This window comes from Nitrospira lenta, from assembly GCF_900403705.1.
Classification (GTDB): Bacteria; Nitrospirota; Nitrospiria; order Nitrospirales; family Nitrospiraceae; genus Nitrospira_D; species Nitrospira_D lenta.
In genome coordinates this window covers 57,672-114,372 of sequence record NZ_OUNR01000019.1, presented here as the reverse complement: position 1 = coordinate 114,372, position 56,701 = coordinate 57,672, and the positions used below count along the sequence as shown (strand labels likewise).

General features: G+C 58.5%; 57 protein-coding genes (1 of these 57 running past the window's edge). 7 read left to right on the top strand and 50 right to left on the bottom strand.

Annotation, left to right across the window (positions count from 1 at the left end; genetic code table 11):
- Positions 1 to 29: 29 nt before the first annotated feature.
- The 18 genes from NITLEN_RS15225 to NITLEN_RS15135 form a co-directional block, all read right to left on the bottom strand.
- Positions 30 to 647, bottom strand: coding sequence for a sigma-70 family RNA polymerase sigma factor (locus tag NITLEN_RS15225; protein WP_121990494.1), 618 nt, complete (start codon positions 645 to 647; stop codon positions 30 to 32).
- 108 nt (positions 648 to 755) lie between these two features.
- Complete coding sequence (locus tag NITLEN_RS15220; protein ID WP_121990493.1) at positions 756 to 980, bottom strand: carboxymuconolactone decarboxylase family protein; 225 nt, start codon at positions 978 to 980, stop codon at positions 756 to 758.
- A 210-nt stretch (positions 981 to 1,190) separates the two neighbouring features.
- A complete protein-coding gene (locus NITLEN_RS15215; RefSeq protein ID WP_121990492.1) occupies positions 1,191 to 1,514 on the bottom strand; it encodes an efflux RND transporter permease subunit in 324 nt (107 codons plus the stop codon).
- A 99-nt stretch (positions 1,515 to 1,613) separates the two neighbouring features.
- Entirely contained in the window at positions 1,614 to 2,495 is an 882-nt protein-coding gene (locus tag NITLEN_RS15210) for a cation diffusion facilitator family transporter (protein WP_181416908.1), read from the bottom strand.
- A gap of 87 nt (positions 2,496 to 2,582) precedes the next feature.
- Positions 2,583 to 2,990: a tetratricopeptide repeat protein gene (locus NITLEN_RS15205; protein WP_181416907.1), complete on the bottom strand. Its 408-nt coding sequence runs from the start codon at positions 2,988 to 2,990 to the stop codon at positions 2,583 to 2,585.
- A gap of 19 nt (positions 2,991 to 3,009) precedes the next feature.
- Entirely contained in the window at positions 3,010 to 4,938 is a 1,929-nt protein-coding gene (locus NITLEN_RS15200) for a heavy metal translocating P-type ATPase (RefSeq protein ID WP_219999471.1), read from the bottom strand.
- Positions 4,939 to 5,083: 145 nt separating this feature from the next.
- A complete protein-coding gene (locus NITLEN_RS15195) occupies positions 5,084 to 5,317 on the bottom strand; it encodes an SHOCT domain-containing protein (protein ID WP_219999470.1) in 234 nt (77 codons plus the stop codon).
- Between the two features lie 30 nt (positions 5,318 to 5,347).
- Positions 5,348 to 5,956, bottom strand: a complete 609-nt coding sequence (locus tag NITLEN_RS15190) for a hypothetical protein (protein ID WP_121990488.1) — start codon at positions 5,954 to 5,956, stop codon at positions 5,348 to 5,350.
- Positions 5,957 to 5,962: 6 nt separating this feature from the next.
- Entirely contained in the window at positions 5,963 to 6,280 is a 318-nt protein-coding gene (locus tag NITLEN_RS15185) for a hypothetical protein (RefSeq protein ID WP_146216217.1), read from the bottom strand.
- A 437-nt stretch (positions 6,281 to 6,717) separates the two neighbouring features.
- Positions 6,718 to 9,855, bottom strand: a complete 3,138-nt coding sequence (locus tag NITLEN_RS15180; protein ID WP_121990486.1) for an efflux RND transporter permease subunit — start codon at positions 9,853 to 9,855, stop codon at positions 6,718 to 6,720.
- Positions 9,852 to 11,072, bottom strand: a complete 1,221-nt coding sequence (locus tag NITLEN_RS15175; protein ID WP_121990485.1) for an efflux RND transporter periplasmic adaptor subunit — start codon at positions 11,070 to 11,072, stop codon at positions 9,852 to 9,854. The genes NITLEN_RS15180 and NITLEN_RS15175 overlap by 4 nt, the downstream gene beginning before the upstream one ends.
- The gene (locus tag NITLEN_RS15170) at positions 11,069 to 12,328 is read right to left on the bottom strand and encodes a TolC family protein (protein WP_181416906.1); all 1,260 of its coding nucleotides are present in this window, start codon (positions 12,326 to 12,328) and stop codon (positions 11,069 to 11,071) included. Before NITLEN_RS15170 ends, NITLEN_RS15175 begins: the two co-directional genes overlap by 4 nt.
- A 462-nt stretch (positions 12,329 to 12,790) precedes the next feature.
- Positions 12,791 to 13,039 carry a hypothetical protein gene (locus NITLEN_RS15160; RefSeq protein WP_121990482.1) on the bottom strand — a complete coding sequence of 83 codons (249 nt, stop codon included), beginning with the start codon at positions 13,037 to 13,039 and terminating at the stop codon, positions 12,791 to 12,793.
- A gap of 206 nt (positions 13,040 to 13,245) precedes the next feature.
- Positions 13,246 to 13,584 carry a hypothetical protein gene (locus tag NITLEN_RS15155; protein WP_121990481.1) on the bottom strand — a complete coding sequence of 113 codons (339 nt, stop codon included), beginning with the start codon at positions 13,582 to 13,584 and terminating at the stop codon, positions 13,246 to 13,248.
- Positions 13,585 to 13,789: 205 nt separating this feature from the next.
- Positions 13,790 to 17,005 carry an efflux RND transporter permease subunit gene (locus NITLEN_RS15150; RefSeq protein ID WP_121990480.1) on the bottom strand — a complete coding sequence of 1,072 codons (3,216 nt, stop codon included), beginning with the start codon at positions 17,003 to 17,005 and terminating at the stop codon, positions 13,790 to 13,792.
- Positions 17,006 to 17,011: 6 nt separating this feature from the next.
- Positions 17,012 to 18,745, bottom strand: a complete 1,734-nt coding sequence (locus NITLEN_RS15145) for an efflux RND transporter periplasmic adaptor subunit (RefSeq protein ID WP_121990479.1) — start codon at positions 18,743 to 18,745, stop codon at positions 17,012 to 17,014.
- Between the two features lie 17 nt (positions 18,746 to 18,762).
- A complete protein-coding gene (locus NITLEN_RS15140) occupies positions 18,763 to 20,052 on the bottom strand; it encodes a TolC family protein (protein WP_121990478.1) in 1,290 nt (429 codons plus the stop codon).
- Between the two features lie 158 nt (positions 20,053 to 20,210).
- Positions 20,211 to 20,582, bottom strand: a complete 372-nt coding sequence (locus tag NITLEN_RS15135) for a hypothetical protein (protein WP_121990477.1) — start codon at positions 20,580 to 20,582, stop codon at positions 20,211 to 20,213.
- 395 nt (positions 20,583 to 20,977) lie between these two features.
- On the opposite strand from NITLEN_RS15135, the gene NITLEN_RS15130 reads away from it, so the two are divergent.
- On the top strand, positions 20,978 to 21,607 hold the full coding sequence (locus tag NITLEN_RS15130) for a DMT family transporter (RefSeq protein ID WP_121990476.1): 630 nt from the start codon (positions 20,978 to 20,980) through the stop codon (positions 21,605 to 21,607).
- 275 nt (positions 21,608 to 21,882) lie between these two features.
- Here NITLEN_RS15130 and NITLEN_RS15125 read toward each other — a convergent pair whose 3' ends face one another.
- The 10 genes from NITLEN_RS15125 to NITLEN_RS15080 all read right to left on the bottom strand — a co-directional run bounded on the left by NITLEN_RS15125 (position 21,883) and on the right by NITLEN_RS15080 (position 32,227).
- Positions 21,883 to 22,683 carry an antitoxin Xre/MbcA/ParS toxin-binding domain-containing protein gene (locus NITLEN_RS15125; protein ID WP_146216216.1) on the bottom strand — a complete coding sequence of 267 codons (801 nt, stop codon included), beginning with the start codon at positions 22,681 to 22,683 and terminating at the stop codon, positions 21,883 to 21,885.
- Between the two features lie 297 nt (positions 22,684 to 22,980).
- A complete protein-coding gene (locus NITLEN_RS18930; RefSeq protein WP_425464148.1) occupies positions 22,981 to 23,145 on the bottom strand; it encodes a type II toxin -antitoxin system TacA 1-like antitoxin in 165 nt (54 codons plus the stop codon).
- A 371-nt stretch (positions 23,146 to 23,516) separates the two neighbouring features.
- Positions 23,517 to 23,936 carry a hypothetical protein gene (locus NITLEN_RS15115; RefSeq protein ID WP_146216215.1) on the bottom strand — a complete coding sequence of 140 codons (420 nt, stop codon included), beginning with the start codon at positions 23,934 to 23,936 and terminating at the stop codon, positions 23,517 to 23,519.
- Positions 23,937 to 24,805: 869 nt separating this feature from the next.
- Positions 24,806 to 25,429, bottom strand: coding sequence for an NADPH-dependent FMN reductase (locus tag NITLEN_RS15110; protein WP_121990472.1), 624 nt, complete (start codon positions 25,427 to 25,429; stop codon positions 24,806 to 24,808).
- 157 nt (positions 25,430 to 25,586) lie between these two features.
- Positions 25,587 to 26,123, bottom strand: coding sequence for a DUF488 domain-containing protein (locus NITLEN_RS15105; protein ID WP_121990471.1), 537 nt, complete (start codon positions 26,121 to 26,123; stop codon positions 25,587 to 25,589).
- Positions 26,124 to 26,130: 7 nt separating this feature from the next.
- A complete protein-coding gene (locus NITLEN_RS15100) occupies positions 26,131 to 26,346 on the bottom strand; it encodes an HVA1 family protein (protein WP_121990574.1) in 216 nt (71 codons plus the stop codon).
- A gap of 59 nt (positions 26,347 to 26,405) precedes the next feature.
- Positions 26,406 to 28,742, bottom strand: a complete 2,337-nt coding sequence (locus tag NITLEN_RS15095) for an FdhF/YdeP family oxidoreductase (RefSeq protein WP_121990573.1) — start codon at positions 28,740 to 28,742, stop codon at positions 26,406 to 26,408.
- 58 nt (positions 28,743 to 28,800) lie between these two features.
- Entirely contained in the window at positions 28,801 to 29,685 is an 885-nt protein-coding gene (gene fdhD / locus NITLEN_RS15090; protein ID WP_219999469.1) for a formate dehydrogenase accessory sulfurtransferase FdhD, read from the bottom strand.
- An 81-nt stretch (positions 29,686 to 29,766) separates the two neighbouring features.
- Positions 29,767 to 31,092, bottom strand: coding sequence for a hypothetical protein (locus tag NITLEN_RS15085; RefSeq protein WP_121990470.1), 1,326 nt, complete (start codon positions 31,090 to 31,092; stop codon positions 29,767 to 29,769).
- Between the two features lie 151 nt (positions 31,093 to 31,243).
- Positions 31,244 to 32,227, bottom strand: coding sequence for a Dyp-type peroxidase (locus NITLEN_RS15080; protein ID WP_121990469.1), 984 nt, complete (start codon positions 32,225 to 32,227; stop codon positions 31,244 to 31,246).
- A gap of 248 nt (positions 32,228 to 32,475) precedes the next feature.
- Here NITLEN_RS15080 and pgm point away from each other — a divergent pair, with 248 nt between their 5' ends.
- Positions 32,476 to 34,125, top strand: a complete 1,650-nt coding sequence (gene pgm, locus NITLEN_RS15075; RefSeq protein ID WP_121990468.1) for a phosphoglucomutase (alpha-D-glucose-1,6-bisphosphate-dependent) — start codon at positions 32,476 to 32,478, stop codon at positions 34,123 to 34,125.
- An 11-nt stretch (positions 34,126 to 34,136) separates the two neighbouring features.
- A complete protein-coding gene (locus NITLEN_RS15070) occupies positions 34,137 to 34,352 on the top strand; it encodes a hypothetical protein (RefSeq protein ID WP_219999468.1) in 216 nt (71 codons plus the stop codon).
- Between the two features lie 75 nt (positions 34,353 to 34,427).
- Here NITLEN_RS15070 and NITLEN_RS15065 read toward each other — a convergent pair whose 3' ends face one another.
- From NITLEN_RS15065 to NITLEN_RS15025, 9 genes are all read right to left on the bottom strand, one after another.
- Positions 34,428 to 34,829 carry a globin gene (locus NITLEN_RS15065; RefSeq protein WP_121990467.1) on the bottom strand — a complete coding sequence of 134 codons (402 nt, stop codon included), beginning with the start codon at positions 34,827 to 34,829 and terminating at the stop codon, positions 34,428 to 34,430.
- 104 nt (positions 34,830 to 34,933) lie between these two features.
- Entirely contained in the window at positions 34,934 to 35,797 is an 864-nt protein-coding gene (locus tag NITLEN_RS15060) for an IS3 family transposase (RefSeq protein ID WP_181416903.1), read from the bottom strand.
- On the bottom strand, positions 35,794 to 36,084 hold the full coding sequence (locus NITLEN_RS15055; protein WP_121990465.1) for a transposase: 291 nt from the start codon (positions 36,082 to 36,084) through the stop codon (positions 35,794 to 35,796). Before NITLEN_RS15055 ends, NITLEN_RS15060 begins: the two co-directional genes overlap by 4 nt.
- A gap of 255 nt (positions 36,085 to 36,339) precedes the next feature.
- On the bottom strand, positions 36,340 to 37,233 hold the full coding sequence (gene lipA / locus NITLEN_RS15050) for a lipoyl synthase (RefSeq protein ID WP_121990464.1): 894 nt from the start codon (positions 37,231 to 37,233) through the stop codon (positions 36,340 to 36,342).
- Entirely contained in the window at positions 37,230 to 37,601 is a 372-nt protein-coding gene (locus tag NITLEN_RS15045) for a hypothetical protein (RefSeq protein WP_121990463.1), read from the bottom strand. Before NITLEN_RS15045 ends, lipA begins: the two co-directional genes overlap by 4 nt.
- A gap of 13 nt (positions 37,602 to 37,614) precedes the next feature.
- The gene (locus NITLEN_RS15040; protein ID WP_121990462.1) at positions 37,615 to 37,980 is read right to left on the bottom strand and encodes a hypothetical protein; all 366 of its coding nucleotides are present in this window, start codon (positions 37,978 to 37,980) and stop codon (positions 37,615 to 37,617) included.
- A gap of 27 nt (positions 37,981 to 38,007) precedes the next feature.
- Positions 38,008 to 38,313, bottom strand: a complete 306-nt coding sequence (locus tag NITLEN_RS15035) for a Rieske (2Fe-2S) protein (RefSeq protein ID WP_121990461.1) — start codon at positions 38,311 to 38,313, stop codon at positions 38,008 to 38,010.
- 28 nt (positions 38,314 to 38,341) lie between these two features.
- Complete coding sequence (locus NITLEN_RS15030) at positions 38,342 to 39,217, bottom strand: Mrp/NBP35 family ATP-binding protein (protein WP_121990460.1); 876 nt, start codon at positions 39,215 to 39,217, stop codon at positions 38,342 to 38,344.
- Positions 39,218 to 39,385: 168 nt separating this feature from the next.
- Positions 39,386 to 40,249, bottom strand: coding sequence for an acyl-CoA desaturase (locus tag NITLEN_RS15025; RefSeq protein WP_181416902.1), 864 nt, complete (start codon positions 40,247 to 40,249; stop codon positions 39,386 to 39,388).
- 216 nt (positions 40,250 to 40,465) lie between these two features.
- Between NITLEN_RS15025 and NITLEN_RS15020 the strand changes: the two genes are divergently transcribed.
- On the top strand, positions 40,466 to 43,417 hold the full coding sequence (locus tag NITLEN_RS15020) for a proline dehydrogenase family protein (protein WP_121990459.1): 2,952 nt from the start codon (positions 40,466 to 40,468) through the stop codon (positions 43,415 to 43,417).
- Positions 43,418 to 43,454: 37 nt separating this feature from the next.
- Here NITLEN_RS15020 and NITLEN_RS15015 read toward each other — a convergent pair whose 3' ends face one another.
- On the bottom strand, positions 43,455 to 44,246 hold the full coding sequence (locus NITLEN_RS15015; protein ID WP_121990458.1) for a hypothetical protein: 792 nt from the start codon (positions 44,244 to 44,246) through the stop codon (positions 43,455 to 43,457).
- Positions 44,247 to 44,401: 155 nt separating this feature from the next.
- Here NITLEN_RS15015 and NITLEN_RS15010 point away from each other — a divergent pair, with 155 nt between their 5' ends.
- Together NITLEN_RS15010 and bioD are read left to right on the top strand one after the other, a co-directional pair.
- A complete protein-coding gene (locus NITLEN_RS15010) occupies positions 44,402 to 45,139 on the top strand; it encodes an SDR family oxidoreductase (RefSeq protein WP_181416901.1) in 738 nt (245 codons plus the stop codon).
- Between the two features lie 16 nt (positions 45,140 to 45,155).
- Positions 45,156 to 45,884, top strand: coding sequence for a dethiobiotin synthase (gene bioD, locus NITLEN_RS15005; RefSeq protein WP_181416900.1), 729 nt, complete (start codon positions 45,156 to 45,158; stop codon positions 45,882 to 45,884).
- Here bioD and thiE read toward each other — a convergent pair.
- The gene (gene thiE / locus NITLEN_RS15000; protein ID WP_245924523.1) at positions 45,844 to 46,494 is read right to left on the bottom strand and encodes a thiamine phosphate synthase; all 651 of its coding nucleotides are present in this window, start codon (positions 46,492 to 46,494) and stop codon (positions 45,844 to 45,846) included. The two genes, bioD and thiE, sit on opposite strands and share 41 nt — an antisense overlap.
- Before the next feature lie 129 nt (positions 46,495 to 46,623).
- On the opposite strand from thiE, the gene NITLEN_RS14995 reads away from it, so the two are divergent.
- Complete coding sequence (locus NITLEN_RS14995; protein ID WP_121990455.1) at positions 46,624 to 47,298, top strand: hypothetical protein; 675 nt, start codon at positions 46,624 to 46,626, stop codon at positions 47,296 to 47,298.
- 117 nt (positions 47,299 to 47,415) lie between these two features.
- Here the strand turns inward: NITLEN_RS14995 and accC are convergent, their stop codons facing one another.
- The 11 genes from accC to hflX all read right to left on the bottom strand — a co-directional run.
- On the bottom strand, positions 47,416 to 48,756 hold the full coding sequence (gene accC / locus NITLEN_RS14990; protein ID WP_121990454.1) for an acetyl-CoA carboxylase biotin carboxylase subunit: 1,341 nt from the start codon (positions 48,754 to 48,756) through the stop codon (positions 47,416 to 47,418).
- A gap of 32 nt (positions 48,757 to 48,788) precedes the next feature.
- Complete coding sequence (accB, locus tag NITLEN_RS14985) at positions 48,789 to 49,361, bottom strand: acetyl-CoA carboxylase biotin carboxyl carrier protein (protein ID WP_121990453.1); 573 nt, start codon at positions 49,359 to 49,361, stop codon at positions 48,789 to 48,791.
- Positions 49,358 to 49,918, bottom strand: a complete 561-nt coding sequence (gene efp / locus NITLEN_RS14980; protein ID WP_121990452.1) for an elongation factor P — start codon at positions 49,916 to 49,918, stop codon at positions 49,358 to 49,360. The genes accB and efp overlap by 4 nt, the downstream gene beginning before the upstream one ends.
- 44 nt (positions 49,919 to 49,962) lie before the next feature.
- The gene (gene aroQ / locus NITLEN_RS14975) at positions 49,963 to 50,463 is read right to left on the bottom strand and encodes a type II 3-dehydroquinate dehydratase (RefSeq protein WP_121990451.1); all 501 of its coding nucleotides are present in this window, start codon (positions 50,461 to 50,463) and stop codon (positions 49,963 to 49,965) included.
- A gap of 105 nt (positions 50,464 to 50,568) precedes the next feature.
- Positions 50,569 to 51,396, bottom strand: coding sequence for a tetratricopeptide repeat protein (locus tag NITLEN_RS14970; protein WP_121990450.1), 828 nt, complete (start codon positions 51,394 to 51,396; stop codon positions 50,569 to 50,571).
- Between the two features lie 8 nt (positions 51,397 to 51,404).
- Positions 51,405 to 52,655, bottom strand: coding sequence for a bifunctional phosphopantothenoylcysteine decarboxylase/phosphopantothenate--cysteine ligase CoaBC (gene coaBC, locus NITLEN_RS14965; RefSeq protein ID WP_121990449.1), 1,251 nt, complete (start codon positions 52,653 to 52,655; stop codon positions 51,405 to 51,407).
- A gap of 2 nt (positions 52,656 to 52,657) precedes the next feature.
- The gene (locus NITLEN_RS14960; RefSeq protein WP_121990448.1) at positions 52,658 to 53,011 is read right to left on the bottom strand and encodes a DNA-directed RNA polymerase subunit omega; all 354 of its coding nucleotides are present in this window, start codon (positions 53,009 to 53,011) and stop codon (positions 52,658 to 52,660) included.
- Positions 53,004 to 53,732: a guanylate kinase gene (gene gmk, locus NITLEN_RS14955; protein WP_121990447.1), complete on the bottom strand. Its 729-nt coding sequence runs from the start codon at positions 53,730 to 53,732 to the stop codon at positions 53,004 to 53,006. The genes NITLEN_RS14960 and gmk overlap by 8 nt, the downstream gene beginning before the upstream one ends.
- An 8-nt stretch (positions 53,733 to 53,740) precedes the next feature.
- On the bottom strand, positions 53,741 to 54,619 hold the full coding sequence (locus NITLEN_RS14950) for a YicC/YloC family endoribonuclease (RefSeq protein WP_181416899.1): 879 nt from the start codon (positions 54,617 to 54,619) through the stop codon (positions 53,741 to 53,743).
- Positions 54,616 to 55,278: an endonuclease III gene (nth, locus tag NITLEN_RS14945; protein WP_121990445.1), complete on the bottom strand. Its 663-nt coding sequence runs from the start codon at positions 55,276 to 55,278 to the stop codon at positions 54,616 to 54,618. The genes NITLEN_RS14950 and nth overlap by 4 nt, the downstream gene beginning before the upstream one ends.
- Before the next feature lie 25 nt (positions 55,279 to 55,303).
- Positions 55,304 to 56,701: the 3' portion of a GTPase HflX gene (gene hflX / locus NITLEN_RS14940; RefSeq protein ID WP_245924521.1), read on the bottom strand. The gene runs 111 nt beyond the window's last position; only the last 1,398 of its 1,509 coding nucleotides appear in the window; the start codon falls outside the window, past its right edge; it ends in the stop codon at positions 55,304 to 55,306.

Here is a 56,701-nt window from a genome sequence, read left to right as displayed (position 1 = left end):
GGACTCATCGTTGCGGACGGTGCCGCTGTTTAGTCGCACGTGCAATTCAGGCAGCCGTGTGTACTGCAGACCCCGCAGGACTGTTCCAGGCTGGCGCGCAAGGCTTGACGGGCTCGGTGCAACCGAACCGTGAGATTGCTTTGAGAGATCTTCAACTCCTCCGCCACGCGTTTCGGAGATTCGTCCTCGAGATCAATGCGCCGGATGAGCTCGGCATAGTTCGAACGCAACTTCGGAAGGAGACGGTGAAGGCAAGTGCAGACGGTGGTTTTCATCTCATCGATCGGAGGCTCCTTATCGTCTCCAGAGAGAGTCAGTTCTTGGAGAAAGGCTTCATTGCGACGAGCTTCTGCACTTTTCGATCGATAATAGTCGATGAGTGTGTGGCGAATGATTTTATAGAACCAGGCCACCACACTGTCATCATTTCGCACAGAATGGTGACGTTGAACGGCTCGAATCATACTTTGTTGCAATAAGTCCTCCGCCACCGCCTCATCACCGACACGACGATGTAAGAACACTCGAAACGCAGACTCGTGCTCTAGAAGCCGTTGGATCATATCGTTCAGGTGAGGTTCAGGAGTCGCGTTTGATGCGGTGAAGGAGAGCTCGTCTTGTGGAACTGCCTGCTTCTTCTTGTTCATGGAGTTCCTCTCTCTGCGTAGCCTATCGTCAGTCCTCCAGCGGCGCAACAGGTCTATATGTTCAAAATACTATGCGAGGCCCCTCTTACTCCCTGATGCGTCGGAAGCTCAGTGTTCGCAGCACAACGCGGTCTTGTCTGTGGGCCCGCCCATCAGACATTCCTTGTAGCCACGATACGCCTTGAGCGCCCATTCTTCCCCCGGACAGCCTTGCATCGTCATGGCCACTTCGAGGAATTCAATCAGCTCCTCCTGTGAGACGCCCTTATCATAGGCCATCCTCACATAAGCCCTGATACAGGGTTTGCAACGAATCGCCATCGAGATAGCCATCGCAGTCAGGAGCTTCTACTGGGTAGAACAGTTTGGCTTTTGCCCCTATGAGGCCGCTTCCAAGGCGTGGCAGTGGGTGCATAACCTCGTGAGCTGACCGCTGAGAGGGCAGAAGGTCGGCTTCTCAATGTGCCGCCCTTCTGTGTCTCCGCTCATTCAGGTAAAGCACATTTATATTTGCTCTGGTTCATGGCTTCCTACCGCAACTCTCTACGATACAGGACTCGGAATCACGCAACAGAGCTGAACGCGTCGCCACATGGCATAGAGGATCGGAAGAAAGATCAGCGTAAGGATGGTCGAGTCGGCCATACCACCAATCATCGGTGCAGCGATCCGTTTCATCATATCGGCGTCGGGACCGGTGGTCCACATGATTGGCAATAACCCGCCCATGACGGCAGTGACGGTCATCACCTTGAGCCGCACCCGCTGAACTACTCCTTCCATCATGACCTCACGCAGGTCTTGAACTGTCGTCCTGCGGCCTTCACGCACTCGCCGTTCATACGCTTCGTTGAGATAGACCGGCATGACAACTCCGATAGTTGATGCCACTCCGGCTGAGGCCACGCTCAAATCGGGGAAAAGAAAGTCAAGATATACTCACCCAGTCCGAACCTTCTCGGATATTTATTCCACCTGAACTCGGTCTGATCGTTCCTCCACAATCTGCAGTGTGGCATGATCAATTCCGAAGCGATCTCGTAGAAGCTGTTGGAGGTGTCCCAACACTGCGTTCCGATCCTCCCCAACAGGGACCACCACATGGGCACTGAGGGCGTCGAGACCGGAGGTAATGGTCCAGATGTGAAGATCATGAATCCCCTTCACGCCAGGCACGGCGACCATCGCTTGTCCGACCTCTCTGGCGTTCAGGCGAGTCGGCACCCCCTCCATGAGGACGTGCACAGCCTGAGAAAGGAGTGCCCACGTGCGCCATACAATAAAGAGGCTGATGCCGACACTGAGCAACGGATCAATGGGAAACCATCCGGTCAACCATATCGTCGCCCCGCCAAGAATAACTCCGATCGAACTGATCGCATCACTGAGCACTTCTAAGTAGGCACTGCGGATATTCAAGGTCTCGTTCCCATGGTCTTCGAGTACCTTCAGGCTGACAAGATTCACCGCCAAGCCGACGAAGCCGATTAACAACATCGGAATGCCGGCGACGTGGGGCGGTTCGAAAAAACGACGGTAGGCCTCAACGACGATCCAGATCGCCAGCATCAACAACACTGCGGCATTGATAGCCGCGGCGAGGATTTCTGCCCGGTGATAACCATACGACTTGTCCGGTGTCGAAGGCCTGGCGGCCATCCATATGGCAAAGGCGCTCAGGCTTAGCGCCGCCACATCCGTCAGCATATGGCCTGCGTCCGCCAACAATGCCAAACTTCCCGTGAGCAGACCGCCGACCACCTCGATGATCATAAACGTCCCCGTGATCAGCAAGACGCGTAGCAGATTCTTTTGCTGCGTGGGTCTACTCTCTGAATTGTTATGCATGGAACCTCGTCTTTCTAAGCTGCCGATTATCTTCCAAGCGGTGCACGACGTACGAAGCCTCGTCATGAACGCCAGGCTTGGCGAACGTTAGTGGCCGTGGCCGTGCCCGTCGGACCCCCCTGGAGGCTCTTTCTCCGGAACCGTTACATGCTTGAGGGCTGGAGAATCCCAAATTACTTTATTCCCCGGTGCCAAGTTGGCCGCCTCAATAAAATGGGCATCGCCTTCTTTGAAGGCGTTCAGTTTGTACAGGGTCTTCCCGAGGTTGTAATGCGCTTCCGCCAGGATCGGCACTGTTGTGATCGCGGCTTCGAAATGCTGCTGGGCTTCGGCCCACCGATTCTGCTTGTACGCGAGGATCCCCTCTTCATTATGCTGTGCTGCTGGTGCGCTCACACCTGTCGGCGCGGACAACAACGTAGGCGGGGCTGTCGACTGACATCCGCTCCACATGATTAATGCGATTGGAACAATCACCATCGTCTTGCTCAGCATCAATTCCTCCTTCGATCGGCTACTCCGAGGTTGAGACGCGGGCTGCTGGCCAGCCGACCCGGAGCCCATTCGCCACGGCCAGAAGCTCACTGACTTCATGCACCAGAACCGCAACGGCGACGCTGAGGAAGCCGCCGACCGCCAAGGGAATAAGGACCGCGAGCAGCACGAGGGAGAAGACAATGTTCTCCATGCTGATCTGCCTCGCTTTGGCTCCCAGCCGCAGCGCCTCCCCCACCTTCGAGAGATCATCGGCCATTAGAGCTACGTCGGCGGCTTCGATAGCGGCATCGGTCCCCGCCGCACCCATCGCCACCCCGCAGGTGGCGGCGGCCAGGGCCGGCGCATCGTTGACCCCGTCCCCCACCATCAGCACAGCGCCGTAGCGGGCTTCCAGGTCGTGCACCGCTCGGACTTTGTCTTCCGGCTTGAGATCCGCCAAGTAGGAGTCGATTCCCAGCGCCTGGGCGACGCTCCGCGCTGTTCGCGCATTGTCCCCTGTCAGCATGACGACGCGGACGCCCATCGTATGCAGGCCCGCGATGACCTCGCGCACGCCCTCGCGGATGCGGTCCTGCAGCGCGAACAGGCCTCGCAGGGTGTGTTGATTGCCCACGAGGACCACGGTCTTCCCCTCTGCCTGAAGCGCTCGCACATGGCCCTCGATCGTCGTCAGGTCCACGCCGAGCTGTTGGAACAGATCGGGGCTCCCCACGTACCAGCTCTGGTCTCCCACGACCGCGGTCGCTCCCGCACCCATGAGCGCGTGAAACGTTCGCACCTCCACTGGCACGATCTCGGCCGCCCGCGCTCGTTCCACAATCGCCCTGGCCAGTGGATGCTCCGAGCCATATTCCATTCCAGCGGCCAACGCGAGCAGTTCTTCTTCGGAACCGGTGAACGGAATGAGATCCGTCACCACTGGTCTCCCGTAGGTGAGGGTCCCGGTTTTGTCGAACGCGACCGCGCGAATCCGGCCGAGGTGTTCCAGATGCGCGCCTCCTTTAATGAGGATGCCGCGCTTGCCTGCCGTGCCGATCGCGGCGGCGGTCGCGACCGGCGTCGACATCACCAGGGCGCAGGGTGCCGCGGCGACGAGCAGGACCACGGCTCGCATCGCCCAGTCGGCCAGCGGCAATCCCAAGAGATAGGGCACAATGAGGAATCCGAGGGCCACCAACAAGACCGCCGGGCTGTACCGTCGCCCAAACCGTTCGATCCATTGCTGGGCCGCGCCTTTGCGTTCCTGCGCTTCTTCGACCAGATGAATGATCTTCGCCAGGGTATTGTCCTGAAATGGGGCCGTCGCTTCGACTTCTAAGAGGCCCTGCCGGTTGAGCGATCCGGCGAAGACCTTCATCCCCAGCCCCTTGTCCACGGGAAGGGATTCTCCCGTAATTGGGGATTCATCGAGACTCGAGCTGCCTGACCGGATGATCCCGTCGGTGGGGAGCCCCTCGCCAGGGCGAATCAGAAAGTGATCGCCCACTTGGAGGCGTTCAGCCGGGATGGTCAGCTCCTCTCCGTTGCGCAGGACGTGAGCTTCCTTCGGCGCGAGATCGAGCAAGGCCCGAATCGCCGACCGCGTCCGGGCGTACGTGTACTCCTCCAAACCTTCAGCGGACCCGTAGAGAAAGACGAGAAAGGCCGCTTCATCCCAGAGGCCCAAGATACCGGACCCCACCGTCGCGGCGAGCATCAAGAGGTCGATCCCCACAACCCGTTCGCGAACGAGTGCCTCCACCGCCTCGCGACCCCAGTGATACCCGCCTAAGGGGATCGCCAGGAGGTAGCACAGGCCCTCAATTTGCGACGAGATCAGCCCGAGATGGGCCAGGACGAATCCCGCACCTGCCAGTGCGCCGGCCATGAGCGCGTTGCGAAGCACGGGATAGCGCCACCATGGCCCGTCAAAGCCATCTTGGTGATCGTTTCCTTCCGGCCTCACTGGGCCCATCCTGCTCTCACACATGTTGTTCCTCCCTTGGTCGCCCAGACTGGTCACGCTCAGAAGGCGCTTCCTTTTGAGAGTCGCCACCCCCCTCTCTGGTGCGAGAGCTTCACGGCGTTCCAATCAGTGCGATACGAAGTCTTTAAAGAAGATCCTTGCGCTTCTCTTCGAACTCCTGCTTATTGATCTCCCCGCGGGCGTAGCGCTTTTTCAAAATCTCCAAGGCCGATTCCGGCTCGCGAGAGGCTGACCCAAATCCCTTTTGTTCCAACCACGACTTGATCCATAGGACTAGCGCGAGGATCACCAACGTCCAAAAGACGACCATCAAGACATAACCCACCCAGCCCCAGAGCCCCATCATTGGTTCGTGCATGGCTGTCTCCTTCCGCTTTCCATTAACTCCTCATCGCCGCGTGTCTCCTGGTTCCGGTTCTGGCCCACAAGACTTCAGTCGAAGCGACTGGCCCGCTGCATCCGCAACGTCTCTGATGGCGCGTTCCAGGTTGACCCCGAGCTGGACCTCTTTCCGCCGTTGCTCTTCGGGAGGGAACACGGCAAGCGTTTTCCCGGGAATCAGGACCATGACCGTCTGCGTCCTCCAAAGCGGTCCGCCACAGAGCTCTGTCTGCACGGCCTCGACTTGGACCCGCACGGATCGAAGTCCCCAGCCAAAGGCATAGGCCCCGCCCCACCAAAAGGGCAGATCCGTGGACAGATCGAGCGCCATGAAGCTGCCCACGACAGCCGGGTTCCAGCCTGAGGCGAACCCGACGGTCAGGAGATGAGCGGTCGCCGTCATCGCCCACCCTCCCACCCAGTACTGCCAGCGCACGGCACCATAATCCGGGATGCGTCCGGTGACAATGAGATCGGCCCGGCTCTCATCGACCAGGGCACGGACGTGCGCGTCGCTGAGCCGTTCCCGCCGAACGCCGAGATTGCCGACCATACGCCTGGCCTCGCCGAATGGCACGACCCGGAATCCCGGTTGCACGGCCAACTGCTCCGTCATCAGCCGCTACGCTCTGAGCTCGACCTCCTCGATGAGCTGAGCCCGGATGACCGGTTCGACCTCTGGAGACGGGGTCTCCTCGAACGTCTGCATTTGCGTGCTCTTCGTAATCGGGGCTTCCACCAGGAATTGCGCCACCATGATCGTCAGCGGAGGATCCGGCGGCGGCAGTGTCCTGGACCACCAGCCAGCGCATCCGCCGCTAGCCAAGACCACGAATAGGAGAAAGGCACTAAGCAGAGGGAGCGCTCCTGGCTTCCCCTCCCGTTGCTCAGAACGTCCCGGCCAACCCACTTTCATCCCGACAACACCAGAACAAGTCACGGCACTTCCCTTCTCGAAGATCTCTTCTTACTGCGGCACACAGCACCGGAAAATCTCCTCACAATGCTCATGCAAGTCAGATGAATCCGGTGTTGTCCGGTACTGAACCTGGATGACGCGATCGTCTTGTAGTGTCAGGGTCGCCGTACACCCGTGCCTGGCTCCCTCGGGACGGCTGCCTTTGATTCCTGGGAATGAACCTTCCAATGGTCCTGAACTTTTCTGGTACGTTAGGACCTTTACTCTGTCTTGTGACGAGGCTGTCCGCGGTGCCCCGGCACAGGCCACGACCTCCGACTCCGATTTGCCGAGCAGCGTGTCCTTAGCAGTGACGAGGCGAGAGGAAGGTGTCTCGATGCAGCTACTGATCGCGGCAGGAGTGAGAGCCAGCAGCAACGTGAGTAAGACCAACGCAGGAGCGTCACGACAATTGCGCCTCATGTTGCCACCTCTCTGTCAGAAGCCATTTTGAGTACGGCTGCCTCCGAGGCGCGCCGTGGCGCGATTCGTTGCTCGACCCACCGATAGAGCACGGGAAGCACGACCAACGTCAGGGCCGTGGATGAGAACAACCCACCGACCACAACCGTCGCGAGGGGCCGCTGGATCTCGGAGCCCGGGCCGGTCGCCAGCAGCAGCGGAATGAGCGCCATCATCGCCACGACCGCAGTCATCAGAACAGGCCGCAAACGGAGGACCATGCCGGTCAGCACCGCCTCGTCCAATGCCATGCCCTGTTCCCGCAGCTGGTTGATGTAGGCGATCTTCACCACCCCGTTAAGCACCGCCACACCGAACAAGGCAATAAAGCCGACGGAGGCCGGAACCGAGAGATACAGCCCGCCGAACCACAGCGCCAGCAGGCCGCCGACCATCGCAAACGGAATCGCGAGGAGAATGAGCGCGGCTTGTCTCAGGTTTCCGAACGTGAAAAAGAGCAGCAGAAAGATTAGTCCAATGACCAGAGGAACGACCACGGCCAGTCGTGCCATCGCCTGTCGTTGGTTTTCGAATTGGCCGCCCCAGGTCAGGTAATAGCCTGGCGGGAGCTGCACCAGACGACCCACTGCTGCTTGAGCCTCTTCCACCGCGCCGACCAGATCGCGTCCGACCACATTGGCTTCGATCACAATCCGGCGGCTCGCGTGCTCACGGCTGACCTGTGCCGGCCCTTCCACAATTCGAATCTCGGCCAGATCCCGGAGCGGAATACGGGAGCCATCCGGTGCCATCACCCAGAGTGCCGCAATCGTCTCCACATCGGCACGCCGATCATCCGGAAATCGCACCATGATCGGAAAACGCCATTGCCCTTCAAAGACTTCCCCGGCGGCAATCCCGCCACCGACGGCTTCAATGACCTCCGTGATCTCGGCCACGTTGATCCCATGACGCGCGATCTTAGTACGATCAATGTCGATCTTCAGATAGTAGAGGCCCCATACCTGCTCGACCCGAAGATCTGACATGCCTCGCACCTGGCGCATCACTCGGGCAATCTCGTCTGCCTTTGACCGCAACGTCTCAAGCTCATCGCCGAATAGTTTGACCGCGACCTGGGACCGGACCCCCGACACCAGTTCATCGACGCGCATGGCGATCGGCTGGGACAAGCCGAAGGCGATGCCAGGCACTTGCGCCAGCCGCCGACGGATCTGCTCTTCGATTTCGGTTTTGGACCCGGCTTGCCATCCGGATTCGGGCTTGAGCAAGACATACATGTCGCTGAGTTCCATCCCCATCGGATCGGTACCCAGCTCGTTGGCGCCCGTACGGGAGACCACAGAACGCACGTCCGGTATCTCCAGCAAGAGTCGTTCGACTTCCCCCGAAATTTTCAGCGATTCGCTCAGGCTGATGCTCGGGAGCCGCATCACATTCACCACAATCGTTCCTTCGTCCATGATCGGGACGAATTCCCGTCCAATGAACGGGACCAGGGCCGCCCCGCCGACGAGCACACCAGCCGCCACAAGGGTGACCAGGCGAGTTCTGCGAATGGCCCCCTCCAATAACTTGCGATACAGCCACCGACCTCGCTCCAACAGGCACCCACCCTCGGGTGTGACACGAGGCTTCATGAGCATCGCCGCCAGCACCGGAACCACCGTCATCGAGAGCACTAAGGAACTCAGGAGGGCGATCACCACCGTCAGGGCCAGCGGGATGAACATCTTACCTTCCATGCCTTGTAGAGTCAGGAGCGGGACGAAGGTCAACGCGATGATCAGCTCTCCGAAGAGGCTCGGCCGCCGCACTTCCAGAACGGCGCGTAAGACGACCGGCACACGGTCGGTAACCGAGAGGGTCCGGCCCTTTGTCTGCTCGCCCAGATGGCGCTCGACATTCTCCACCTGCACGATGGCCGCATCGACGATCATCCCCAGCGAGATGGCCAAGCCGCCCAGTGACATCAGATTCGCCGACAGGCCGACCTGTTGCATGATCAGGAACGTGGCCAACGTGGCCAGCGGCAACGTCATGGCTACGACAAGGGCACCGCGAAGATTCCGGAGAAAGAGATACAGTACAAGGATGACGACCGCGGCACCCTCCAGCAGGGCACGCTCGACGGTATCAAGTGCCCGCGCCACCAGTTCGATGCGGTCATGGAAGGGGACCATCTTCACGCCGGCCGGTAACACCCGGTTGATCAGCTCGACCTTGTCTTTCACCCCTGAGACAATCTCCCGGCTATTGCCGCCGCGCAGCATGACGGCAATCCCTTCGAGCACCTCGCCCTTCCCGTCACGCGTAACCCCTCCCAACCGGATCGCGGTCCCTTGGCGAACCTGAGCGACGTCCCGGAGATAAATCGGTGTGCCCTTGTGGGCCGCCACCACGATCTGTTCCAAATCCGCCGCAGAGCGGGCCAGTCCCACGCCGTAGACGACCAACTTATCTCCGCCCTGCTCGATGTAGCTGCCCCCGGCATTCTGGTTGTTCCCTGCTACAGCCGCGTGTACTTGGCGCAACGTGAGACCAAAGCTCGTCAATCGATTGGGATCGACGAGCACTTCATACTGCTTCGCCAGGCCACCCAACGTATCGACATCCGCGAGGCCTGGGACCGCTCGCAGCATCGGGCGGATGACCCAATCTTGGAGGGTCCGCAAGTCCATGAGGGTCTGCGTCGAGCCCTCGACGAGATACATGAAGACTTCGCTCAGTCCCGTACTTACCGGTCCGAGTACCGGCTCGGCGCTTTGTGGAAGCCGGGATCGCGCCTGAAGCACCCGTTCCAAGACGAGTTGTCTGGCGAAATAGATATCCATCCTGTCCTCAAAAACCACCGTGATCACCGAGAGCCCGAACCGTGACACCGACCGCAGTTCCGTTTTGCCCGGCAGGTTCGTCAACTCGATCTCCAAGGGAAAGGTCACGAGGCGTTCGATTTCTGAAGGAGCCAGAGACGGCGCCCGGGTGATCACTTGGACCTGGACCGGAGTCACGTCGGGAAAGGCATCAATCGGCAGATGGCGGAATGCCACCACGCCGCTCACGATGAGCCCAAAAACGACGAGCAGCACGATGAGTCGTTGTTCGAGCGCGGTGCGGATCAGCCGTTCGATCATGGCGCGCCCTCCGACGGCATCTGCTCGCGGAGCAACTCGGACTTCAGGGCGTAACTGCCCTGCGTCACCACTTCATCTCCCGAAGTTAGCCCAGCGACAACCTGGATGTAGTCGCCCGAGGCCTGGGCGATCGTCACCTCGCGGGATTCGAACCGACGCAGTCCCCGCACAACGAACACGACCGTCCGGCTGCCGACCTGCTGCACCGCCCCGCGCGGCACGCTCAAGACGGATTGCTCGTCCGTCATCAACGTGACCTCGGCGAACATCTCGGGCCGCAATCGGCCATCAGGATTGGACACATCCGCACGCGCCGTGACCGTCCGCGTGGCCGGATCGATCACCGCGCCAACATAGGTAATAGCGCCTCGAAACATCGTGTCCGGATAGGCTGACACCCGCAGCTCGATCATGAGGCCGGTCTTCAGCCGACCGGCCTGTTGCTCTGGGAAATCGGCACGCACCCAGACGGTCGAGAGATCTGCCACCGTGAAGAGCGTTTTATTGGGATCGATGACTTCGCCCATGGTCGCGTTCCGTTCGATCACATCACCGGTAAAGGGGGCGCGCAGGGAGACTTGCGCGACCTCCGCATGGGGCAAGGTCTTGGCAGCCAGCCGCTGGATCTCCCGTTCCGTCATGCCGAGTAAATGCAGCTTTTCCTCTGCCACGTGAAGATCGGCTCGAGCGTTCTCATAGTCGGCATCGCGCCGTTGCTGTTCGCCCGCGCCGATTGCGCCGCGATCCAGCAGCGCTTGGGCCCGTTCGAGCGCCTGTTCCGTCACGTGCAACGTGATCCTCGCTTTGCGATATTCCAACTGGGCTGCTCCAAAGGCGGGGCTATCGAGCAGGAGAAGCCGGTCACCTTCCTTGACTCGGTCGCCAAGGTTGGCGTACACAGCCACGATACTGCCCGGGACTCGCGCGCTGAGGTGCGCTAATCGATTCTCGTTGGCCAAAATCTTCCCCGCTTGGGCCTTGAGGGCCGTCCGGATCGGACGGAGAGCGATTCGATCCGTCTGAAGCTGGGCAAGGGTCGGACTGCCCTCGGGGAGTTCTATGACACCGGATTCATGGGACGCTTTAGTTGCCGGAGGGAACGTCTTCGGCGCGTCTTCTTGCTTGGCCTGACACGCCGTCTGTGCAATGGCGACCAACAGAACGATGGCGATTCGGGGTGCTACTGGTGAGGAACGCCGCATCATGCCACCGTTCATGGCAACCCTCCCACCGCCCGCTCCAACCGGGCCAGCGCGATGGAATGATCGGCGCGTGCCTGGGCATATTCGAGGAGTGTCTGGCGGTAGACGCGCTGCGCATCGATGACTTCGAGCAAACTCGCCACTCCATGGCGAAAACTGAACTGAGCGATGTCGAACGCTTCTTTGGCTTGATAGAGAAGTCCTTGCTCGAAGACCTGCATCTGTTCTTGAGCGGTCCGCACCTCCTGAAAATGCTGCGTGATGGTCTGCTCCAGGTCCTGTTGCACCCGAGCCCGTTCGGCTTGCGCTTTGCGATGCGCGCCCATCGCCGCGCCGATTTCTCCCTGTCGGCGATACCAAATGGGCAGCGGCACGCTCAGCCCCGCCGTGATGGATTCATCCCCGGCTTCCCGATGATACTGGCCGATCACCGCCACGTTCGGCATGCGCGATGCGCGCTCCTGTTCGATCGTGAATTCGGCCTGCTCGACCGCTTTCTGTTGTCGGCGGAGTGCGGGATGTCGGTCGAGGGCCTGATCCATCAGGACACGTAGTTCCAGTCCCGACCTCACCGTTTCAAATTCTCCTTGGATGGCAAATGATTCTCCGAGGGCCTTGCCTGTGACCGTATTGAGTTTGGCACGGGCCACGAGCAGCGCATTGTCCGCCCTCGCCAGATCCTTCCGTGATTTTTGGAGTTCGACGGTCGCCTTGACCAACTCGAATTTCGGCGCTTCCCGCGTGCTGACACGCGCACCCACCAATTTCACAAGGTCTTCGACCGTCTTCAGGTTCTCCCTCGCGAGCTGTGCATCTTGTTGCGCCAAGAGCAATTGGAAAAACGCCCCTTTCACCTCGGCCATGACGATCACTTTTATTTCGTCCATGCCGGCGAGGGCGCCGGCCAATCCCGCGTCAGCGGCGCGTTGTCGGGCTGCGCGTTTGCCCAGCCACTCCAGCGGTTGCTCCACGGTGATGGTCCGTTCGGTGACGGAGACACCGGTGCTGGGATCGCGAAGCGACCCGCGGCCGGCTGATCCGGTAATGGATGGGTTGAGATACGCACCAGCGGTCGCCTGTTGCCCGCGACTCTGCTCAATCGACGCTTCCGCACCGGTAATGGTCGGGTTGCGCTCAAGCGCCAACTCGATAATGGTATTCAGACTATAGGGTGTTGGACTCGGTTCCGCGGCCTGACTCACGGGAAGGCTCGCGCCAAGGATGTGCAAGAAAATCGCAGTGGAAATGAAATGGATTGCTCCTGTACGCATTGATGTCCTCCCAAGAAGAATCGACATTCCTGGGCCAACCAGGAATGATTCCCGACTGAAATGGATAACGAGGCACGAGTTGGGAGTTAGTTGCCCAGAGGCGGACGGAGCAGATTGAAGGGGAACAAGGGCGCATAGGAAAGAGGTGTGATTGCTGGAGCGAGATTCACCCGGTACATCGCTTCGTGATACACAGGTTCCACCGCACTAAATTGCAAGTGACAGGGACAGCCGTCTTGGTCGGCATCAACTGCGCGATCTACAGAACTTCTCGTGTGATCCTCTGAGTAAACGGACGCTTGGGCAGAGCCAGCCACTTCCTCACCCAGGCATGTAAGCCCCGTGAGTTGAAGAAAGAGAAGACCCATCAGTATGAACGTCGCCATTTGATGGAGCTTGCGCGTAGTCATCCGCTGCGTCCCTGTTGATGAAAACTAATTAAAGATAGCACACTTCCTTCGATCAAGGCGAATGGGACAAGGACCAAGACAATCCTAGCCCATTCCTGACCGCTGGGAGCCACTCGCCCATGATGGCAGTTCCGGTCATCATCTTGGGCCGCATCCGCTGGACTGCTCCTTCCTTGGTGACCTCACGCAGGTCGTGAACGGTCGCCGTTCGGCCTGCACGCACTCTCCGCTCATCCCCCTCGTCAAGATAGACGAGTATCACGACCCCCGTCTCCGCCGCCACGCCGGCCAGCGCGCTCATCCCAACCCAGGCTTATCTACACCTATAACAGCTGGGCTCCACACGAGACATTCGATATCTCCTTGTGCGATCGACCGAAAGCCTGAACGCAGGTCTGATCGAGGGTCATCCATTCAGCCTCTGCCCGACAAGGCGTTTTCCCTGTCGGGCACAGACGACCTGCCAATTGTGTGCTGCTCTCGTGAATCCTGTTCTACGAATGGCCCTCAGTCTCGATGCGCGCGGGCGATAACCTCTGCCTCATCAGCCGCCTTGGCGTAGATGGCCGCGAGGCTTTGGCAGTGCTGGACCATATCGATCTTGGAGGACAGCACCCCGCGCGAACCCGCTTCAGGATTTTTCTTATACTCCTCCGCCATGACCAGCATGTCCTTCGCACGTTGTCGGAGATGGGCGGCCTCCTTCACATACCAGGTTTCCAACCCCGCGTGGTCGTTCTTGGCAACCAGGTCTTGAGGCGGACTGGCAATCACCGCGCAAGCCACGACGCTCACCATCATCAGAGCCGCGACGACACCTCTCAATAGGTTCCCATTCTTTGTCATGATTTCTCCCCTCCTTTGTTATGGCGCATCCTGTTCGAGCGCCAGCTGATGGTTATGGATCTGATCAGGTTTCTACCCCACGCACCTAGAAGGTGGGCTGCTTCCTCCGCTCAGTTCCCACCGGTTTCGCCGCGGTCTATCATCACCTCCTTCCTCTGCATAATTGGTGGAATGGGCACGAATGTCCTTATCCCCGACTCCTGTTTCAACCCGTCTGCGGTCCAGCTCCCCGCACGTCAAGTGTGTCGCCGGTCCGAAACGCTGTATCCTCCTGCTCTTGCGGAAAACGGTCGGTACCGGTGAGTCGGGGCGAAGCCCCGATGGACACAGACCACCCACGCCACAAGGCATAGAGGACGGGGATTACCAGCAGGGTGAGGATCGTGGAACTCACCATGCCACCGATCATCGGCGCGGCAATTCGTTTCATGACGTCGACGCCCGTGCCGGTGGACCACATAATGGGAAGCAACCCGCCCATAATCGCGGCGACCGTCATCATCTTGGGTCGTACCCGCTGGACTGCGCCTTCCATAATGGCCTCACGCAGATCGTGAGCCGTCGTCATGCGGCCTTCATGCACTCGTCGTTCATATGCTTCGTCGAGATAGACGAGCATCACCACCCCCGTCTCTGCCGCCACACCGGCCAGGGCGATGATGCCCACCCACACCGCCACACTCAAGTTGTAGCCCAGATAGTCGAGATACCAGATCGCCCCGATCGCGGCGAAGGGAACGGACAGGAGCACGATGAGTGATTTCGCCAACGAACCGAAGTTGAGGTAGAGCAGCAAGAGAATGATGCCAATGGTGACAGGAACGACCAGCTTTAACCGCTCTTCTGCCCGCACCAGATGTTCGTACTGACCGGTCCAGATCAGCCGGTAGCCGGAGGGTACTGTCACTCGGTCTCGCACCGCGTGTTGGGCGTCTTCGACATAGCCGCGCAGGTCGCGCCCACTGACCGAGACCGACACCAGCCCGGCCAGCGCCCCGGCCTCATCTGCGATCGACGTCGGCCCCTGCGTGATCACCATCTCCGCGATCTGTCCGAGGGGAATCTGCGCGCCGCTCGGCGTGGGAATCAGCACCCGCTTGAGCCGGTCCGGGTCATCGCGCAGTTCGCGCGAGTAGCGAACATTGACAGGATACCGCTCACGCCCCTCGACCGTGGTCGTCACGGTCTCGCCGCCGATGGCTGTGGTGATAACTGCTTGCACATCTCCCACCGTCAAGCCATAGCGGGCCGCCTCGCGTCGATTCACAGTCAAATCCAGGTAATAACCTTCATTCAACCGTTCGGCAAACGCGCTTTTCGTGCCAGGCACATTGGCCAGGGCTTGTTCGATCTCCAAGCCGATTTTTTCAATGGTCTTCAGATCCGGCCCCAGGACTTTTATGCCGACCGGGCTTCGCACTCCGGTCGTGATCATCTCGGTGCGAGTCTGAATCGGCATCCACCAGATGTTCGGAAATCCAGGAATGCGCAGCGTGGCATCCATTTCATCCAATAGTCGGTCCCAGGTCATACCAGGCCGCCATTGCGCTTCCGGTTTGAGGGTGACCGTGATCTCGGCCATCCCGACAAAGGCCGGATCGGTGGCCGTCGGGGCCTTCCCCATTTTGCCGAACACTCGTTCCACTTCCGGGAAGGTCGTGAGCAACTGATCCTGGACCTGCAACACTTTGGCCGATTCAGGAATCGAGAGGCCGGGGACGGTGGTCGGCATGTAGAGGATGGTCCCCTCATTCAGCGGGGGCATGAATTCCGCGCCGAGGCGGGAAAAGATCGGCACCGTGAATCCCACTACCACCACCGCCAATCCAAGCGTCAGCCACCGGGCACGCAACGCGCCGGAGATGATGGGTCGATACAGCGCGATCAGCAGCCAGTTCAACGGATTCTTGGTTTCCGCCCGGATGCGTCCCCGTATAAGCAGAACCATCAGTACAGGAGCCAAGGTCACCGAGAGCGCTGTGGCGAACAGCATCGCGAAGGTCTTGGTGTAGGCCAACGGCGTAAACAATCTCCCCTCCTGGGCTTCCAGCGCGAAGATCGGCAGAAACGACACGGCGATCACCAGCAGCGAGAAGAACAAGGGACGTCCGACTTCTTTGGCCGCCGCGATGATGGTCTCGATCCTGTCTGAATGAGGATTTTGTTCCAACCGCTTGTGCGCGTTCTCCACCATCACAATGGCGGCATCGACCATCGCACCGATGGCAATGGCAATCCCACCGAGCGACATGATGTTGGACGTAATCTTCAAATAGGCCATCGGAATGAAGGCAAGGAGCACGGCCACTGGCAGAATGAGGATGGCCACGAATGCGCTGCGTACGTGAAACAGGAAAACCAGCGCGACCAGGCTGACGATGACACTCTCCTCCACGAGCTTCTCGCGGAGCACGGCGATGGCCCGATGAATAAGGTCAGACCGATCATACGTGGGAATCATGCGCACACCGTTGGGCAGGGCTGGTGTGATTTCTGCCAGTCGTGCTTTAATTCGTTCGATCACCGCCAACGCATTCTCGCCGGCCCGCATGATGACGATGCCGCCCACCGTCTGGCCCTTGCCGTCCAACTCAGCAATCCCTCGCCGCTGATCCGGCCCGATGTGGACATGGGCGATATCTCGAATCAAGATAGGCGTGCCGCGGCCATCTGTCCCGACAGGGATTAATTCAATATCCTCAATCGAACGCAGATAGCCGCGCCCTCGGATCACGTATTCCGTGCCGGCCATCTCCAGGACACGGCCGCTCACCTCTGCATTGCTGTTGCGAACCGCCTCGATGATCGTCTTGATCGGCAACCGATAGGCGGCCAACGTGTTCGGGTCCACCTCGATTTGATATTGTTTGACGAACCCGCCGATCGCTGACACTTCTGCCACCCCGGGCACACTTTCCAGTTGATAGCGCAGGTGCCAATCTTGGAGACTACGGAGCTGAGCCAGATCATGTGTCCCGGACTCGTCCACCAATGCATACTGATAGACCCACCCAACTCCCGTAGCATCAGGTCCCAACGTCGGCGTGACGCCGGACGGCAGCTTCCCGGCGAGCTTCTGAAGATATTCCAGCACGCGACTCCTCGCCCAATACAAGTCCGTCCGATCTTCGAAGATCACGTACACGTAAGAGACCCCGTATTCCGACACCCCCCGCACCCGTTTGACTTTCGGCCCAGCGAGCAGGGACGTAACGATGGGATAGGTGATCTGGTCTTCAATCAACGTAGGACTGCGCCCCGACCATTCGGTATAGATGATCACCTGAACATCCGATAGATCCGGTATCGCATCCAGCGGAACCTGCAAGACCGCCCAGGCCCCCCAGGCGGTCAACAGCACCACACAGAGGATGACCAGGACAGGATTGCGGGCGCTTCCTTCAATGAGTCGCGCAATCATGATGGATTACATACCCCCGCCGGCGACCGAGAACTGAAACTTTTCTACGATCGATGGTCGTCCCGGAATCGTCACGTTGACCGTCACCACCCAGGTGCCGCCCATGCCGAACAGCACCGTCCCTTCGTAGAGCCCCTCTTTGGTGTGGCGAGCCGTCGCCTTGGAATCGGTCATCCCCGGCATCGGCATGGTATAGACAAAGAATACTTGCGCATTGGTCACCGGCTTGCCGGCCTGATCTATCACATTGAGCCGGAGCAGCACGTCACCGGCCTTGGGCGTTTCGGGAATGGTCGTGAAGGTCAGCACGTATCCCGCTACCTTGCGAGTTTCAGTGATGGCTTTGGCTGAGCCCGAAGCCATGCCCGGCATTCCGCTCATACCCTCCATTCCTTTCATGCTGCCCATGTCCATCCCTTCCATCTTGCCCTCATATGCGCCGCGCATTTGCCAATCGGCCATGCCGATCCGACCCATCATGGCCTGCATGCTCGAGGCCGAGGCCAGCTTGCTCTCTGCGTCCAACAAAAAATTGGCCGAGGTCACAATCTGATCTCCTTCTTTCAGTCCCTCCAATACTTCCACGTCATCCTGACTTCGACGCCCCAGCTTGACTGACGCCGGCTCATAGCGACCTTGCCCCCTGTCCATAAACACGAGTTGACGAAGCCCCGTCTCCAACACCGCTTCCTTGGGCACGACGAGGGTCTTGACCACCTCGGTTTGCAACCTGACGTTGCCAAACATGCCCGGCTTCAGCTTCAGCCCGGGATTCGGCAATTCCAGCCGCACTCGTACCGTGCGCGCCTCGGCATTCAGTGTCGGATAGATATACGCCACCGTGCCCGGAAAGGTTTCTCCCGGGTAAGCCGCGAGCGTCACGGAGGCTTGTTGATTGAGTGTCACGGCCTTCACCTCGGACTCATAGATATCAGCAGAGATCCACACCCTGGACAGATCGGCCACCTCATACAATGCCGTTCCCGGCTCTACATATTTCCCCGGCACAGCTTCTCGTTTGAGAACGATGCCGGAGGCCGGCGCATAGACGGTGAGGCTCGGCTCAGCTTTGCCGCGACGCTCCAGGGCTATAATCTGCTCTTCGGTCAAATCCCAGAGCCGGAGACGCTCCCGCGCGCTGGCCACGAGGGCGCCCGCGTTGGCCTTGGCCTCGGCGAGCGGACTGGCTGTCAGTTGGGCCTGCGTTTTCAAGGCTAAGAGATACTCATCCTGCGTGATCAGGAGATCCGGCGAATAGAGGGTAAAGAGTGGTTCGCCTTTGCGTACTGGTCGACCGATCGAATTGACGAAGACCTCTCGCACCCACCCGGAAATTTTCAGCGTGACCTGCGTGAACCCGCGTTCGTCATAGCCGACCGTGCCGACGGTACGAATTTCCTGCTCCAACGTCGCGCGGGCAGCCTGGGCGCTCCGCACTCCGATCAACTGTCTCATCACAGCCGGAACCACCACAGCCCCGGACGGCGCTGCGGGCATGCCTTCCATTCCTTCCATAGATTTCGCGCCCGCCGGAGCCATCGCCTTCATATCCATCTGCTCCATGTCTCTCATCTCACCCGCCCGCTCTAAGGATCCCGAGATGCCCCCTTTCCCCGTAGTCATCCCGAACATGTCGCCCATCATCCGATGCGCGGCGAAGAATCCGGCGATGATTCCGACCAACAGGCTGACGGCTGCAACACTCGCAACCAGACCCTTTCTGTGCATGTCGTGATTCATGACACATTCCTCCCTTCTTAGCTGTTTCCATTCAGATCAGCGCCAATCACCTGTTCGAGTTCAGCCAAGCGATGCTCCCGCTCGACGAGTGCTCGGTAGTATTCAAGCTGAAATCCTCGCCAGGCCCGATCGGCCTCGATTAGATCCAAAAAGCCGGTTCTCCCTGTCCGATAGCCTGCCCGTGCGGCCTCCACGCCTTGTTCAGCTTGCGGCAACACGGTGGTTCGGTACAGCACGGCCACCTCCCAACTGGCTCGGACTTTGGCCAGCAGATCCCGGATCTGGAAGCGGGTGAGGTTTTCCAGGGTGCGATGCTCTGCGCGCGCGGCCGCGACCGCCGCCGCCGCCTCCTGCACCCCCGCGTCATACTTCGGCTTGGTCCAGAACGCGAAGGGGAGGTTGATCGACACCACCGCGCCGAACCCGTTGGGAGCCTGAAAGTTTTGAAAGCGCTGAACACCCACGTTGATATCCGGGTAGTACTCGCGGAGTGCCAGCGCACGCGACTGCTCATTCCGTTGGATAGCCAAATCCGCAGCTTTGAGCTCGGGTCTAGCGGTCGTCGCCGCGTGATAGAGATCTTCAAGGTCCTGGTCAAACCGCCCTTCACGCGGCTCCTGTGGAGGCGCCAGCGGAAACCGTGGATCCCGATCCAGCAGCATGTTCAGCTTGCCCTGGGCGGTGTCACGGCGTTGTTCCAGGACAGGGAGTTGTTGGTGCAGGGTGGACAGCTCGACCTGGGCCTTGAGCACATCGACCTGGCTGCCTTTCCCTGCCCGAAACTTCGCGTTGGTGATCTCGAAAAACTGTTTGAGCAAGTCAATCTGCTCATGGTGAATCTGGATCGCCTTATGGGCAAGGAACAGATCGTAGTAGGTCTGCTTGAGGCGGGCGATGAGGTCCCGCTCCTTGGCGCGCACAGCCTGCTCCGTCATGTCGGCCGACCGACTGGCCACTTGTTCCTTCAGAGCGAGTTTTCCGGGAAAAGGGAATTTTTGGGACAGCCCGATGAGGGTGTTCTCTGCGCGGCCCAGGTTGAAGGATTCCGGGGCATTCCACCATTGGACTGACAGGGTCGGATCATCCATTGACCGCGCCTGCGTAATTCGATTCGTGGCGGCGTCCCATTGCTTGCGCGCAGCGACAATCTCAGGATTCCGAGCCAGTGCTTCTTGAACTAATTCCGGCAGCACCAACGTATTGCGCAGCACAGAGTCGGGATCCTGTGCCCTCGACAGTGCGCTGGTGAAACACAGCACCAGCACTGACGCGACTGTCACACCCTGACGTCGTGTATTCCATTTCATGGTAATGACCTCCCAGAAGTTCCCAGTCGTTCGAAGCCCGGTCGGCGCTCTGGCTGTTCGTGGCCAGGAGCACGAGACGGCAGGCCGGACGCTGAAACCGAGCGTCGAACGGCACACGTGATGACACAGAAGCGATTACGAGGTGCGGGCTGGGAAGATCAGATGCGAAGCACGGAAATCTTGAGCAGGAGATCCTGGGGCGGACCGACTATGGGATGATCATACAAGCGGCTGCTGTCTGAGGTGAGCAGGACAAGCAGCGCTAACGAGGCGGTGTCTTCAGAACAGATCGTCTGACAGTCACTGGTGAGGTGGAGCTTATCGGCAGACTGCACGCCGAGCGTCTTAAACGTATCGCAGAACTGATAGACTGGTTGTTCATCTGGTGTCGAACAGCCATTGCCCATGGCAGCGTCCGGGACGCCACTTACAGGCAGGAGGCAGGCATAGGCATTGAAGCTCAACCCGAGCAAGAGCACGACGAGCGTGCAGGCTAGAACAGAATAGGAGTGCTGAACACGTACATGCATAGCGCCAGTCTAATCCCCTGCATCTTAGGCGTCAACAAGGGCCCTCCTACTAGGGGCCAACACGGATGACCCCAAAGAACATCCCCGCACGAGGCACGAGAACCCCACGTACCGGAGTCTGGAGAGAGCACCAGGATACAACGTGAAGCGAGGAATAAGAGGACTCTAGTATGCGATTGTTTCAAGTGTCACGGCAGGCATGGAAGCGAAGGCTGGCATCTATGCCAATTGATACTCACCCTATTCCTAACCATCAATCACCGGCCAAAGTATTTCCAGATACACAATAGTTGGGAGAGTCTCCGAATGTGCAACCCGCTGATTGTAATTCAAACAATTTGTCTATATCCAGATACCACCACCCCTGGATGTGCCAACATACAAGCGAAGAGTAATTGACGCCATCTGAACGACATACATTCCATTTTTCTCCGCAGTTGCTGGGCGGGGTGTATGGATTCACCGCCGCCGCGCTATTTGGCGTAAGTCCCCCGCTTGCCAAGCTGCTGCTTCCTGAAGCCAGTCCCCTACTCATTGCGGGCCTGCTGTATTTCGGAGCTGGCCTCGGACTGCTGGCGTTTGAAGTATTGTTCTACCGGAAAACCGAAGTCTCACGGCGAGAGTCTTCTGTCGGGCCTGCTGATCGATGGTTATTGGGAGGCATGGTATTGACTGGAGGCCTTCTTGGACCAGTCTGCATGCTCTGGGGGCTTCAGCGTCTCTCTGGTGTACTTGGGACATTGCTCTTGAACTTAGAGGCTCCCTTTACCATTGGATTGGCCGTTCTACTATTTCGAGAGCACCTCGGTCGTCGTGGAATGGCAGGAGCCCTGCTCATTGTAAGTGCAGCGGCGATCCTCCGGTACCGGCCTGAAGAGCTGCGCCCTGACGCATGGGGATTCTTTGCGATAGCAAGTGCATGCCTCTGGTGGGCGATCGACAATAACCTGAGCCAACGAGTGTCCCTTCGCGATCCCGTTGTCGTGACACGGATCAAGGCACTAAGTGCGGGGGGGCACGGTTAGCATGGCGCTCCTCACCGGCCAGAGCCTGCCTCGGCCCACGATCCTCATTGCGACCTTGCTGCTCGGGCTAGTGAGCTACGGAGTCAGTCTTGTGCTGGACATGCGAGCCCTTCGCCTATTGGGAGCCGCTCGCGAAGCAGGATTCTTTTCCATCGCGCCGTTTGTGGGCGCCATAGCCGCTGTGCCAATCCTGGGTGAGCAATGGGAAATCAATATGCTGATGCACGAACCCCCGGCGTTACGGCGGGATGCTAAAGCGACTCGTGCAGGACTAGCTAGCTGTACACACCGTGTTCGATCCGACCGAGGATCATCCTGACCCGATCCGCACCAGCCTGGTTAGTCAAGAGACTTAGTGGCGTGTGCCCTCCGAGTGCTCGGTTTGGCCGATTCAACCATGCGTGTGCCTTCTGCGCAGAGCCAAATGTCTTCCTGGCCAGCCGCGTTACTTCATCCGGATCGAACTCCCAAAACGGCCTGCGCAGGCCCAAGCGGCCCTTCAGACGGCCCAGGTTACGGTCAAGCTGCCTATCGGCTTCCTTCAATCGTGCCACCTTGGCCGTACGGTCCTTGGCGGCGGTAGACCGACCCCGGCGGACGTCTTTGGGGAGGAAAAGTTCTTGTCCTCCCGATCCAGACGAGCGCCTCTCAGGATCGGTATTGACGTGAATCTTACCCTTCATCTTTCGAATACCAGCTTGTTTCTTGATCTGAACCAACATACGAGGTGCCTCGTCCATTACAGCACGTTTCGAACGATGTCCAGTGATTTTCATCGCTGTTGATAGAAGATCTTCATCAATCTGCCGATTCAATCCTATTCCACCAGAGTCAGAAAAACTGCCATTATGACGTCCAGACTTCCATCGTTCTAATTGCTCAATTCTTGCGTTGGACTCGTCACAAAAAACGATTGCGGCCTCCAAGCTACGCTTCATTCGTCGCTGTGCAGCTTGTAGCTGCTTCAACAGGTAAGACAGAGCCTCCGCATTCAGCTCGTCAGTAGAGGGAAGCTCGCCGTATTTACGGTGAGTGGAACGAAGTCTTTTAACTTTGCCAGTTGTCTTCTTGGCCACGTCCGACCATACCACGATGAGATATCGCCATTACACAGAAGCTAGACCGTATTAAGAATACGAAACCCCATTTCTGTGTCGTCGTAATCGAGTCCCCCCCATTTACTTGGCAAGATGCCAACTTTGGGGCGGCGAAACACTACGTCAGGTATGGCGTTGCATTAGCGGTCTTCGCCCTCGGTAAAACCAGGCGTTAACAACCACAATGATTTCAGCTATTTGAAGGTTATGGGTTCCGAGTAAGCCAAAGAAGTGGGTACAAGCTCACGAAACGTGCAGTCCTTGACTCCCCGTCATTCATCTCTTCTTGTTCTTCCAGAATGCCATGAACGCTTTAGCGAGACGCTTACTGGGAGCACGCGGATTCACAAGCGCGTCAACAAAGACGGCGCGATCACGCTCGGATAACACGACAACCTCCTGCTGATGTTTTCTAGTGGTATTGCTCTGCTTCTTTCCCATCGGAGGACTATCTCGCCACTGCCTCTTCATGTCAACAGGTCCTGGGCACGACTTTCCTGAGCCACTGATGAAACGGTTTTTATTTGACCTGCCCCCTATGGTTGTACCAACAGCAATGTGAGTCACTCAAGATTTTCATAAGTTTGTCGATACAGAGTCCGAGCATTCTGGATAAGCTTTGTATGGAGGGCCAAGGTATGTCACTTTTCCCTTGCCGAGTATGCGGACGGCCTCTAAGCACAACTGCAGAAAAGTGTCCTGGTTGTGGCGAAAAGTTTCCGAATATCCAAAAGTATCGGCGCCATATGCTTGTTTCTTTTATTATTCCCGGACTTCTTTTGTTAGGTGGTGTGTTGTATGGGTGGATGGTCCTATTGCCTGAGCTGAAAGCTCAGTTTCTGGATCATTGAGGCAAGAGTCTCAAAGTCATGCTGTAATCGCTTTGCCCGCCAGATGTAAAGACTGGATAACTGGGGAGATGACAGTCTGAAACGAATGTCATAATCCTGATCAAAATATGGTTCGAGACACCAATGGTAAAACAGTTGTGATGGTTGAGCACTCGGGTCTTCGCGAAGAAGGCGAGCCAATTCACGACTGATCTGAATCGAGGCTTCAAACACGACATACGGATCGAGGCCACGATACCAATGCCCTTCACATGAAGCGATCGTGCGCATGAGACCGGTGTGGTTCATGGTTGCCACCAAAGGAGCAATGCCTGGTTCAATGGTGGAGTAAGACCGTGGTGGTCGCTCTATTTGGAATAACGAAGTCAGAGGCTGCAACATCTTCACCTCCCAGCTGGTCTTTGAAGAAGAGTAGTGTGGCTGAGACTGGTGAAATGGCAGGTATTCCTGCCAGCTTGGAAATACACCTGACAGGTGATTTCAACGAACGCGAACATCTGCGGATACGCTTAGCAATGCGCTAAACGGGGAAGCTGTAGCGCAGCTTCTTACTCAGGTCAGCAAGCCCGACGAGCCGTGGCTAACCTCCAAGATTGAGTGAAGGATCTTGTAGCCCGTTGGGGAAGAGTTGCTGGAAGATTTGCCAGCATTCCTTTTTCGTTAATGCATTTCGCTCCCACATGGTCAGTTGGAAGGCACCATTTTTGTCCGCCATGAAATGTGCTGGACCAAACACTCTTTAGCATATTGGCACCCAAGTTGTCGCGAGGTAAGTAGCTGAGAAGACAGGAAGAACCTCTGTCAGAAGTCTTGGTTCCGACCGCTCCTCTGTCACAAAGATTAACTTCGCAGCTGTGGAATGCAGAGAATTCTGGCAGAACAGAGTAAGTCTTAATTTTCAACCACTTACAACATCACGATTCGAGAATTATTCCTTCATCGGACATTTCATCGCTTGTCTGTGGAAGCAACTCCCTCGTCTCTCTCGAACTCTTTCCCCCAACAGGCCTCAGTCTCACGACAATCATTTAGTTCCATCTGAGATTGCACGCCCACGATCTTGAGGCAAATACTTCATATCGCAACAGGTCAGGCAAAGCAAATGACCGGATGGTTTGTCGAGCGACCGGTCTGGATGTTTCGGCGCAATCCGCAGCGTTGGATCAGGCTGTGAGCCATCGTGTTCAGATCATTTCGCCGTTGAAATCCCCTCCCTGTTTCGCAACGTCGCTCGATTACCCTGGAATTGCCTACACCGCGATGATCTTTGGCGGAACTTGTTCTTTTTCTTTGCGCAGCCGTTCGAGCGTCAGCCGAGGACAAACATTGTATTCGATGTAGGTGAGCAGGTTTGTGCCGACCCCGCGGATGAGCTGCTCAGCGCCTGGGTCCAGGCAGCGACCCTCGGTGTCGAATACTTCTTGGACATTCGCAACCGAAATTGGCAACGGCAACACAATCCCTTCGACATGCGAGACTACGCTACGCAAATGCTCCAACGACTTCACGGCCCCGATCATGCCGCCAGCGATGCCCAGTAATGCGACCGGTTTTCCGGACAGGGCCGATGGGTATCCGAGACTTTCGATCACGAGTTTCATCACGCTGCTGAAGCTGCCGTAGTACTCGGGTGTGGTCAGGATGACTCCGGTGGCCTGCCCCACCTTCTGCTGGAGGTCTTTGGTTGCTGCGGATTGTGGGTCTGTCCCAGGCGGCGGCAGATTCAACGTGGCCGGGTCGATGACCTCGGTCGTGACCTGCCGGTGTTTCTTCAATTCATCCAGGACCAGTGCGGACGCCATCCTTGTATAGTTACCAGGACGCACACTGCCGTTGATGATGACGATGTGAATAGTATCGGGTTCGTGCGGCATAGGCCCTCCTGAACGTGTAGGAATCATTCCCTTTCTTATTCGGTGATGTCCCAACCCTATCTTGTCCTCTCGCTCTGGGTCAATTCTGTGTGAAGGCTCTTCTCACCGTAGGCTGAGGTCTGTGATGCGGTCTATTTAGTGCTCTGCGCGGATTCGATCATTGGGCTTCAGGATAGAGGACGGTCCCGTCTGGTTGAATCACAGCGCCCGGAGTCAGGCGAGCAGGTTCCAAGCGGTTCTTTCCCATCAGGTGGATCACGATTTCCCCGCGGGCAATAAGATAATCGGCGACGATGCGGCGATGGCAGCGCCACCAGACGGCTTCTGAGCACATGATCGCGCAACGCCGGTGGTGTCCCGCATCGAGCAGATGTTCGAGGCCCGTGTGAAACTGCTCGGAGAGTGCATAGTCGGCGTAGTTATGGAAGCTCGTGTTAGTCCAGAATCCGTTGACGCTCTGAGAGACGGTTCGCGTCTTTCCTCGGAGACCGCCGAGTGCGGCCATGTGTTCATAGGAAATGTGGAAGTCGGCCAATGGGTCGCAAAGCGTATCCGTATTGAACTGCGGATTGGCTCTCGACCGCGGCATTGTTCTGATATCCACGACGAGCGCAATCTCGGCTTCTTTCAACAGCGCGATAAACTCCTCGAGGCTGCGGTTGGAATGGCCGATGGTGAAGAACGGAGGGTTCACGCCGCCTTTACGCAGGTAGGTGGTGAAGGGCGCTGCCCTTATGGGCAGCGATATGATCGGTCTTATCGCTTTGGATTTCGTATTGCGGATCGTCCGGGGAGGCGTGATGTACGTAACCCTTATAGGGAAAATCTTTCGTGTGGATGGCGATAATCGTTCCGGTCACCCACCCCGCCTCGGAGTTCCAGGTTACGCGATCGCCAATGGTAAACGTCTTCGTCATCATAAGCCTCGTTGTCCGGCCGTGACGTCAGCTCACGGCCTCATACGGTGGTCGGCCTGTCAACGCGACGGCGTGAGCGTAATGCGGATCGATTTGGACGTGGGTTGATTGCACCTCTCCGCCACGCTTCTGACCGGCACCAGCACATTGGTCTCCGGGTAATATGTCGCGGCGCATCTCCTGGGAATCTGGTATGGCACCACTTGGAACCGGCACGCGACCCGTTTCTCCCCTTCAAAATGGCTGGTGATGTCGACCCACTGGTTTACGCTCAGCCCCGCTTCTTTGATGTCTTCAGGATTGAGAAAGATGACATGTCGTCCGCCATAGATTCCGCGATAGCGGTCATCCAGCCCATAGATCGTCGTGTTGAACTGATCGTGGCTCCGGATGGTTGTCATGAGAAATTCTCCGGAAGCCATGGTGTGGTGTGTAATCGCAGCGGCCACAAAGTTCGCCTTTCCCGTCCTGGTCACAAACGTGCGGTCGCGCGCGGCATTGGGTAAATAAAAAATATCCTTGCGGATGCGCTCGTTGAAGTTGTCGAATCCGGGAATGACACGGGCGATGCGGTCGCGAATCAAATTGTAGTCTGCCCCGAGCGCGTCCCAATCCACGGTGCTGTTCGCGCCCAATGTCGCTTTCGCCAATCCTGCGACGATGGCCGGTTCGCTGAGCAGATGGGGAGAGGCCGGCTCCAGCATGCCGCGCGAGGAACTGATGACACCCATCGAGTCTTCGACCGTCACGAACTGCTCGCCCGTGGGTCTGCGATCTTTCTCTGACCGGCCGATACAGGGAAGGATCAACGCTTGTTGGCCGGTGATGAGATGTCCGCGGTTGAGCTTGGTCGAGACCTGCGCGGTGAGCCGGCAACGTTGCATGGCCTCCGCGGTGTAGGTCGTGTCCGGGGAGGCGGACAGAAAGTTTCCCCCCAATCCAACGAACACCTTGATCTCGTGTGCGTGCATCGCTCGGATGGTATCCACCGCCGCATACCCGTTCCTCCGTGGAGGGCTAAAATGAAACTCACGCTCCAAGGCGTCCAGGAATTCGGGCGGGACTTGTTCCCAAATGCCCATGGTGCGATCGCCCTGCACATTCGAGTGTCCACGCACACAGCACGCGCCGGCGCCGGGCTTTCCGATGTGCCCGCCGAGCAGCAGCAGATTGATGACTTGTTGGATCGTCTCCACCGCGTTCTTGTGCTGGGTGAGCCCCATGGCCCAGCAGCAAATCATGCGTTTGGATCCGGCCGCCATTTGGCCGGCGGCGCGGATTTGGTCGAGCGGCACGCCGCTCCCCTCCACGATCTCATCCCAACTCGTGCGGCGAAGATCGGCGATAAAGTCGTCAAACCCGGCGGTGTGGGCGCGGATAAACTCGCGATCGAAGACCTGCCCAGGGCGGCGGTCCTCTTCCTCCAGCATCTCTTTCATGATGCCTTTGAGTATCGCCAGATCGCCGTTGATACGGACTTGAATGAGCAGGTCGGAGAGCGCCACCCCTTCTCCGAAGAGGTCGGAGGCCCACGCCAGCGGATTGCTGTATTCTTGGGGATTGGGGTTTTTTACCCGCCGCAAGGAGACTTCCGGAAGCGGGTTGATGGCGATCATTTTCGCGCCGTGGCGCTTGGCGTGCTCGAGGGCGGTCATCATGCGCGGGTGATTGGTGCCCGGGTTCTGGCCGATGATGACGATCAGGTCCGCCAAGTCGAAATCGTGAAGCGTGGCGGTTCCTTTCCCGATCCCGATACTCTCCATCAAGGCCGTGCCGGAGGATTCGTGGCAGAGGTTCGAGCAGTCGGGTAAGTTATTCGTGCCGAATTGGCGGACAAATAGTTGATAGAGGAATGCGGCCTCGTTGGTGACTTTACCGGACGTATAAAACGTGGCTTCATCCGGCGACGCGAGCCGGTTCAGTTCCGTGGCCAGACAGGCGAAGGCCTCGTCCCATTCAATCGGTTCGTAATGCGTTGCCCCTGGCCTTCGGATCATGGGATGGGTCAGACGGCCTTGCTCGTTGAGCCAGTAATCGGATTGTTCCGCGAGCTGCTCGATCGACCATTGCTTGAAGAATTCCGGCGTCACGCGGCGCGTCGTCGCTTCCGACGCCATGGCCTTTGCCCCATTCTCACAAAACTCCGCAATGTGGCGAGTCCCATCGGGAGACGGCCAGGCGCATCCTTGACAGTCGAATCCGTCTTTCTTATTGACCTTGAGAAACGCCTTGAGGCTGTTCACGGCCCCCATTTGGCCCAGGCCGAACTCAAAGGTTTTGAGGATAGCCGGGATGCCCGCAGCGTATTGCGAGGCCTCCCCCTGCGTAGCCGCCGGCTCTTCGGGAGGCTGTGCGAGCTGTGCGTTCACCTGATCGGCGCTGGGTTTTTCATGCATGGGATTATGGTCTGCGTTCATGAGTCCCTCATGGTGAAAAGGTTCAGCCGCCATTCGCCTAGGTGCAGATCCGCTGCGGGGCGCTGTAGACGTTGCACCGGCGATCTCGCACAAAGCCGATCAGTGTCATATTGGCATCTCTGGCAAGGTCCGCCGCGAGACTCGACGGAGCGCCGACGGCGGCCAGGACAGGGATGCCTGCGGCGGCGGCTTTTTGGACCAGCTCATACCCCACCCGCCCGCTGACGAGGAGCACTCGATCAGACAGGGGGACTGTTCCATCGAGGAATTGCCGGCCGATCAGCTTGTCGAGCGCGTTGTGCCGGCCTACGTCTTCCTTCAGGTCCTGCATCTGTCCGTATCGGTCGAAGAGCGCGGCTGCGTGCAAGCCCCCCGTAGAATCAAAGACCGTCTGCGAGTGACGCAGCACGTTAGGGAGCGCATGGATGATGGACGCCGGCACGACGAAGCCATCGGGTAGCCGAGTGTGGCGCAACGTCGGCAGGGCTTCAAGCGAGGCTTTCCCGCAGACCCCGCAGCTTGATGTCGAGAGGAAATTCCGTTCCAGGCCGGCCTGGTCGATCTGTGCCTCGGGCCGCAACTCGATGCGCACGACGTTTTGGAGCTGAAGGGGCCCCGCGGGAGGGCCGCAGTGCTGCATGGTCTGAACGTCTTCGGCCCCATGAACGAGGCCTTCGGCAAAGAGAAACCCGATCGCCAACTCCAGATCGTTGCCCGGGGTGCGCATCGTCACGGAGATGGTCTTGTGCGTGCGCTGATGCGCGGCGCCATACACCAGGCGAATCTCAAGCGCTTCCTCGACGGCCAACAGATCTCGGCCGGGCAACACGTCGGAGCCGCTCCACCGTTCCAGGGTCATGCCGACCACTCGCTGTTCGAGCTGCTCAGCCGGCTCACCGCGTAGGTCATCTCGTATGCTCATCGCGTATTCTCCTTGGCGATGTCTGCGCGGGCCACTCTCAGCGCGTCGAGGTCTCAGGCCATCGTAACATAGGGCCGGACGCTACTCATCCCGTCGCGATCTGATCCGGTATGACAGGACCCGATAGCCGAGAGCGGCGACCAACAACATTCCGACGGAAAGAAATAATAACGTGGTGAGACGCCAGAACGCATAGTCGACTACGGCTTTGGCCTCACCGACCATGCTCTGTGTCAACGCAACGGCGGTCGGAACATCTGTATTCATAGTGCGAATCAGCTCATCGAGTTGGCGCGTGGCCGTAGTGAATGCGCGCGCGGCGTCCGTGTACTCGGCAATGTCGAACGGTTTGGACGGCCCGGCGGATGGTTCGGATGCCGGCGACGCATCCTTCATGTGCGCCAGGAGCGATTCAAACGACTTGATCGTCGCATTGAGAGAATCGGAGGTGGTGGCCCCTGCGTGGAACGTCTGGCGCAACTCGACGGCGAGTTGACCCATCCGTTGCTCTTGATCGGCAAGGCCGGCCAGCAGTTGTCGGATTGTCGCCGCGCGCTCATTCGCGAAGACGCCGGGGAGCTTGTCAGCCAGCGTTCCGGCTCGATCCACGGCCCGGCTGGCTTGGTCCACGGCGGTGAACATGCGTTGCATTTCGGGCATGTCGGCCAGCTGATACGTCAAACGCTCAATTTGCATGTCGAGTAAATGTGGCGCCCGTTGTCCGTAGTAGATGGCGCGCTCAGCCAGGTGGCGAGTTTGAGCGATCTCCCGCACCGCTGGATCGAGCTCCGACAGTGGGTCTAGGCCCAGGAGCGGCAGCAAGCTTATGTCCAGCGGTTTGTCCGGCTCTGCCGTCGATCGTGCAAACTCAGAAAAGTGCGTGTAGGGGACAGCTTCTATATGCGGATGGTGTGTCCGCCAGTCGTCAATGAGTGCGCGCAGCTGTTGCTGCTGCACGCTGCTGATCGCCTGCCCGACCAACTCCCAGGAACGGGTTTCCAGTTGGCGGTAGACTTCATCCAGGGCAGCGGCGCGTTCGCCGTACGCGCCTTTTCTCCAGACATCGTTAATCACCATATGGCTCAGCGTGGCGAGCACCACGAAGTCCACGGCGTTGGTAACGGGACTGGGCCCGGCCCCGATCATATAGGCCGATGTTGCTTGTGAAATCTTCCAATTTTGAGCTTGGCTGCGTTCCGCGGCGTTGCGGGATTCGAGTGCCGTGATGGGGTCAACAATTCGTCCGACATACTCGTCGGCGAAGCGCATGACCTTGATTTGAAGATCTTGCAGTGCCTGAGTGCGTTGAGTCACGCCGTCCGATTCCAGAATGCGCGGAGCGATGCTGCACCCGGTTGCATACAGGACCACTATCGCAAAAATGATCAGAGCCGATCGATGGTGCATGTCGCGTCTCACAGGTGAATGAAAGTGCGGCTCCTGTGCGCGGTCTCGGATTCGCGCTGTTCTTTTGCCGTGTCTGAAATGGGAGCCAGTCTCCGATGGGACGTATTCAGGTGTCACTTCTTCGAAGGTGATGGCGATCCGGCTCCATCGGCTACGGGCCGGTGGGCGCTGGAGAAGATTCTTCAGGCCCGGCATTTTCAAGAAACGTCGCTGATGGAGCAAAAAACAAGCTGCCCGTGACGGCTCGGCTAAAATCCAATAGCCGGTCGTAGTTGCCGGCGGGGCGCCCGATGAACATGTTCTCGAGCATTTGTTCAGTCGTCCGCGGAGACCGGCTGTATCCGATAAAGTATGTGCCGAATTCGCCGTGGCCGGGTCGGCCAAAGGGCATGTTGTCTCTCAGAATCTGAACTTGTTTTCCGTTCTCGACAATGGTGGTCAGCGCACTGTGGGCTGACGATGGCTTCACGGCATCGTCCAGCTCGATGTCGGAAAGCTTTTTGCGCCCGATGATGCGCTCTTGCGCCTCTGTTGAAAGCGCATTCCAGCGAGGCATGTCGTGGAGGTATTTTTGAACGATGACATAGCTTCCGCCGGTAAACGAAGGGTCTTCTCCGGCGACGAGCGCCGCCTGACGAACGGCCTCCCCACGGGGGTTTTCCGTCCCGTCGACGAATCCAAGCAGGTCGCGATCATCGAAGTAGCGGAAGCCGTGGGTCTCATCCACCGCAGAGACGGCTTCTCCCAGCCGCTCCATGATGTGGGTCGCCAACTCGAAACACATATCCATGTGCGCGGCGCGGATGTGGAACAACACGTCGGCGGGCGTCGAGACGGCATGGCGTTCACCCGATCGGATCTCACGAAACGGATGGAGTTCAGCCGGCCGAGGTTGTCCAAACAGTTGATCCCACGCATTCGCTCCGAATCCCATGACGCACGAAAGGCCTGCCTCGAGGCGACGGAAATCGACCGCGCGAAAAATTCCCGGGAGACTGGCGCAGAGCGCGCGCACAGTTGCGTAACTCTCACGGTCCGGCTTGATACAGACGGTGAGGAATATCGCCGCGCTGGTGAGCGGCGCAAGAACGGGCTGTGGAGTCGGTGGGAATTCTTCTTCGTTGGCTGGGCTCATACGAACATCCTCCGCCTGTGTATAACGAATGCCTTGCAGGAGGGGCTGCAACCGCGCCACGCTGCAACATTCTCTAGTGTCTTTTGGGGGAGTATATTCTTCTCGATCGTTCCAGCTCAAGCCGTCCCCGCAACTTGTGCGGCCACGGTGTGTTCGCCGCGATTCCTCGCCGATTGACAGGCGCGCCGCCAAAGCGTACATGCAACAGTCTGTAGCAACTCGGCTCATGGCGTTGCGTGAGGTGATCGATGTCCCTTCATCCCTTGGCCGGTCAGCCGGCTCCAGAATCCAATCTCGTCGATGTCCGCCGGCTGCTGTCTGCCTACACGGCGGATTCGCCGGATGTCACTGTGCGCGACCAGCGGGTGGCATTTGGGACCTCCGGCCATCGCGGGTCCTCCTTCAAAAGAAGCTTCAATGAACAGCATATCCTCGCGATTGCGCAGGCCGTCAGCGAGTACCGTGCTGCACAGCAGACGACGGGACCGCTGTACCTGGGCAAAGATACCCATGCACTCTCGGAGCCTGCCTTCATCACGGCGCTCGAAGTGCTTGCGGCCAACGGTGTCGAGGTGATGATCGATCTGGATGGCGGATTTACCCCAACGCCGGTCATCTCGCATGCAATCCTGAGCTACAACCGCGGCCGCCTCTCCGGTCTGGCGGACGGCATTGTCATCACCCCGTCGCACAATCCGCCGGAAGACGGCGGGATCAAGTACAACCCGCCCCATGGCGGACCGGCCGATACGCAGGCCACCAAATGGATTGAAGATCGGGCGAATGCGCTTTTGGCTGCCAAGCTCCATGGGGTGAAAAGGTTTTCTCCTGAACGGGCTCGGAATGCCGCGACGACGCACCGGCATGACTATATCCGCGCCTACGTGAGCGATCTGAGGAACGTCATCGATATGGACGTGATCAAGTCGGCCAATCTGAAGCTTGGGATCGATCCGTTGGGCGGGTCCGGCGTGGCCTATTGGCAGCCGATCGCCGAGCGCTACGGACTAAATATTGAAACGGTGAACCCCACGGTCGATCCGACGTTTCGGTTCATGCCGTTGGACTGGGATGGAAAAATCAGAATGGATTGTTCCTCGCCCTATGCCATGGCGAATCTGATTGCGCTGAAGGATCGTTTCGATGTCGCCTTCGGCAACGATGCCGATAATGATCGTCATGGGATTGTGACCAAAACCGCCGGCTTGATGAATCCCAATCATTACCTCGCGGCATCGATCGCGTATTTGTTTGCCAATCGTCCCGGCTGGAAATCCGATGCGGGGATCGGCAAGACGTTGGTCAGCAGCAGCCTCATCGATCGGGTCGCCGCCAAACTGACCAGGAAGTTGGTTGAGGTGCCGGTCGGCTTCAAGTGGTTTGTGAGTGGACTGTTGGACGGCTCGCTGGGATTCGGCGGTGAAGAAAGCGCCGGGGCGTCATTCTTACGACGGGATGGAACGGTGTGGTCTACCGACAAAGACGGCATTATTATGGATCTACTGGCGGCCGAGATGATGGCGACAACCGGTAAGAATCCGGCGGAACTCTATCGCGATCTGACTCAGGAGTTGGGTGAGCCGGTATACGAGCGAATCGATGCCGTCGCGACGCCTGAACAGAAGGTGATTCTCTCCAAGCTCTCCCCTGCCCAGGTGCGCGCCACGGAATTGGCCGGTGACCGGATCCTCGCCATGCTGACGACGGCGCCAGGCAACGGGGCGGCAATCGGCGGATTGAAAGTCGTGACGGATCACGGCTGGTTCGCGGCCAGGCCATCGGGCACCGAAGATGTGTATAAGCTGTACGCGGAGAGCTTTCGCGGCAAGGAGCATTTGAAGCGGATTCAAGGTGAGGCCCAGGAGCTGATCGCCAAGGTGTTTGCCTCAGCACAGTGAGACCCTGAGCCATGTTTGAATTGGGCAGTACGGCTGTATTGATGTGGGGGATGCTCTTTGGATCGATCGGCGTTGGCTTCTTTATCTATGGCAGAAAGCAACGGGCTGTGGTCCCGCTCTGCGTCGGCGTTGCCCTCTGTGTCTTCCCCTACTTTATTGCCAACGTCTATGTGCTGGTCTTAGTCGGTGTGGTGTTGATGGCGATTCCGTATTTTGTGCGGGGATGAATATGTCTTCAACTGACAGGGCCGCCATCAATCGGTGATGGCGGCTCTGCCTGCGATCTGCTTAAAGGATGGTGTTCATGTATTGTAGAACGACACAATGCGATCCACTCCACTCCGGAGTGTTTTTCGCCATTCAGTCTCAAGCGCAGGGGTGAACTCCGCATCACATTCTTTCACGCTCTTGACGAGCGAATTGATCCAAAAGTGATACAGATTCGGATCGATGTTCATCTTCTTCTTGCTATGACTCTCCCCGATTCGATCGATGCCGGTTGTGCCCACGCCATTGCCGCCTAAATGCATAAACATCATCGAGATCCCCTGCCTGAGGAGCGACTTCTGTTTGGACATTTCGGTTTTGGCAAACATCGGAGCAATCGTGGGATGGCTGGCCAGGAAGTTGCCGTAGAACATATCGAAGAACTTCGGGTTCACACAGCAACGGCTGTAGCTGTCTTTCACTTCAGCTAGGGACATAGTCACTCCTCGCAAGAGACGGTCTCGGTCTCTGGCAGTGCTCAATTTGAAATGGGCCTGGCATGGAGGGAGCATGAGCTAGCCCGGGTTTCGTGGACACCAGGTTAAGAGTCACTGCTCCGTCGCTCAAACTCCAGTGGACTGAGATACGCCAGACTCTGATGGAGCCGCTGGCGATTGTAGAACCCTTCGATAAACGCAAAGATCTCTCGGCTCGCCTCCTCCCGCGTGTGATACGCCTGGTGATGGACCAACTCATTCTTGAGCGTGCTGAAGAAACTCTCTGCCACCGCGTTGTCATAGCAGTTGCCCTTCCGGCTCATGCTCGGAATCATGCCGAGCCTCACGAGCTGCCGTTGATAGGCCAAGCAGCTATATTGCGCCCCCTGATCGGAGTGATGAATCAGGCCGGGCCGGACGCGGCGTTGGCGGACCGCCATTGCCAGGGCATCCAGCGTCAGCTGTTGATCGGGCCGGGCACTCATGGCCCAGCCGATCGCTCGGCGCGAATACAAATCCAGGAGCACCGCGACATAGAGCCAGCCCGCTCGCGTGGGCACGTGGGTCATGTCCCCAACCCACACGCGATTGAGTCCCGTTGTGACAAAACACTGCTGAAGCTGGTTGGGTGCCGGTGGAGGCAACTGATGGTGTGCGACGATGACGCGGAAGCGCCGAACCCGTCGAGCTTCGAGTCCCGCGAGTTTCCGCAGTCGGGCCACCCGATGGCGGCCGCATCGAATGCCACGCGCCTTCAGCACCTGCCAGAGTTTCACGGCGCCGTACCCTTCGCGTGTCTGCTGATGTACGTCCCGCAGGACTGGGAGCAGGTGTTGATCCGCTGCAACTCGTGCACTCACGGGTCGGTCCCGCCAAGCGTAGTAGCCGCTGCGACTGACCGCGAGGGCGGCACACAAGCGACTGACACGATGGATCCGTTCCTGCGTCCGAATACACGCGTATCTCACGTGGACTCCCTCGCAAAGAACGCGGCGGCTTTTTTTAAAATGTCGCGCTCCTCCGTGACCCGCGCCAATTCTCGCTGGAGCCGTGCGAGTTCCGCAGCGGGTTCGGCGTGCCGACCGGACCCCGGGAAGGCCCCACCATGTGTGGCCACTTCTTTTTGCCATTTATAGAGACGATTGCGTGGGACGCCCAGCTCACGGGCAATCTCAGCCGCGGGGCGTTGCCCGGCATTGAGCAATTGCACGGCTTGCCGCTTAAACTCGGGGGTGAACCGTCGTCGTTGGCCCATGTCGCACCTCCTCGGGAGCTATCGTGCCCCCATTTGAGGTGTCCGTCAAACCCGGGCTAGCTCAGCATGTCCCCATTGCTCAAGCCGGACCGGCCATCCGTGTGCACATCTATCGGACTATTTGGTTGGAGCTTAAGTGGTGGACCCGTCTATTAATGTAGACACTAACGCCAGAAAGTATCTGGATGCTTTCACGTGGTGATCAGAAAAATAATAGAGGGGAAGAAGGGGGATGGTGTCGAGGGAACAGCAACGCTAGGAGGGTGTCGTGCGAACGACCTGTTGTTCGGCATGATAGGAGCTTCTCACCAGCGGTCCTGATTCGACATGGGTAAAGCCCATGGCGAGTCCCTCCTCTTTTAAGAGGGCGAAGTCGGCGGGATCGTAATACCGGGCGACCGGGAGATGCTCTCTCGTCGGTTGGAGATATTGTCCGATCGTCATGATGTCACAATCGACGGCTCGCAGGTCGCGCATGACTTGGCGGGCTTCGTCGAGCGTTTCTCCCATGCCCAGAATCAAGCCGGACTTGGTGGTCATCCCCTGCTGCTTGGCGCTGCCGAGTAATTCAATCGACCGTTGATATTTGCCTTGCGGTCTGAGCGAGGGAAACAACCGCCGGACGGTTTCAATGTTGTGGTTCAGGATCTCCGGCTTCTCCCGACAGATTGTTGTGAGCGCGGCGTCGTTCCCTTCGAAATCAGGGATCAAGACTTCAATCGTACAGGTCGGGCTCAGCTGTCTCGTGTGTCGGATCGTTTCCGCGAAGATCGCGGCGCCACCGTCCGGCAGTTCGTCACGATTTACCGAGGTGACGACGGCATGCCGGAGGCCGAGCGCCTGCACGGCTTCGGCGACCCGCATTGGCTCTCCGTGATCGACGGCATGCGGTCTCCCTGTTTCGACGGAGCAGTAATGGCAGCGCCTGGTGCAGATGTCGCCCAGAATCAGAAAGGTGGCAGTGCGCGCGTTCCAACATTCCCATCGATTGGGGCAGCGGGCTTCTTCGCAGATGGTGTGGAGCGCGAGGCGATCCATCGTCTGCTTGATGTCGAGATAATCCGGCCCGGTCTGGGCGTTGACTTTGAACCAGGCCGGCAAGCGCGGGCGTTCAGACGATCGGAGTTGGTCGATGGAAATCAAGCTCATGAGGGAGTATCGCTCTGCGTCCGAGGCCGAAACCATCCGGCGATTGTGGACAGCCACCCCTTCGGTTTGACCGGCGCCGCCGGGTCCGGATATTCGACCCACAGTTCTTGCGAGCCGAGGTAGGTGCCGTTGCGAAAACTGACCTGGGTTCTGAGTTGTCGATAGCCCTGCGCGTGCAACACTTGAATCAGTGCGAGGAGCGCCGCGTCCTGCGACGGCTGCGGCTCGGTGCTGAAGCGAATCGTTTCATACCGCAAGATGGCGCACAAGGAGCCGCCTGTGTGCTCGAATTCGACGGGACGGCTGAAGCCCCGCTCTCGATGGTCCAATCCCGCCAGTTGATGCTTGTCGAGGCCGCCCTCTGCCATCGCCTGCGAGATCCTACTCCAATGCGCGGAATACCGCGACGAGATCGCTCAGCGCGAGCATTTTGCTTTTGAGGACTACCCGCTCCGCCTGAATCGATTCACGGATGCTCGGTTCGCCGCCGCCGGATTTCAAGCAGGTCGCACCCAGCGCCAGGATCCGGTCGCATTCTTCTCCGAGTTTCTTTTTGACGACGGGGTTCACGGAGAGAATGTCCATGAGCTGCCGGCGTGTCTCCGTCAGGTGGGCCTGCAGTTCTGCGTCCGGATAACTCTTGCGGGCGGCTTCATCGAAGCAGCGGTCGAGGTATTGCGCCAGGAACACATAGAGCCGCACCAAAGCCGCGGCGATCTCGGTCTGATCTTTTGTGGTGGTCGTCATCAGTGTGCCTCTTTTCGTGTGAGAAGATTACGCGAGGACTGTGATGTCATCGCCTTCGACCTTGACGGGATATACTTCGACTTTCGCCGCAGGGTTTTTGAGGCATTCTCCCGTCGTGACGTTGAACTGCCAGCCGTGCCAGGGGCAGGTCACGACATTGCCTTCGACGTCCCCTTCACCCAACGGTCCGCCACGATGCACGCAGGTATTGTCGATCGCGTGAAAGGTGCCATCGACATTGAAGACCGCCAAGGTCTTGCCGTTGACTTCGGCGACGATGGCATGCCCCGGTTTCACATCCGCGGTGCCCGCGACTCGTACATAGTCTCCCATTGCCGTTCCTCCGCTGTGAGCTGTCCTGTTAGCTATTGGTAAATGGTTGCTTGATCTTCTTCAGCAGGCTGTCGATGGACGAGCCGCTCTGTTCCGTCCCGCCCAACGCGGCGATGATCTTTTGTGCAATGTCGCGAAACGCGGCTGCCTGGGGAGAGGCGGGATTGCCCACCACGATGGGATGGCCTGAATCGCCTCCGTCGCGAATCGCCGGATCGATGGGAATGCGCCCGAGGAAGGGAATACCCAGCTTCTCCGCGGCGCGTTCTCCGCCGCCATGCGAAAAAATATCGGTGCGTTCGCCGCAATGGCCGCAGACGAACGAGCTCATGTTTTCGACGATGCCGAGCAGCGGGACGTTCACCTTCTGGAACATGGCCATGCCCTTGCGGACATCGTAGAGCGCCACTTCCTGCGGCGTGGTCACCGTAATGGCGCCGGCTAACGGCACCATTTGCGAAATGGAGAGTTGGACATCTCCGGTACCGGGAGGCAAGTCGAGCAGCAAGTAATCCAGATCGCCCCACAGCACGTCGCGGAAAAATGCCTGCAGATATTGATGGACCATCGGGCCCCGCCACACGAGCGGCGCTTCTTCCGGCACCAGGTAGGCCATCGAGATTAATTTGACGCCGTAATTTTCAACCGGGACGATCTTGCCGTCTTTTTGTTCCGGCCCCTTAGAGCTGCCCATCATCATGGGGATGTTGGGGCCATACAGGTCTGCGTCCATCAGCCCGACTTTTGCCCCGGTCAGAGCCAGTGCACAGGCCAGATTCGAGGCGACCGTCGATTTGCCGACGCCGCCTTTGCCGCTGCTGACGGCAATGACATGTTTCACGCCGGGAATGAGATTGTCTTTTGCCGGGGCCTGCTGTGCTTCGTGGGTATGTTCGTCTGCCATGGATCAATCCTCCGCTATATCGTCGTGTCCGCGCGCAGCTCTGCGATAGCGGCCAAGAGAGATGTCGTCACCGTACTCTGGCCATCATAAGCGATGCGCCGGGAGAAAGGAAATGGGCCAGTCGGACCATAGGCGGCTATGGCCCGACTGGGGAAACGGGAGAAGAATCTAGAACACCGAGGGGTCGAGCCGACGCAGATTGGTCGCTAATCCGAACAGCGAGAGCGTGTAGATGATCCACTTCGAGGGGTCGAAATTATACCACTTGGGTCCGTTGCGGTAGTCGCGTGCATAGGTGTGGTGATAGTTGTGATAGCCCTCGCCGAAGCTCACGAAGGAGATCAGCCAGCTGTCGCGGCTGCTGTCCTGTGTCCCGTGCGGCTGACTGCCGATCATGTGACAGAGCGAATTGATGGTAAAGGTGGAGTTCAGCACCATGAACATGCGGAAGAGTCCGCCGAGCAGCAGTGCGCTGACCCCGCCCATCCAGGTTTGATGCCACCACACGCCCAGGGCAAAGGGGATCGCCAATCCGGATGCCACGATCACCCAATAGTAGCGGTGTTGCCAGAGGATTACGGGGTCGCGGCGCAGCCGGATTTCATACTTGTTGGTGCGGTGAGGGGTTTCGTAAAAAAGCCAGCCGCAGTGGCTGTGCCAAAACCCTCGGCTGGCGTTGTACGGATCTTCATCCGTATCCGTGCGGGCATGGTGGCGAATGTGGTCCGCGCACCACAGGAGCGCCGAGTTTTGCAACGCCCATCCTCCCGCAACCAGTGCGCATCGCTTGACCCAGTTGGGACATTCGAAGCTCTGATGGGAGACGAGACGATGGTATCCGACGGTAATTCCCATGCCGGTCACGATATACATGACGAAGGAGAGAATCCAATCGAAGAGGGTGAACCCGACAAAGTATCCGTATAGCGGAATGCCAATGACGGTGGCCGCGACGACGGCGCAAAACAGCACGAAGTTCATGTACGAAAACCCACGGTAATCAGTCGATACGGCGTGATCAGGCGCGGCCATTCATCCTCCTGAAGCTGGAGAGTCTATCGTTCACCGGCAATGTGGCGATGAACGTGAATTTTCTTCTTATGTTAGCGAACACACTCATGCTTTACAACTGCTTCTTCATTCCATTTGCGACCGTTTGAGCCGTGAAATTGCGTTCTGAATGGCGCAGCCGGCGAATGATCGGCGTATACTGATCGAGTCAAGAGTGGTCATCGTCCAGGAGGCCGCATGGTGCCGCACGCTGCATCGCTTGAACCCGCCATCACTCGCATTGGAACCCATCTCTCGCAACTTTCTGCCGGACGCGCGCCCACCCTGTTCGAGGGGCGTTGGTGGTCGCAAGGCGTGATCAATCTCGCCATGAAAGATCCGGCCTTCAAGGTGCAGCTATTCCGGTTCATCGATGTGCTCCCTGCCCTGGCGTCGGACCAGGCAGTCGTGAAGCTGGCGGAAGAATATTTCGGCGCGAGCCATGGCCATGTGTGGGGACTACACTGGGGGATGAAGGCCCTTGCCGCCACAAGTCTGGGGGCCGCGATCACAGGGAAATCGATTCGCCATCAAGTCGAGCAGATGGCGCGGACGTTCATAGCCGGAGGATCGGTGGCCGATGCCCTCCCCGTCCTTGCGGGATTGTGGAAGGAGGAACGGGCCTGGTCTGTTGATCTGTTGGGTGAGGCGACGATCAGCAACCTGGAAGCCGATCAATATCGCGATCGTTGCCTCGCGGCGTTGTCCGAACTCGCGCACGAGGCCGCTCGATGGCCGGCAGTGTCCCGCTTGGAACAGGACCATCTCGGGGTGCTTCCACGGGTCCAACTCTCGCTGAAGATCTCCGCACTCACTTCACGGTTGGATCCCATTGATCCCGACGGGACCTATCAGGCGGTGGCAGCGCGCCTGCGGCCGATCGTCGATCTGGCGGCGGCAACGGCGTGCGGACTGATTTTCGACATGGAGCAGGCCGACAGCAAAGACCTGCTGTTGGATATCTTTCGCCGGCTGTTCGCAGAAGAGCCCTACCGTTCCTTTGCGCATGCCGGCGTGGCCATGCAGGCCTACCATCGGGAGACGGAGCGCGATATCCATGACGTGATCGCATGGGTAGAACGGCGTGGCACGCCGATCACCATCCGTTTGGTGAAGGGCGCCTATTGGGATTCAGACACCGTTCGCTATCGGCAGGCCGGATGGCCGGTGCCGTTGTTTGTGCAGAAAGCCGAGACAGACGCGAACTATGAGGCGCTGATTCCGTTGCTGCTGCGGCATCGCGATCTGATTCGTCCGGCGTTCGGCACTCACAATCTTCGAACCTTAGCCGTGATCGAGGCCGTGGCAGAATCACTCACGGTTCCACCGGAGGCGCTTGAATATCAGATGATCTATGGCATGGCCGAACCCTTTCAGCAGGCGATGGCGGCGTATGGCCGGCGCGTGCGGCTCTATACGCCGGTCGGACGGCTTCTGCCGGGCATGGCCTATCTCGTCAGACGCTTGCTGGAGAACACGTCCAACGAATCCTTTCTACGCAAGGAATATGTGGAGTCGCAATCGTTGCACAGGCTCTTAGCTCCTCCGGTACCGGCGGCTTCATCCCCGATACTGTCTTCCCGCCCCGCCGATGCGTTTCTGAATGAACCGCCGCGTGATTTTTCAAGGATCGCCAGTCGAACGGCGATGCAAGCGGCCATCGGCAAGGTTTGTTCGCAGACGGGGCATAGTTGGGACCTGCCGCATCGGGAACTTCGGTTGACCGGAGCACGCATGGAGTCACGCAATCCTGCGCACTCCGATGAGGTTGTGGCACTGGTGCCCTCCGCTGCTGTTCCCGATGTGGCAGCGGCAGCGGCCTTGGCGGTGTCTTCGGCGGCGGATTGGCGGTCTCAACTTGGGACAGAGCGCAGTGCCATTATGCGGCGTGCGGCGGCCCTCATGCGGGAACGCAGGGACGAGCTCGCTGCCTGGGAAATTCTTGAAGTCGGCAAGCCGTGGCGCGACGCGGACGCGGATGTGGCCGAGGCCATCGACTTCCTTGAATTCTATGCCGGGCAGATGGACCGGTTGGCCTCCCCGCTTCAACTGGGCGATTACCCGGGAGAGCGCAATCATCGGGTCTATGCACCGCGTGGCGTGGCGGCGGTGATTGCACCGTGGAATTTCCCCCTCGCGATTCCGGCCGGCATGGTCAGCGCCGCTCTCGTCACCGGCAATACGGTCCTCTTCAAGCCATCGGAACGGTCCCCGCTCATGGGGCGGTTGCTCACCGACATCCTGCATGAGGCCGGCGTCCCATCCGGTGCAGTGATCTGTTTGCCGGGAGGGCCTGAAATCGGCCGGGCACTGGCCGCGAGCCCGGAGATATCGACTATTGCGTTTACCGGGTCACAGGATGTCGGCTTGCAGTTGATCGCCGGTGCTGCGGCCATGCCGCCTGGCCGGTCTGTGGTGAAACGGGTGATCGCCGAGATGGGTGGCAAGAATGCGATCATTGTCGATGATACGGCGGATCTCGATGAGGCGATCGCAGGTGTGGTGACGTCCTTTACCGGATATGCCGGGCAGAAATGTTCGGCCTGTTCGAGAGCCATCGTACTGGAGAGTGTGTATGACCAATTTCTCTCGCGACTGCATGACGCGGTGATGAGCCTCTCCATCGGCGATCCGCTCGACCCTGGAACGCAAGTGGGTCCGGTGATCGATGCCCGAGCAAAGGAACGAATCGAGGCGTTCATCGCGATGGGCCAGCAAGAAGGCCGGCTGCTCATTCGCCGATCGACCGAATGGCCGGGGCATTTCGTGGGGCCGACCGTGTTTGCGGATGTGTCATCGCACCATCGTCTGGCGCAAGAGGAAATCTTCGGCCCGGTGTTGGCGGTGATGAAGGCGGCGACGGTGACAGCCGCGCTGGAGATGGCCAACTCCACCAGTTACGCCCTGACTGGCGGTATCTACTCGCGCAGCCCGATGAACCTGGCGCTGGCGCGGGAGCGGTTCGATGTCGGGAATCTATATGTGAACCGTCCGATCACCGGGGCACTAGTCGGCCGGCAACCGTTCGGCGGCCACCGGCTTTCCGGAGTCGGCGCAAAGGCGGGAGGCGACGAGTATCTGCCGCAGTTTATGGTGGCCCGTGTGATCAGCGAAAATACGCTGCGCCGCGGATTTGAGGCGACGGACTGATTCGTGACAAGGTTACAGGCTGATCCTGAGCAGCCTGCTAGCGAGCCGGCGTAAATTCTTCCAACTCTTCGGTAATCTCCGTCACCATGCCGCGATCTTCCTTCGAAGCGGACAATTCCTGCCGTTCGACATATTTAACCAGCCCGACCCCTTTGGCAAACCAGGCGGTCATCACATCGGTGCCACGGGCCGGTCTGTCTCCGCCGGACAGATGGATCTGCATGGTCATGCGGGCTTCTACTTTCACGGCATTCGAATAGGTTCCGGCCGGGACGGTGATCGTTTCGCGACCGATCGCACTCGTCGTGCCGACCATATCGACTTTTTCATTCACGCCGTCTCGATCCATATCGCTGCCGAAGTCGAGCCCGCTCCGGTTGAATTGCTGAAACGACGATGGAATGGTGATGGGAAAACGGACGATTTGATAGGGCACGATCTGTCGTTCCAGCGGCGTGCCGGGATCGGATCCGTAGTACACCATGCCGACGCTGTCGCGGCGGTAGTAGCTGTCGGATTCACCGTGGTTGCCGGGGTTCGTATCGTGGAAGATGGTGACCGTCACTCCGTTGAGCTTCTTGGTTCCAGTGACCGAGGACGTGTTGACGAAGAACTTATTATCGATCACCTGTACCGGGCCTTCGGAGATCTGCCCGCGGTAATGCCAGCGGGTGCCGATCTGGTCGGGAAAGTAATCGGCGGATTGGTCGATGTGCGAGGGCTCCTCTGCTGCCAGCGGCGTGGTCGCGAATGGTCCAACGGCGAACAGCACGGCGGTCAACGCGAGTGACGACAACACATGGGGCAAGGCTTGGGGGACGTGCGGCATCAGGATCCTCCTCTGTTGGAAGGACCGTACCATAGGCATTGAGGAGGCAGCAAGGCATGGGGCGATGCGGATTCCCCAGGCTTGCGTTGTCGAATGGCTGCCGACATAATCCCGTCATCATGGCTTCCCCAAGGCGAATCAAATCAGCGACGCGAATGGTGACGCGGAAACCAAACCGGCAATCGGTCCTGGTGACGGGAGCATCAGGGGGTATCGGGCGCGCAATTTGCCGGGCCTTTGCGGCAGCCGGTTGGTACGTCGGGGTGCATTATCACCGGCAGAAGGCAGAGGCTGCCAAGACGTTACGCGCCGTCCGCGTGACCGGTGGAACCGGCGGTCTCTATCAAGCGGATGTGCGTGAGGGAGAATCCGTTCGACAGATGGTCGAGATGTTCAGCGATCAGGCGTCACCGCCGGCCGCCTTTATCTGCAATGCAGGGATTGCGGCAAGTAGTCTGGTGCTGCGGCAGCAAGAAGATGCATGGATGAGTGTCATACACACGAATCTCACCGGCACCTTTCATTGTCTTCAGGCGATGGCCTCTCCCCTGCTGATTCAAGGCGGCGGTTCAATTGTCGTGATCGGTTCGCACGCGGGATACCATGGATCAGCCGGTCAAGCAGCGTATGCGGCGTCGAAGGCAGGCTTGATTGGATTGGTCAAGACAGCGGCGCAGGAATGGGGGCCGCAGAACGTACGGGTGAATCTGGTCTTGCCGGGGTGGCATCGGACCGGCCTCTCAGAGGGAACGATGCCCGATGATCCTAACTGGCCTGACCATGCACTCCGTCGTCCACCCGCGATTGAAGAGGTCGCGAGGACGATTGTGCACATGGCGCAGCTCCACGATCTGTCGGGCCAGGTCTGGAATTGCGACAGCCGGAATGTCTGACGCGAGAGAGGAAGGCATGACGGCTCTCTTTATCACGGCGACTGATACCGGTGTGGGAAAGACCCTGACAACGGCAACGCTGGCCGTGGCCTTGCGCCGTCGTGGACTATCTGTGGGCGTGATGAAGCCGGTCGAAACCGGTGTGGTGAAAGGCCGACCCTCCGATGCCGGTCGGCTCGTACAGGCGGCGCAGGTCTCGGATGCCCTCGATCTTGTCCGGCCCTATTCTTTCCGGCTTCCGGTTGCGCCGCTGGATGCCGCCCGGGCTGAACGGCGAACGATCAAGATCTCGACGATCGTGCAGGCGTATCGCAAGCTGCAAGCACTGCATGATCTCCTATTGGTTGAGGGCGCGGGTGGTGTGCATGTGCCGATCACTTCAACGGTCGATGTGCTGGATTTGATCGAGAAGCTGAAGGCCCCGGTGCTGGTTGTCGGACGAGCCGGACTTGGCGGAGTGAATCACGCCATGCTCACGCTCAATGCATTACGTGCGTGCAAGATTCCGATCCTTGCACTGGTATTGAATCAAACGGTTCCAGCGAAAACCCCTGTGGCACGACGACAGGAACGTTCGACCCTAGAATTGCTGCGGGAGTCTGCCGGAGTGCCGGTAATAGGACCACTCCCCTACATGGCTGGCGTTGATGCGCGGTATGATTGGGCTGTAGGAAAGCTGGCAGCGAGTAGCGAGATGAAGAAGCTTACGAAGCTGGTGCTGGCATCTGTGAGAGGAACTCGCTGACTGTTTGCTTGATGTCCGGTGCTTTCAGAATGGCCGAGATGACGGCGACTCCGTTCGCGCCTGCCTTCATTACGTCACCGACGTTCTCCACTGCAATCCCGCCGATGGCAAAGACCGGCAATGACGTGAGTGTACGAATCGCCCGCAGGCCTTCAATCCCTACGACCGGATCGTGATCCTGCTTTGAGCCCGGTTTGAAGATCGGACCGAACCCGAGATAGTCCGGCTTACCGGCACTCGCCTCCCGAACCTGATCGGCATTGTGAGTCGAGATGCCGATTAGCTTGTCCGGTCCCATCACCTTTCTCGCAAGATCGAGTGGTAGATCTCCCTGTCCCAGATGTACCCCGTCCGCATCCACCGCCAGCGCCAAATCGCAGCGGTCATTCACAATGAACAGGACGCCCAACTCCTCCGCAAGCTTCCTGAGTGGCAACGCTTCCGCGTAAGCCTCTTTCATTGAGGCGTTCTTATTGCGGTATTGAACGATCTTCACCCCGGCTTGAGCGGATTGCCGTAGCGCATCACGTAACGATCTGGTCGATGCCACCGACGGATCGAGAATGAGGTAGAGCCCGGTGAGTAGATGAAGAGAATGTGCGGTTCGCATGGAGGCGCATTGTACAGGAGGCCGAAGCCAAGCGGCTACTGCTCAGACTGCGAGGGGTGCGTTGAAGACACATCTTTCGTTGACCATCTTTCGATCAGTCGATACAGTTTGGCTACCGAAGGAGAGACTATGCTGAAGCACGCTTTGATTATTCTTATTCTCGGCATGACCCAAGTTGGGTGTTACATTAGTGAAGAAAGTGGAGGTTACAAACCCGTCGAACTTTCCTCCGAATGGCGACAGGCCCTCGAACAGTTGAAGCGAAAGCTCCTTATGATCGAGGATGTCAAGATCGGTGACGGCCCCCTCGCTGCCGTGGGCCGCAAAGTCACTGCGGACATCGAAGTCCGCTATGCCTCCGGGGATAGCAAGCCCATTTATCGCGGTCCCGCCATCAGCTATTTTGGAATGCAAGGTGATGTATTCATTCACAATGACGTTGTCGAGAGTGGCATCCTGTCTTTGCAGCAACAAGGAATCATCTTGGGATTGAATGGTATGGCTGTCGGCGGCAAGAGACGTATCACGGTGTCTCCCAACTTGGTCTGCTATGAAGGTGCCGTTGGCGAGTCCACTTCCCAGGGAGCAGACCCCAGCATTGTCTGTAGACTTGTCAAACTGTATTTGAAGAATGGCGGGATTATTCAAGTTCGCAAAGAGGCTTTGATCGTCGAAGCCACCCTCACTGATTCCTGCATTCCCGTCTTCATGAAGATTCCATTCATTTACAAGGGACAGTTCCGCTGTCGGGATTCCGATATTCCCAAGCACGATCCTAGCGCTCCAATCTGGCGCATCTACTAGCCCTGAGAGGCAGAGCCGGGGTCGTTGCTTGACCTTGCATCTCTCTGTCGGGAGTTTGGTTCGCCTAGACGAGAATTTCTTGATTCAAGCCAAGAGGTGGAGTTTCAGCAGCGGGTTTTAGCTCGCTAGGAAGCGTTCCAAGAAGGTCGTGGAGACGTGGCCTTTTTGGAAGTCGGGGTCGTCGAGGATGCGGCGGTGGAGCGGGATGGTGGTCTTGATGCCTTCGATAACGAATTCATCGAGGGCGCGGCGCATGCGGGCCATGCATTCTTGCCGGTCGCGGCCGTGCGTGATCAGCTTGGCGATCATCGAATCGTAGTGCGGTGACACAATCGCGCCGGTTTGCATCACGGAGTCGACGCGCACGCCGAATCCGCCGGGCGGATTGTATTTCGTAATGAGTCCTGGCGATGGCGTGAATTTCTCCGGGTCTTCGGCGTTGATCCGGCATTCCATGCTGTGGCCGTTCATGACCACGTCTTGCTGCCGGAGGGGCAAGGGAAGCCCGGCGGCCAGACGGATTTGTTCCTTAATCAAATCGACGCCGGTCACCATTTCGGTGATCGGATGTTCGACCTGAATGCGGGTGTTCACTTCCATGAAAAAGAAATTGCGATCCTTGTCGAGGAGGAATTCCACCGTGCCGACGTTTCGGTAGTGGGCGGCTTTCACGGCTTCGACCGCGACGCGTCCGATTTCTTTTCGCAGCTTGTCATCAATCGCCGGTGACGGAGTTTCTTCCAGTAGCTTCTGGTGTCGCCGCTGGATGGAGCAATCCCGTTCGCCCAGGTGGATGACATGGCCGCGATTGTCGGCCATGACCTGCACTTCGATATGGCGTGGTTCAAGGAAATATCGTTCCAGATACACGCTTTCGTTGCCGAAGGTCGATTTGGCTTCGGCCTGGGCGGCTTGAAACGCGCGGGCCAGGTCCTCGGCTTTGTTGACGACGCGCATGCCGCGTCCGCCGCCGCCGGCGGTGGCCTTGATGATGACGGGGAAACCGATTTTCTGTGCGGCCTGCAGGGCCTCTTCTTCGCTTCGGAGTTCGCCGGGGCTGCCGGGGGTCACGGGCAGGCCGCGCTTCATCACAATTTCGCGCGCCTTGGCTTTGTCGCCGAGCATGGCGATGTTCTCGGACGACGGGCCGATGAATTTGATGCCGATGGATTCGCAGACTTCGGCGAAGTGGGCGTTCTCGGACAAGAATCCGTAGCCGGGGTGGATGGCATCGGCGCCGGAGATTTCCGCCGCGCTCAGGACATTGGGAATATTGCGATAGCTCAGGGCCGCTTCGGCCGGACCCACGCAGACTTTTTCATCGGCGGCGCGGACGTGCAGGCTGGCGGCGTCGGCTTCCGAATGGATGGCGACGGTCTTGATGCCGAGCTCTTTACAGGCGCGGATGACCCGAAGGGCGATCTCTCCGCGATTCGCAATCAGAACTTTCTTGAACACGCAGTCACTCCGAGGTGTATCGATGAGGCGAACTATTGCGTCGCTTTGGGATCGATCAGGAACAGCGCCTGTCCGTACTCGACGGACTTCGTGCTCTCCGCCAGGATCTTCACGATACGCCCGTCGGTTTCAGATTCGATTTCGTTCATCAGCTTCATGGCTTCGACGATGCACAGCACCTGGCCCTTCTTGACGTAATCCCCGTCTTCGACATAGGGATCGGCATCGGGCGACGGCGACCGATAAAAGGTGCCGACGATCGGCGAGGTGATGGTGACCATGCCGGCGGTTTCTTCAGCCGAGGGGCCGGAGGACGGCGCCGGCTGGTTGCCGGACTGTGTCGACGCCGGGGCTGCTTCCTGCACCGACGTGGTGACGGTCTTCATCCCGACTTCATGCCGCACGCGGATGCGGACGCCCTGCCGTTCGAGTTCCAACTCCGTCAGATTATTCCGGCGGAGCAGATCGATCAGGTCCTGAATCTGCTTGGTCTGCGAGCCGGTCAAGATCGTGTCGGCCTGCCCCTGCATTCCAGGAAAAGTCTGAGGCAGCACGATCGGGCGAGGCTGTTTGGTTTTCGGACGAGCCGGTTTCCGCTTGCTCACCTGACGCGCTCCACATAGGATCTGGTGCGGGTGTCGATCTTAATCACGGTGCCTACCTCCAGATAGAGGGGAACTTTGATGATCGCGCCGGTTTCGACCGTGGCGGGCTTGGTGCCGCCGGAGGCGGTGTCCCCGCGCACGCCCGGATCGGCGTCCACGACTTTGAGTTCGATAAAATTGGGGAGTTCGACATCGATCGGTCGATGCTCGTAGACGAGAATCTTCACGAGCATGTTTTCCTTGATCAGATCCGCGTTCTCCCCCAACGTCTTCTTGGCAAACGTGAGCTGTTCATAGCTCTCGTTATCCATGAAGGTGTAGTCGTCGTCGGTGGCATAGAGGAACTGCATTTCCCGTTCATCGAGCTTCGGTTCATCGAAGCGCTCGCCGGATCGGAACGTGCGGTCGAGTAAGTTGCCGGTCAGATAGCTCTTCAGTTTGGTCCGAACGAAGGCGCCGCCTTTGCCCGGTTTCACATGCTGAAACTCGACGATGTAAAAAGGGTCGCCTTCGACCATGAGGCGAACGCCATTGCGAAAATCAACTGTCGAAATCACTGCAGACTCCCTTCGTCCTCACACGGTGATTCAATGCGTGGTGCTCATGCTTTTCGTCGGCGGGTTCGGCGGACGGGTTGTGATGCGGCCGCGCCTGTTTTAGTGCCCTGCTCCAGGAGATGTTCGAGGAGGCCCTGGAGGGCGAGGAGATAGCCGGCTGGTCCGAAACCGGAGAGTTGCGCCATCGCCACGCCTGCGATGTAGGAATGATGCCGGAATGCTTCCCGCTGGTAAATGTTCGAGAGATGCACTTCCACGGTCGGCAGGGCGACGGCGGCTAGGGCATCTCGAATGGCTACGCTGGTATGGGTGTAGGCGGCCGGATTGATGATGATGCCGTGATAACCCGTCCGCGCCTCCTGGATCCAGGTCACTAACTCCCCTTCCACATTCGATTGGCGGGTATCGACTGCAATATTCAAGCTCTCGGCTGCCTGGGCAATGGCGGCATCGATTTCATCCAGCGTGGTCGTGCCGTAAATAGATTGCTCCCGGGACCCGAGCAGGTTGAGATTGGGCCCATGTAGCACAAGGATTCGAACCATTGCTGGTACGCACTGCCTCCGAAGTTGCGAAAAAGATTGGGAGCACGAACAAGCTGCTCAGCGGCGGCATTCTAGCAGCCCTGTCGGAGAGGGTCAAACCTTTGGTTAGGATTGAGAGGCGGCTGCGGTGGCTTCGGGAGCAGGTCGGTCACGGCGGCGCGCGTCGATGGATTGCAGCATCTGCTCCAGTCGACGAGCGGCGATTTGGTTTCTCGATGGAGACGGCGCTGGCGTCGGTTCGATGACGAGATCAGCTGCCATTACAGCGTCAACGGGTGACGGGGCTTGTGCTTGGGGCGGATCTGCTTCAAGAGCGGAGGCCATAGTGGTGGTGGCATCGGCTACGACGTCCGGTAGGGCTAATTCCACCGCGAATGCAGCGGGTTCTATTTCTTGCGCGAGGGCTGGCTGTTCTGCAACCGTTGGCGTATGTGGCGGCGCTTCAACCGCAGCTTGGGGCTGGACGATGGATGCTTTTGCAGCCGGTGCCGTAGATGTTTCGGATACGTTGGGGCTGGCGGCGCCCAGGCTGGCGCGTAGCGAGAGCGATTCTTGATCTAAGGGATTGAGCGCCAGAATGACATCGCATGAACGGAGCGCTTGGGTGGTGGCGCCTTCGGCTGTGTAAATCTTTGCTAAGGTTCGATGCGCCCGGAGGTTTTCCGGACTCATCTTGATCGCTTCTTCCAGGATGGCTTTGGCTTTGGTCGGTTGGCCGAGTTGGTCGTAGGCGCGCCCCAGCGCAACCATCGCGGTGATAAATCCAGGGTAGTATTTCAGCCCGTCTTCGAGGACGCCTGCCGCTTCAGCCCACATGCCGGCTTTGCCATATTCCTCAGCCAATGGAATAAAGGCTTTGGAAGAAGGGTCTTTTGCCAGGGTGATGGCCAGGCGATCGATTTCAGCGGCGTTGGCCCGGGATGCTGATGCCATTGAGGCTCCTATCGCACGGAAGCCGGAGTCTGTTTGCGAGGTTCGTTCTTCGCAAATTCTACAATGGCCGAGAGGATATCGTGAGCTAATTGTGATTTTGGGCGGAGGTCGAAGGTCTGTCGAGTGCCGGTGCGAGAGAGGATGATAGCCGCATTTTGTTCACTGCCGAACCCCGCCCCTGCTTGTGTCACATCGTTGGCGACGATCAGATCGAGGCCTTTCGCCGTGAGCTTGCCGGTTGCATGTTCGATGAGGTCCTGTGTCTCGGCGGCGAAGCCGACCAGGATTTGGGCGGTTCGTTTGGCCGAGAGCATGGCCAGGATATCGGGGGCCCGTTCCAACTCAAGCGGCGGTACGGCGGCGGTTCCCTTTTTCAGCTTTTGAGTTGCGGGAGCCTTGGGGAGAAAGTCCGCCACGGCTGCAGCCATGATGACGATGGAGGACCAGCCGAATTGAGCCGACATGGCTTCCGCCATTTCTTTGGCGGTGGTAATCGGGACGACTCGGATGCCGGCTGGAGGTATCAGCGCGGTGGGGCCGCTGACGAGGATGACTTCGGCGCCTCGGCTTCTGGCCGCTTCCGCAATGGCGTAGCCCATCTTTCCAGACGAGCGATTGGATATGTAGCGAACCGGATCGATGGCTTCTTGCGTGGGGCCGGCTGAGACGAGGATCCTCTGGCCTTTCAAATCGGCGAGCGGGAGGAGAATCTGTTCAATGGCTTCCAGGATTCGAGTTTCGGCGGCAAGCCGACCTTGGGCGATCAACCCGGAAGCGAGCGGCCCTTCCTCCGGGTCGAGGACAGTCACCCCTCGTGATCGAAGTGTCCGGACATGGTCTTGGACGGTGGGATGAGTCCACATGTCGCCGTCCATGGCTGGTACCACAATCAAGGGACAGCGGCTGGTAAGGAGCATGGTCGAAAGGACATCATCCGCCAGTCCGAGAGCGGCCTTGGCGAGGAAGTTGGCCGTCGCCGGCGCAACCACAATGGCGTCGGCCCCTTCCGGGATGGATAGATGCTTCATCTCTTGATGAGCTTCGAAGAGGTCGGTCGTCACGCCCTGGCCGGACAGCACTTCAAAGGTCATCGGCGTGACGAACTGAGTCGCAGCCTTGGTCATCACGACAGAGACGCGGGCCCCCTGTCGTGTGAGGGCACGCAGAAGGCTCACGGCCTTATAGGCCGCGATACTTCCTGTGACGCCGAGCGCCACCCGTTTACCGGTCAACGTCCCTGGCGTCGTCTCTGAATCCAACGTTATTCCTCCGCGGGGGCGGGCTTGACGGCGTCATCTACGTAGACGCTGAGTTCTTTCTTAATTTCCTTGGCGTCCTCACCGGTCATCATCGCCAATCGCTCGGTCTCGCCTTCTTTACCGCGCTTGGCTTCTTTCATGGCATCACGAGCTTCTTCGCCCACGAGATAATTGACCTCTCCGCGCAGCACTTCGTCGAGTGCGCAGGTGGTTTCCTTGGTGAACCGGACGAGGCCCGAGCGCTTCGCGCCTTGGATCAGGTGCTTGGCCCGCTGAGCGGCGACGATCACCAGCCGGTGACGTGAGTCGAATTGGCCGAGCTTGTACTGGGGCAAGAGGTTGAGCATGTCAATCATGGTGCGCGGTACTCCCTTTAGCAATGGAAGATTGGTCACGATCTCCCGGTTTGGATTCTTTCTCGAGAATAAAGTTCTGTTCGAGCCAATGCATATCGAGTCGCTTCGTCTTGAGGCGTTCCGCCAGGAACACACTCTGGAGTTCTTTGAGAGACTGTTCCAGGTTGTCGTTACGCACGATGTAGTAGTACTCGCGGAAACTCCACACCTCCTCTTTCACCTTCTGCAGTCGACGCTGAATTTCCTCCGGGGTATCAGAGGCCCGGCTCTGGAGTCTGGTACGCAGCGTTTCCATTGAGGGCGGCAGAATGAAGATATAGACCGCGTCTTGCACTTTCTTCTTAATCTGCAAGGCGCCCTGAACGTCGATTTCGAGCAGGACGTCGATCCCCTGCTCCATCTTATCCATCAGCGCTTTACGCGGGGTGCCATACCAGTTGCCGTAGACATGGGCATATTCCATGAACTCGTTTTTTGCCACCATGTCCTGAAAGATTTTCTCTTCGATGAAGAAGTATTCCCGTCCGTGCTCTTCACCTGTGCGTGGCTGTCTGGTGGTGTAGGAGACGGAATGCCAAATCCCCGGTACTGATGCGGTGATTTGCTTGCAGAGGGTGGTTTTTCCTGTTCCGGACGGCGCCGAAATGATAAACAAAATGCCCCGTCGCTCAGGGACATAGGGACGCGGGTCGGATGCCGTTGACGTCGTACTGGTGCTCATGGTGCTGATCATTCCACGTTCTGAATTTGTTCTCTGATTCGCTCTAACTCTGCCTTCATTTGTACGACCGATGCCGTGATCGTGGCATCGTTGGCCTTGGAGCCGATCGTATTGACCTCTCGTCCCATCTCTTGCAGGAGAAAGTCCAACGTTTTTCCCACGGACTCCGAACTCTGAAGTGTATGGTCGAACTGTATCATATGTGCATCGAGTCTGACCAATTCTTCTGTGATGTCGCTGCGATCGGCAAAGAGGGCCAGCTCTTGATGCAATTTCGGCACATCCGGAATCTCAGATGACAGCAGCCTTTCAAGCCGGATTTTCATTCGATCAAAAGAATCCTGGGCCACTGACGGGGCTTTGGCGGCTACTTGAGCCTTCAGTCCGCGCAGGGTCTCAATGCGAGCACGAATATCCGCCGCGAGGAGTGTCCCCTCCTTCTTTCTCATCTTCACCAGGTCTTGAATCGCCTGGCCTACCAGTTTTTCAATGAGTGCAGCGAGCTTCGGGTCATCGGCCGGCTGGTCGGAAATCGTAATAACATCACGAAATCCTGCCAGGAGCCCGACATCGATCGATCCTTTGAGCTTGAGCGTCTTTTGGAGATTTCTGAGAGCCTGATGGTACTGTTTCGCCAGATCAGCGTCAAGTTGGAGCGAACGTGATCCTCCCCGCCCGCCTTGCACGAGGACGGTGAGGTCTACGCGTCCGCGGCGGCAATGTTCCTGAATGGCTTTCTTGATGTGCTCTTCACGCGCACTCATGGTCTTGGGCAGTCGCAGGCCGGTTTCGAGAAAGCGGTGATTGACCGATCGAATTTCCGCTGTGATCTGCCCGTCCTGCCAGGCTCCTTGTCGTCGTCCGAATCCGGTCATACTGGTAATCATTGCGGGAGCTTTCCTTTCCAGTGACATTCCGCGTAGAGCGGGCATGAATTGCAGAGGGGTTTGCGCGCCAGACAGATATAGCGTCCGTGTAGGAGGAGGCGCTGTGAAATGGCGGTCCATTGAGCTTCTGGGAATTGTCGTTGCAAATCTTGTTCGATGCGCTCGGGATTGTCAGAAGTGGTTAGTCCCAGTCGATTGGCCACGCGTTTGACATGGGTGTCGACGACGATCGCCGGTTGCCCGAAGGCGGTTCCGAGGATCACGTTGGCGGTCTTGCGGCCGACCCCCGGGATGGTCGTCAATTCTTCCATGCGCTGCGGAACCGTCCCGCCGAATCGTTCCGTGACGGCTTTGCCGCATCCGATCAAGTGCTTGGCTTTATTCTTATAGAACCCGGTCGATTTGATGAGGGTTTCGAGTTCGAGCGGAGCGGCTGATGCAAAGTCCTGCGGGCGACGGAATCGTTTGAACAACGCCGGCGTAACCTGATTGACCCGTTGGTCGGTACATTGCGCAGAGAGGATCGTGGCGACCAGCAATTCCCAGGGAGACTGGTGGGTCAATTCCATTTCGGCCTTCGGCTGGTGCTTGAGCAGCAGCCGTGCCAGCGTGGCTGGCTTTGCTGTGACTGATGGTTGGCGGCGCGAGTGAGCGTTCATTGAAAGTGGCGCAATTCTGCCCCGGTTAAATCGGAGATGCAAGTGCAGGATCCGGAGCCGGCTGTAGAGGAATGTCCGGTTCCTGCGTGCTGGTCATGGTGTGGATCCGCGTCGCCAGGTGGTCAATCAGCGGCTGTAGTGTGGAGGCGTTCAAGGCGCAGATGCCGATCGCGTCATAGCGACGGCACAAGGCTTCGGCCTGAGCTGGGGGGAGCTGATCGCACTTATTGAAGATCAGGACTTGCGGGATTTTGTCGAGAGCTAATTCTTCGAGGATATCCAGGACGGCTTTCATCTGAACATCAATGTCGGGTGCGCTGGCATCGACGACATGCAGGAGCAAATCGGCTTCGCGCAACTCTTCCAGCGTCGTCCGGAATGCTCCGACCAATTCTTTGGGAAGATCGCGGATAAACCCGACGGTGTCGGTCACAATGACTTCCCGATCCTGCGGGAACCGCAGCCGTCGGCTGGTGGTATCTAGGGTCTCAAAGAGGCGGTTTTCCGCCGAGACGTGACTCTCTGTAAGAATGTTGAGGAGTGTGGATTTCCCGGCGTTGGTGTAGCCGACGAAGGAGAGGACTGGAAGTCCCTGGCGTTCCCGGCGCGCGCGGCGTTGACCCTGATGTTTGGAGAATTGTTCGATCTCGCGCTCCAGGTGGGTAATCCGATCGCGGATCTTTCGACGATCGGTTTCCAGTTTCGTTTCCCCCGGTCCTCTGGTTCCGATCCCTCCGCCGAGACGCGACAGCTGGGTGCCTTGTCCGGAGAGACGTGGTAGCAGATAGCGCAATTGTGCCAGTTCTACCTGGACCTTGCCTTCCCGGCTATGGGCCCGACGCGCAAAAATGTCGAGGATCAATTGGGTCCGATCGATGATTTTGATGTCGGTCATCTCGGCAATCGCCCGTGCTTGAGCTGGCGTGAGAGTTTGATCAAAGATGATCATATCCGCGCCCTTATGCAGGGTTTGTATCAGTACTTCTTTCAGTTTTCCACTCCCTAATAGGTAGCGCTGATGGCCGTCTCCAATTCGCTGCGCAATCTTATCAATCACGGTGACGCCGACAGAGGCGGCAAGGTCTGCGAGCTCGGCAAGCCGTTCTTCCTGCTCGGCGCGGCCCAGTGACGACGCACTGACCAGTATGGCGGACTCACTCCCGCTCGTCACGGCGTGATGCTTGAGTGCTCCCTGCAAGTCGGTTTCAAGGTTTTTGATAAATTGGTCGAAGACGACGGGGCATTCCTGTAGCGGCGTTGGTTTGAGAACTTCACAGAGCTGGCCGGTGACATTCAGTGGCAGGAGGTGCGCGAGATAGAGTGTGCCAGGGGTGCCGTTTTGTGACACCGAGAGGAGGCCGATCAGGTCGAGGCGCAGGTAGCCGAGATCGGTCAGATCTTCCTGGCTCAAGGGCCGGTCTTG

Excerpts from the sequence above, each read along its gene's own strand:
- NITLEN_RS15225 (WP_121990494.1), bottom strand. The coding sequence starts at position 647 with ATGAACAAGAAGAAGCAGGCAGTTCCACAAGACGAGCTCTCCTTCACC.
- NITLEN_RS15220 (WP_121990493.1), bottom strand. The coding sequence starts at position 980 with ATGGCTATCTCGATGGCGATTCGTTGCAAACCCTGTATCAGGGCTTAT.
- NITLEN_RS15215 (WP_121990492.1), bottom strand. The coding sequence starts at position 1,514 with ATGCCGGTCTATCTCAACGAAGCGTATGAACGGCGAGTGCGTGAAGGC.
- NITLEN_RS15210 (WP_181416908.1), bottom strand. The coding sequence starts at position 2,495 with ATGCATAACAATTCAGAGAGTAGACCCACGCAGCAAAAGAATCTGCTA.
- NITLEN_RS15205 (WP_181416907.1), bottom strand. The coding sequence starts at position 2,990 with ATGCTGAGCAAGACGATGGTGATTGTTCCAATCGCATTAATCATGTGG.
- NITLEN_RS15195 (WP_219999470.1), bottom strand. The coding sequence starts at position 5,317 with ATGCACGAACCAATGATGGGGCTCTGGGGCTGGGTGGGTTATGTCTTG.
- NITLEN_RS15190 (WP_121990488.1), bottom strand. The coding sequence starts at position 5,956 with ATGACGGAGCAGTTGGCCGTGCAACCGGGATTCCGGGTCGTGCCATTC.
- NITLEN_RS15180 (WP_121990486.1), bottom strand. The coding sequence starts at position 9,855 with ATGATCGAACGGCTGATCCGCACCGCGCTCGAACAACGACTCATCGTG.
- NITLEN_RS15175 (WP_121990485.1), bottom strand. The coding sequence starts at position 11,072 with ATGAACGGTGGCATGATGCGGCGTTCCTCACCAGTAGCACCCCGAATC.
- NITLEN_RS15170 (WP_181416906.1), bottom strand. The coding sequence starts at position 12,328 with ATGCGTACAGGAGCAATCCATTTCATTTCCACTGCGATTTTCTTGCAC.
- NITLEN_RS15160 (WP_121990482.1), bottom strand. The coding sequence starts at position 13,039 with ATGAGCGCGCTGGCCGGCGTGGCGGCGGAGACGGGGGTCGTGATACTC.
- NITLEN_RS15155 (WP_121990481.1), bottom strand. The coding sequence starts at position 13,584 with ATGACAAAGAATGGGAACCTATTGAGAGGTGTCGTCGCGGCTCTGATG.
- NITLEN_RS15150 (WP_121990480.1), bottom strand. The coding sequence starts at position 17,005 with ATGATTGCGCGACTCATTGAAGGAAGCGCCCGCAATCCTGTCCTGGTC.
- NITLEN_RS15145 (WP_121990479.1), bottom strand. The coding sequence starts at position 18,745 with ATGAATCACGACATGCACAGAAAGGGTCTGGTTGCGAGTGTTGCAGCC.
- NITLEN_RS15140 (WP_121990478.1), bottom strand. The coding sequence starts at position 20,052 with ATGAAATGGAATACACGACGTCAGGGTGTGACAGTCGCGTCAGTGCTG.
- NITLEN_RS15135 (WP_121990477.1), bottom strand. The coding sequence starts at position 20,582 with ATGCATGTACGTGTTCAGCACTCCTATTCTGTTCTAGCCTGCACGCTC.
- NITLEN_RS18930 (WP_425464148.1), bottom strand. The coding sequence starts at position 23,145 with ATGGGAAAGAAGCAGAGCAATACCACTAGAAAACATCAGCAGGAGGTT.
- NITLEN_RS15115 (WP_146216215.1), bottom strand. The coding sequence starts at position 23,936 with ATGTTGCAGCCTCTGACTTCGTTATTCCAAATAGAGCGACCACCACGG.
- NITLEN_RS15110 (WP_121990472.1), bottom strand. The coding sequence starts at position 25,429 with ATGCCGCACGAACCCGATACTATTCACATCGTCATCATCAACGGCAGT.
- NITLEN_RS15100 (WP_121990574.1), bottom strand. The coding sequence starts at position 26,346 with ATGACGAAGACGTTTACCATTGGCGATCGCGTAACCTGGAACTCCGAG.
- NITLEN_RS15095 (WP_121990573.1), bottom strand. The coding sequence starts at position 28,742 with ATGCATGAAAAACCCAGCGCCGATCAGGTGAACGCACAGCTCGCACAG.
- fdhD (WP_219999469.1), bottom strand. The coding sequence starts at position 29,685 with ATGAGCATACGAGATGACCTACGCGGTGAGCCGGCTGAGCAGCTCGAA.
- NITLEN_RS15085 (WP_121990470.1), bottom strand. The coding sequence starts at position 31,092 with ATGCACCATCGATCGGCTCTGATCATTTTTGCGATAGTGGTCCTGTAT.
- NITLEN_RS15080 (WP_121990469.1), bottom strand. The coding sequence starts at position 32,227 with ATGAGCCCAGCCAACGAAGAAGAATTCCCACCGACTCCACAGCCCGTT.
- pgm (WP_121990468.1), top strand. The coding sequence starts at position 32,476 with ATGTCCCTTCATCCCTTGGCCGGTCAGCCGGCTCCAGAATCCAATCTC.
- NITLEN_RS15070 (WP_219999468.1), top strand. The coding sequence starts at position 34,137 with ATGTTTGAATTGGGCAGTACGGCTGTATTGATGTGGGGGATGCTCTTT.
- NITLEN_RS15065 (WP_121990467.1), bottom strand. The coding sequence starts at position 34,829 with ATGTCCCTAGCTGAAGTGAAAGACAGCTACAGCCGTTGCTGTGTGAAC.
- NITLEN_RS15055 (WP_121990465.1), bottom strand. The coding sequence starts at position 36,084 with ATGGGCCAACGACGACGGTTCACCCCCGAGTTTAAGCGGCAAGCCGTG.
- lipA (WP_121990464.1), bottom strand. The coding sequence starts at position 37,233 with ATGAGCTTGATTTCCATCGACCAACTCCGATCGTCTGAACGCCCGCGC.
- NITLEN_RS15045 (WP_121990463.1), bottom strand. The coding sequence starts at position 37,601 with ATGGCAGAGGGCGGCCTCGACAAGCATCAACTGGCGGGATTGGACCAT.
- NITLEN_RS15040 (WP_121990462.1), bottom strand. The coding sequence starts at position 37,980 with ATGACGACCACCACAAAAGATCAGACCGAGATCGCCGCGGCTTTGGTG.
- NITLEN_RS15035 (WP_121990461.1), bottom strand. The coding sequence starts at position 38,313 with ATGGGAGACTATGTACGAGTCGCGGGCACCGCGGATGTGAAACCGGGG.
- NITLEN_RS15030 (WP_121990460.1), bottom strand. The coding sequence starts at position 39,217 with ATGGCAGACGAACATACCCACGAAGCACAGCAGGCCCCGGCAAAAGAC.
- NITLEN_RS15025 (WP_181416902.1), bottom strand. The coding sequence starts at position 40,249 with ATGGCCGCGCCTGATCACGCCGTATCGACTGATTACCGTGGGTTTTCG.
- NITLEN_RS15020 (WP_121990459.1), top strand. The coding sequence starts at position 40,466 with ATGGTGCCGCACGCTGCATCGCTTGAACCCGCCATCACTCGCATTGGA.
- NITLEN_RS15015 (WP_121990458.1), bottom strand. The coding sequence starts at position 44,246 with ATGCCGCACGTCCCCCAAGCCTTGCCCCATGTGTTGTCGTCACTCGCG.
- NITLEN_RS15010 (WP_181416901.1), top strand. The coding sequence starts at position 44,402 with ATGGTGACGCGGAAACCAAACCGGCAATCGGTCCTGGTGACGGGAGCA.
- bioD (WP_181416900.1), top strand. The coding sequence starts at position 45,156 with ATGACGGCTCTCTTTATCACGGCGACTGATACCGGTGTGGGAAAGACC.
- thiE (WP_245924523.1), bottom strand. The coding sequence starts at position 46,494 with ATGCGAACCGCACATTCTCTTCATCTACTCACCGGGCTCTACCTCATT.
- NITLEN_RS14995 (WP_121990455.1), top strand. The coding sequence starts at position 46,624 with ATGCTGAAGCACGCTTTGATTATTCTTATTCTCGGCATGACCCAAGTT.
- aroQ (WP_121990451.1), bottom strand. The coding sequence starts at position 50,463 with ATGGTTCGAATCCTTGTGCTACATGGGCCCAATCTCAACCTGCTCGGG.
- NITLEN_RS14970 (WP_121990450.1), bottom strand. The coding sequence starts at position 51,396 with ATGGCATCAGCATCCCGGGCCAACGCCGCTGAAATCGATCGCCTGGCC.
- NITLEN_RS14960 (WP_121990448.1), bottom strand. The coding sequence starts at position 53,011 with ATGATTGACATGCTCAACCTCTTGCCCCAGTACAAGCTCGGCCAATTC.
- gmk (WP_121990447.1), bottom strand. The coding sequence starts at position 53,732 with ATGAGCACCAGTACGACGTCAACGGCATCCGACCCGCGTCCCTATGTC.
- NITLEN_RS14950 (WP_181416899.1), bottom strand. The coding sequence starts at position 54,619 with ATGATTACCAGTATGACCGGATTCGGACGACGACAAGGAGCCTGGCAG.
- nth (WP_121990445.1), bottom strand. The coding sequence starts at position 55,278 with ATGAACGCTCACTCGCGCCGCCAACCATCAGTCACAGCAAAGCCAGCC.